The organism is Aeromonas sanarellii (assembly GCF_000820085.1).
Taxonomy (GTDB): domain Bacteria; phylum Pseudomonadota; class Gammaproteobacteria; order Enterobacterales; family Aeromonadaceae; genus Aeromonas; species Aeromonas sanarellii.
Map to the genome: position 1 here is coordinate 1 of NZ_CDBN01000066.1, position 56540 is coordinate 56540.

Here is a 56540-nt window from a genome sequence, read left to right on the forward strand (position 1 = left end):
AGAGACTGTCAAACATCATGCAAAAATGGCTGGGGCACTAGGATTCGAACCTAGGTATGGCGAGATCAAAACCCGCTGCCTTACCGCTTGGCGATGCCCCAACAGCGCTCCTCGACCGTCATATGACAGGCAAAGAACCTTGAAAATGGCTGGGGTACTAGGATTCGAACCTAGGGATGGCGAGATCAAAACCCGCTGCCTTACCGCTTGGCGATACCCCAACTTGAGATGGTGGCTATGACGGGATTCGAACCTGTGACCCCCGCATTATGAGTGCGATGCTCTAACCAACTGAGCTACATAGCCAACCGTGCTTCCAGTGAGTCGTTGCCTCGTCACTGTGCGGCCGGAATTATGCGTATCTGGCTCTGGGGCGTCAACCCTTTTTTTGTTTGAAAAAACGAATTTGGGTGCGTTTGGCGAGTTATTGGTCGCTGTCGTGCAAAAGCCCAACAATCTGGTTTTTTTTGCGACATTTGCCAGCAGATGGCCTGTCCGGCCGGATAGAAAAGAGGCCAGCAAATGCTGGCCTCTCATGGGGTTAGACGTTGAACAGGAAGTTCATGATGTCGCCGTCTTTGACGATGTAGTCTTTCCCTTCGGCGCGCATCTTGCCCGCTTCCTTGGCGCCTTGCTCACCCTTGTAGGTGATAAAGTCGTCGAAGGCGATGGTCTGGGCGCGAATAAAGCCTTTTTCGAAGTCGGTGTGGATCTTGCCCGCGGCCTGCGGGGCGGTGGCACCGACCGGAATGGTCCAGGCGCGCACTTCCTTCACCCCGGCGGTGAAGTAGGTCTGCAGCTTGAGCAGCTCGTAACCGGAGCGGATCACCCGGTTCAGGCCCGGCTCCTCGATGCCCAGATCCGCCATGAACTCGGCGCGATCCTCGTCGTCCAGCTCGGCGATGTCCGCCTCGATGGCGCAGCAGACCACGACCACGACGGCGTTCTCGGCGGCGGCGATCTCACGGACCTGATCCAGGTAGGGGTTGTTCTCGAAGCCGTCTTCCGCCACGTTGGCGATGTACATGGTGGGCTTGAGGGTCAGGAAGTTGAGGTGGCTGACGGCGTCCAGCTCCTCCTTGTCCAGCTTCATGCCGCGGATCATCTGGCCGTTTTCCAGCGCCACCTTGATCTTCTCCAGCACTTCCACTTCCAGCTTGGCGTCCTTGTCACCGCCCTTGGCACGCTTGGACTGGCGGTTGATGGCGCGCTCGCAGGCGTCCAGGTCGGAGAGGGCCAGCTCGGTGTTGATCACCTCGATGTCGTCGGCCGGGGAGACCTTGCCCGCCACGTGGACGATGTTCTCGTCCTCGAAGCAGCGCACCACGTGACCGATGGCCTCGGTCTCGCGGATGTTGGCCAGGAACTGGTTGCCCAGGCCCTCGCCCTTGGAGGCACCGGCCACCAGGCCGGCGATGTCCACGAACTCCATGGTGGTCGGCACGACCCGCTGCGGGTTGATGATGGCCGCCAGCTGGTCGAGGCGGGGATCCGGCATGGGGACCACACCCGTGTTCGGCTCAATGGTGCAGAACGGGAAGTTGGCGGCTTCGATGCCGGCCTTGGTCAGCGCATTGAACAGGGTGGATTTGCCTACATTGGGCAGGCCCACGATACCGCATTTAAAACCCATGGATAGTTACCTTACGTGATGGATGCTGTGGGAGGCCACGCGGGCGACCTCGTCATATTGTTCGCGCCTGGCATCTTGCCAAGGCTCCGTGTTCAAACCTTCTCGGCCTTGAAGCTGTGCAGGCGATGCATGGCCTTGGTCATGTCCTGCTTGAACAGGATGTCGGTGGCGCGCAGGGACTCGTCCAGCGCGGCCTCGATCAGGCTCTGTTCGCTGCTGGGGGCCTTGGTCAGCACGAAGCCGGCCACCAGCTCCTTGGCGCCGGGATGACCTATCCCGAGACGCAGGCGGAAGAAGTTATTGTTGTTGCCCATCCTGGCGATGATGTCCTTGAGGCCGTTGTGGCCGCCGTGGCCGCCACCCTGCTTGAACTTGGCGATGCCGGGGGGCAGGTCCAGCTCGTCGTGGGCCACCAGGATCTCTTCCGGGGCTATCTGGTAGAAGCGCGCCAGCGTCGCCACCGCCTTGCCGGAGAGGTTCATGTAGGTGTTCGGGATGAGCAGCCGCACATCCTGTCCGTCCACCAGGATGCGGGCGGTATGGCCGAAGAACTTGGGCTCTTCGCGCAGGCTGACATTGTGCCAGCGGGCCAGTTGCTCCACATACCAGGCCCCCGCGTTGTGGCGGGTCTTGGCATATTCGGGGCCGGGATTACCGAGCCCGACAATCAGTTTGATTTGACTTGTCACGCTTGATGTCTTCACTCGCTACTTGCCATGAGCGGATGGCCCTGGGCAATGGGACGCAATATTCTAGCCGCCGACTGGCGAACACTCAACCAAAGTGCGGCAGCAGGGAGGATAACGGCCGTGCCTGGCGGCCAGAACGGGCATCGCCCGGCCCTTGTCTGCCGCGCCAGCCGCCCTCATCGGCACACCAGGGCGGGATCGAGCGGAAACAGAAAAACAAAAACCGCCGTGCGGCGGTTTTTGTGACAACGGGATCTATCAATGCTCGAACATGGCAGAGATGGACTCTTCGTTGCTGATACGGCGGATGGCTTCGGCCAGCACGGAGGAGAGGGTCAGCTGCTTGACCTTGCCGACGGCCTTCATTTCCGGGGTGAGCGGGATGGAGTCGGTGATGATCAGCTCGTCGATGACCGAGTTCTTGATGTTTTCCACGGCGGTGCCGGAGAAGACCGGGTGGGTTGCATAGGCAAACACGCGCTTGGCACCGCGCTCTTTCAGCGCCTCGGCCGCCTTGCACAGGGTGCCGCCGGTGTCGATCATGTCGTCGACGATGACGCAGTCACGGCCGGCCACGTCGCCGATCAGGTGCATGACCTGGGAGACGTTCGGGCGGGGACGACGCTTGTCGATGATGGCGATGTCGGTGTCGTCCAGCAGCTTGGCGATGGCACGGGCACGGACCACACCGCCGATGTCCGGCGAAACGACCACGGGGGATTCGAGGTTCTTGGCCTTCATGTCTTCCAGCAGCACAGGGCTGCCGAACACGTTGTCGACGGGGACGTCGAAGAAGCCCTGGATCTGCTCGGCATGCAGGTCAACGGTCAGTACACGGTCCACACCCACGCTGGAGAGGAAGTCGGCGACGACCTTGGCGGTGATGGGCACACGGGCGGAGCGGACGCGGCGGTCCTGACGGGCATAACCAAAGTAGGGGATAACGGCAGTGATACGGCCAGCTGAAGCACGACGCAGTGCATCCACCATGACGATCAATTCCATCAAATTGTCGTTGGTCGGGGCACAGGTGGATTGAATGATGAAGATATCGCCACCGCGTACATTCTCGTTGATCTGTACGCTGATCTCGCCGTCGCTAAAGCGACCTACGGCAGCATTGCCGAGTTTGATAAACAGGCGATCTGCGATCTTCTGGGCTAGTTCCGGCGTTGCGTTACCAGCAAACAGCTTCATGTCAGGCACGGTTTGAAACCTCGGGGTTGCATCCAGTATGTGGGGAGTCTGAGTTCAGACCCGGATCGTTTGGGGGCAAACGATTTAGCAAGATGACGGACAAGGTCTCAGCACAGGGAAAATGGCGTCGCATCACCCTGGCTGGGTGGGGGGACAGGGGGCGTCCACCCTTGATGCGTCATCATGCCAGCTTGGCTGGGGTACTAGGATTCGAACCTAGGAATGGCGAGATCAAAACCCGCTGCCTTACCGCTTGGCGATACCCCAATCACTGACTTGTTGCAAAGTGGCGAAGAGTGGTGATATGTTCTCGCCCTTGGCGACAAACCCATCCCAGCCTTCCGGCACTTTGGCCAACACCTTCCGAGCAGCCATTTCGTCTTCAAATTGAGCAAAGACGCAGGCGCCAGTGCCCGTCATTCTTGACGGCGCGTATTCTAGCAACCAGCCGAGCGCATTGGCAACCTCGGGGTGGCGCTTTTTCACCAGCAATTCGCAATCGTTTTTCCACTCCCCTTCCAGCAGATTGCCCAGGGTCATCTTGGGGGTGTCGCGAGGCAGTTCCGGATCCTGGAACACGGCCGCCGTTGCCACATGGCAGTCGGGCTTGAGCACCAGATACCAGGCCGCGGGCACCTCGACCGGTTGCAGTCGCTCGCCCACTCCTTCTGCAAACGCGGCCCGGCCGCGCACGAACACCGGCACGTCGGCGCCGAGCCGCACGCCGAGCTGCGCCAGCTCATCCTCGCCGAGGCCCGCCTGCCAGAGATGGTTCAGGGCCACGAGCGTGGTGGCGGCATCGGACGAGCCCCCGCCGATGCCGCCGCCCATGGGCAGCACCTTCTCCAGCCGGATATGGGCCCCCTGGGGGCTCGGCAGCCTGGTTTGCAGCAGGCGGGCGGCGCGGATGATGAGGTTCTGTTCATCGGGCACACCGGGAATGGCGGGGCTCAGGGTGAGCTGGTCGCTGCCCGGGATCACCTCGAACTCCAGCCAGTCCCCGTGGCTGAGGAAGATGAACAGGGTCTGCAGCTCGTGATAGCCGTCGGGGCGGCGGCCGTTGACGTGCAGGAAGAGGTTGAGCTTGGCCGGGGCGGGCCAGCGGATCTGGCCAGGCTTCATCATGGTGCTGTGCTCCTGCGCCATCACTGTGCCAGCGTCCACTGGTTGATCTGCAGCTTGAGGCGGCTCTCCTGGCCCGTCATGGTCAGCAGGTGCGGCAGGCGGTAGCCGTCCTGGTCCCGGTAATCGCCGTAGAGGATCTGCCACTGGCCATCGCGCACACTGGCGAGGCTGGCGTCGGGATTGAGCTCGAACTCGGCGTTGCCCGGCAGCCCCTTGATCCACTCCGGCAGCCCGGCCACCGGAATGTGCCAGCCGGTGAGCTGGTAGACGAGCGCCTCGGCATCCTGGCTCTGGTGCAGCCTGCCGTCGTTGTCGAGCAGGGTCACCTCGCCTCCGGTGCGGGAGAGCTCCAGGATATGGGTGCCGATCAGGCTGGTGAGGTTGAGGCGGTAGTCGTCGCCGTTCTGCTGCCAGTTGAGGCGGGCGCTGCCCTTCTGCCGGGCGGTGATTATGGCCATCTTGCCCGACAGCTGCCAGTGGGTGAGGCGCTCGAGGCGGGCGCGCTCCTGTTGCCAGTTGACCTGATCCCGCTGGGGTTGGGTGGTGGTACAGCCCGCCAGCACCAGCAGGCAGGCGAGGGAGAAGATACGCAAGAACAAGGTCGAGCTCCGAACAAAAGGTTTGCCACAGTATACGGGGCGGCCGTATCGCTTTTAAAGACTTACCCTTTCTCGTACAATTGTCGGCCTTTACACCCAGTGCATGAAACGATCATCACCCACCCATGAGTCTGCTTGCCCTCGGAATCAACCACAACACCGCCAGTGTCGCCTTGCGGGAGCGGGTCGCCTTTGGCCCGGACCGCATCGATCGCGCCCTGCGTGAGCTGGTGGAGCAGCCCGGTGTCAGCGAGGCGGTGATCGTCTCCACCTGCAATCGCACCGAGCTCTATTGCAGCCTGGAGCAGGGGCAGGGGGAGCAGGTGCTGCACTGGTTGCAGCGGTTTCACGAGCTGGATGCGGCCGAGGTGGTCTCCGCCATCTACCAGCACTGGGACGAGGAGGCGGTACGCCACCTGATGCGGGTCGCCTGCGGCCTCGACTCCCTGGTGCTCGGGGAGCCGCAGATCCTGGGGCAGATCAAGCAGTCCTACGCCCACGCCCAGCAGGCGGAGGCGGTGAAGGGGTCCCTGGAGCGGTTGTTCCAGAAATCCTTCTCGGTGGCCAAGCGGGTACGTACCGACACCGAGATCGGCGCCAGCGCCGTGTCGGTGGCCTTCGCCGCCGTGAGCCTGGCCCGGCGCATCTTCTCCGATCTCTCCCAGACCAAGGTGCTGCTGATAGGGGCCGGCGAGACCATCGAACTGGTGGCCCGTCACCTGCGCGAGCAGAACGTCACCCGCATGATGGTGGCGAACCGCACCCTGCAGCGGGCCCAGCTGCTGGCCGAGGAGTTCGGTGCCCAGGTGATGACCCTGGAGGAGATCCCGGACTACCTGCACGAGGCGGACATCGTCATCAGCTCCACCGCCAGCCCCCTTCCCATCCTCGGCAAGGGCATGGTGGAGCGGGCGCTGAAGGCCCGCCGCTTCAGGCCCATGTTCCTGGTGGACATCGCCGTGCCGCGGGACATCGAGGCCGAGGTGGACGAGCTCTCCGACGCCTACCTCTACACGGTGGACGACCTGCAGGGCATCATCGAGCAGAACCTCGAGACCCGCAAGCGGGCGGCCGCCGAGGCGGAGCTCATCGTCCAGGAAGAGCGCGACGACTTCATGGGCTGGTATCGCAGCCAGCACTCGGTGGATCTCATCCGCGATTACCGTCACCAGTCCCAGCAGGTGGCCGATGAAGAGCTGCAGCGCGCCCTGCTGGCCCTGCAACAGGGCGAGAATGCCGAGCAGGCCCTCAGGGCCATGGCGCACCGCCTCACCAACAAGTTGATCCACGCACCGACCCAGGCCCTGCGCCAGGCCGCCGCCCAGGGGGATGCCCACAAGCTGGCCCAGCTGCGTCAGGTGCTGGGATTGTCACAAGAATCATAGTGTTGGGGCGGCCCCTTGGCCGTCCCGTCCTCCATCGAGAATCCAAGAGTCATGAACCCGTCATTGATCAGAAAGCTGGAAGGCCTCATCGAGCGCCACGAAGAAGTACAGGCCCTGCTCGGCGAGCCCGGGGTGGCCTCGGATCAGGACAGATACCGTGCCCTGACCCGGGAATATGCCCAGCTGGAAGACATAGTCCACGCCTTCCAGCACTTCCGTCAGGCCGAAGAGAACCTCGAAACCACCCGGCTGATGCTGGAGGAGGAGGATGCCGACCTGCGCGAGATGGCGCAGGAGGAGCTGCCGCTCGCCAAGGCGGCCTTTGAGGAGCAGGAGCAGGCGCTGCAGGTGATGCTGCTGCCGCGGGATCCCAAGGATGACAACAACTGCTATCTGGAGATCCGCGCCGGCGCCGGTGGCGACGAGGCGGCCATCTTCGCGGGGGATCTGTTCCGCATGTATTCCCGCTACGCCGAGCGCCAGGGCTGGCGCGTCTCCATCGTCAGCTGCAACGACGGCGAGCACGGCGGCTACAAGGAGGTGATCGCCAAGGTGGACGGCGAGCACGTCTACGGCCGCCTCAAGTTCGAATCCGGCGGTCACCGGGTGCAGCGGGTGCCGGAGACCGAGTCCCAGGGCCGGGTGCACACCTCCGCCTGCACCGTCGCCGTGCTGCCGGAAGTGCCGGAGGCCGAGCAGATCGAGATCAACCCCTCGGAGCTGAAGATCGACACCTTCCGCGCCTCCGGGGCCGGCGGCCAGCACGTCAACAAGACCGACTCCGCCATCCGCATCACCCACCTGCCCACCGGCCTGGTGGTGGAGTGCCAGGACGAGCGCTCCCAGCACAAGAACCGCGCCAAGGCGATGTCGGTGCTCTCGGCCCGGCTGCAGGCGGCCGAGGACGAGCGCCACCGCGCCGCCGAGCAGAGCACCCGCCGCAACCTGGTGGGCTCCGGCGATCGCTCCGAGCGCATCCGCACCTACAACTACCCCCAGGGACGCCTCTCCGAGCACCGCATCAACCTCACCCTCTATCGCCTGGGCGAGATCCTGGAGGGGGATCTGGACTGCGTGATCACCCCCCTGGTGCAGGAGTATCAGGCGGATCAGCTCGCCTCCCTGGCCGAGAGCAACTGATGCAGATCCAGCAGGCCCGTGCCCATATCATGGCGACCCTGGCCTCCGGGGAATCCCCCCGCGCCGACGCCGATGCCCTGCTCTGCCATCTGCTGGATTGCCGACGCGGCTACCTGATGACCTGGCCGGAGCGCGAGCTCGATGCCGCCCAGCAGGCGACCCTGGCGGGCTGGCTGGAGCGCCGCCTCCAGGGCGAACCCATCGCCCACCTCATCGGCGAGCGGGAGTTCTGGTCCCTGCCGCTGAAAGTGAGCCCGGCCACCCTGATCCCGCGTCCCGATACCGAGGTGCTGGTGGAGCAGGCGCTGGCGCGCCTGCCGGCTGGCCCCTGCGCCCTGCTGGATCTCGGCACAGGGACCGGCGCCATCGCGCTCGCGCTCAAGTCCGAGCGACCGGATGCCGATGTATGGGCCGTGGACCGGATGCCGGAGGCGGCCGCCCTGGCCCGCGCCAACAGCGCCGCCCTGGGGCTGCCCGTCACGGTGCGGGACGGCAGCTGGTTCGAGCCGCTCTCGGGTGCCCCGCGCTTTGCGATGATCGTCTCCAACCCGCCCTACATCGACGGGGCGGATCCTCATCTCGACGAGGGGGACGTGCGCTTCGAACCCCGCTCCGCCCTGGTGGCGGACGAGCAGGGGATGGCGGACATCCGCCTCATCGTGGCAGGCGCACCTGCCCACCTGGTTCCCGGTGGCTGGCTCCTGCTGGAGCACGGCTGGGAGCAGGGGGCATTGGTGCGTCAACTCCTGTTGCAGCAAGGCTACGACCAGGTGGAAACCGTGCGCGATTACGGTGATAACGAGCGAGTGACCCTGGGGCGGCTGGCTCGTTGACGATGACGGGCGGGCTCTTCCCGCCCCCGTGCAAGGAAATGTTATGTATGTTGTGCTCAAACATCTGCACCTCGCCCTGATAGCCGGGGCCGTGCTGATGTTTATCCTGCGCTTTTACTGGTTGCAGACCGGCTCCGCCCTGGCAGGGGGCGCCCGCACCCTCAGGGTGAGCGGCTGGCTCAACGGCCTGGTGGTGCTCACCGGCGTGCTGCTCTGCATGGTGCTGGACCTCAACCCCCTCAACAACGCCATTCCCTGGCTCAGCGAGAAGCTGACCGCGGTGCTGGTGGTGATGTTTCTGGCCTTGATGGCGCTGCGCCTGGCCCGCAGCAACGGCATCCGCTGGTTTGCCTTCCTGGGCGCCCTGGGGTGGATCTTCTTTATCGCCAAGCTGGCGGTACAAAAGCAGGCCAGCCTGTTCGGTTAGGGATGACGACGATGATACGCGTGGACGAATGGACCGATTTCGAAGCCCATGACATCGCCGAGCTGGCGCTGTCGGTGAGCGACGAGATCCGGGGACAGGGTGGGAGCGGGGAGGCCGAGCTGGCCCGCCTCGACGCCTGGCTGGACGAGGCGATTGCCGAGGGGGACTGCGACGAGGTGCGCCGCCAGCTGTTGCAGGGGTTCTACCAGACCTTAGGGTTTCGCGGCGACTGGCAGGATTACTTCTCGGCGGCCAACTGCGACCTGAACCAGGTGCTGGCAAGGCGCAAGGGGATCCCGGTGAGCCTTGGCATCCTCATCATCCAACTGGGTCGCAAGATAGGGCTGGATGTGGAGGGGATCTGTTTCCCCGGCCACTTCCTGCTGAGCTTCGCCGGCCTGGAAGGGGAGGTCTATGTGGACCCCTTCAACGGGGACGAGCTGAGCCGGCACCGCATCGAGCTGCTGCTGCGCGGCGCCCTCGGCAACCTGGCGAGCCTGAGCGACGACCACCTGCAGCCATCGGGGCAGTGGGAGATCATCGAGCGGTTGCTCAACGTCAGCAAGGGGGCCCTGCTGCGGGAGGAGCGGATGACGGAGGCGCTGCGCTGCAGCGAGCTGCTGCTGCGCATGAAACCCGGCGATCCGCTGGAGACGCGGGATCGGGGCTTCATCTACGAGCAGCTCGATTGCCCACGCTTCGCCGCCGACGATTTCGAGTACTTTATTGAACAATGCCCCGACGATCCCGTGGCCGACGTGCTGAAAACCCAGCTGGCCAGTCTGGATCTGAGCCCCAAGCCACTCCATTGAGGGGGCTGGGAAATCAAGCGGAAGAATATCGAGGCCGCCGTGCCCAGGGCACAGCGGCCGGATGTGGATTCAAGCCCCGAGCCCTTTTACCTAAGGAAGCCTGAGATGGAACAGAAGAATATCAAGATCAACCAGATCGACGTCGCCAACGACAAGCCCTTCGTGCTGTTCGGCGGCATGAACGTGCTGGAATCCCGCGACATGGCGATGGCGGTGTGCGAGAAGTACGTGGAAGTGACCAGCAAGCTGGGCATACCATTCGTGTTCAAGGCGAGCTGGGACAAGGCCAACCGCTCCTCCATCCACTCCTACCGGGGTCCGGGTCTGGAAGAGGGGATGAAGATCTTCGAGGAGCTCAAGGCGACCTTCGGCATGCCGGTCATCTCCGATCTGCACGAGCCCCATCAGGCCAAGCCGGTCGCCGAGGTGGTTGACGTCATCCAACTGCCCGCCTTCCTGGCGCGCCAGACCGATCTGGTGGAGGCCATGGCCCGCACCGGCAACGTCATCAACATCAAGAAGCCGCAGTTCCTGAGCCCGAGCCAGATGAAGAACATCACCGACAAGTTCGAGGAGTGCGGCAACGATCGCCTGATCCTGTGCGAACGCGGTGTCAACTTCGGTTATGACAACCTGGTGGTGGACATGCTGGGTCTGGGCGTCATGAAGAAGAGCACGGGTGGCTACCCCGTCATCTTCGACGTGACCCACTCCCTGCAGTGCCGTGACCCCCTGGGCGCCGCCTCCGGTGGTCGCCGCGAGCAGGTGGCCGAGCTGGCCCGTGCCGGCATGGCGGTGGGCCTGGCGGGCCTGTTCATCGAATCCCACCCGGATCCCAAGGTCGCCCGCTGCGACGGTCCGAGCGCCCTGCCGCTGGAGAAGCTGGAAGGCTTCCTCAAGCAGATGAAGGCCATCGACGATCTGGTCAAGGGCTTCGAGCCCCTCGATACCTCGGTCTGATCCAGGCTTAGGTTGAAAAATGCCCCGCTCTGCGGGGCATTTTTATTTCTTCCGTCTTCACATGGCGCCCCTTCATGGTCATTACGGCAAGGTTGCTGTGGTGTTAATGATGTTAAATATGTTGTGTGATTGATGTCGCTAAATTGATTCTTATAACGTGTGAAAGTGCCGCCGTCGGAATGGCGAAATGGCATGAACCGGGTGAGAGGTGTGAACTGTCTCGCCGCGGATCCCTGCACGCGTTTTTTGCCATCGCCCGTGTCAATTAATTAACAGGACGTTGAGCATGCACAAGAAAATAGTCAGCAGCCTCTACTTTCAGGTGATATTGGCCATCACCATCGGAATATTGCTGGGGCACTTCTATCCGAGCCTGGGCGCCGATATGAAACCCCTCGGCGATGGTTTCGTGAAATTGATCAAGATGATCATTGCCCCCGTTATTTTCTGTACCGTGGTGACGGGGATCGCCGGCATGGAGAGCATGAAGGCAGTCGGCAAGACGGGGGCCATCGCGCTCATCTATTTCGAGGTGGTGAGCACCCTGGCGCTGATCATCGGCCTGTGCGTGGTCAACCTGCTGCAACCCGGGGTCGGCATGAACGTGGACCCCTCCTCGCTGGATGCCAGCGCCATCTCCGCCTATGCGGAGCAGGCCCAGTCACAGGGCATCGTCGCCTTCCTGCTGGACGTGATCCCGGCCAGCGTGATCGGCGCCTTTGCCAGCGGCAATATTCTCCAGGTGCTGCTGTTCGCGGTGCTGTTCGGTTTTTCCCTGCATCATATCGGTGAGAAGGGCAAGGCTATTTTCAATATCATCGACGGCTTCTCCCAGGTTATTTTCGGGATCATCAACATGATCATGAAATTGGCACCGGTCGGGGCATTTGGTGCCATGGCGTTTACCATAGGAAAATATGGCATTGGGTCCCTGGTGCAGCTCGGGCAATTGATCGCCAGCTTTTATCTGACCTGTCTGCTGTTTATTTTCCTGGTGCTTGGCAGTATCGCCAAGGCAAATGGCTTCAGCATAGTGCGTTTTATTTCCTACATCCGGGAAGAGCTGCTGATCGTGCTCGGCACTTCCTCATCGGAATCCGTATTGCCGCGCATGCTGGTGAAGATGGAGGCGCTCGGCTGCAAGAAGTCGGTGGTGGGCCTGGTGATCCCGACCGGTTACTCCTTCAACCTGGACGGCACCTCCATCTACCTGACCATGGCCGCCGTCTTCATCGCCCAGGCGACCAACACCCCGCTGGACTTGTTCCATCAGCTCACTCTGCTGGTGGTGCTGCTCATCTCCTCCAAGGGGGCGGCCGGGGTCACGGGCAGCGGCTTCATCGTGCTGGCGGCGACCATCTCGGCGGTGGGACATCTGCCGCTGGCCGGGCTGGCGCTGATCCTCGGGATAGATCGCTTCATGTCGGAGGCCCGCGCCCTGACCAACCTTATCGGCAACGGTGTTGCGACTCTGGTGGTGGCCCGCTACTGCGAACAGCTCGATGAGGAGAAGATGCAGGAGGCTCTGGCGAAACCCGTGGTGGCCAAGCCGGTGGATCTGCGGGGCTGAACAGCTCCTTGAGCGTGACGGTTACCCATAAAAAAACGGCCCGAGCGGGCCGTTTTTTCATCATTTCGTTACGCAGAGTGACTTACAGGCTCTGGGTGAAGGTACGGGTCACCACGTCACGCTGCTGCTCCGGGGTCAGGGCGTTGAAGCGCACGGCGTAGCCGGAGACGCGGATGGTCAGCTGCGGGTACTTCTCCGGGTTGGCGATGGCGTCTTCCAGGGTTTCGCGGCGCAGCACGTTGACGTTCAGGTGCTGACCCCCCTCCACCATGGGTTCGCTCTGGACCGGCAGCTCACGGTATTCGAACTGACCCAGATCAGACAGGGCTACTTCCTGGTCGGCGGCGAAGCTGTCGCCCTTGGCACAGATGCAGCGAGCCTGTTGCTTCTCTTCGTCCAGCAGCCAGAAAGAGTTCAGCAGTGCGGCGTTGGCGGACTGGGTGATTTGGATGCCCTTGATCATGGTATGACTCCTCATAGGAAAGCGGATTCAACGGTAAGCACATTACCCTGATGTTTTTAAACCACCTCGCGGGAGGAATGATTTAACGGGGCCTTGCCTTACACCTTTACTTCGTTGGGGTCATATATACCATGATGGTAATAATACGAAAATTGATCCATATCAATAAAATCGCGTTTTTCGCGAAAGGAAAGGTATTAATTCATTGAGATTAATCAAAAAGAGATCATTTTTCTGATTTTGTAAGATATATGAATTATGCATTTTTCAATGATTATATCTAGTAATTTAACTACATCTTTGACCGTTATTTCCCGTCGAGGAGCTGGCCTGAGGTGTGTGCTGGCCGGTGCGGATGCTGGTTCCGGCCCCGGGGCCGGGCACAGCCCCTCCAGGTGGCCATCACTGGGGATAGTCCAGCGGGGGGCGGGCCGGCCCCCTTCCCGGGCTCTGCTGACCGGGCTGCGGTTGCGTCTTGTCGCCCGGACCCCTATCCTGAGCCCCTTGCTTCGTTGACCGGGGTGAAGCGGCGCCGGCCTGGACAGAAAGGTGGCGTCGGAGCAGGGGAGGCTGGTGCACCAGCCTGGGTTGTCGATGTGGATTTGCAGAGAGAGGAGACGGGCGTGCTGACCTGGAAAGATGTGATTGGTTCGGAGAAAGAGCAGGAGTACTTCAAGGCGACCCTGGCGACCGTCAGGGCCGAGCGGGAAGCGGGCAAGGTGATCTATCCTCCGGCGACCGAGGTCTTCAACGCCTTCAAGCTGACCGAGCTGGACGAGGTCAAGGTGGTGATCCTGGGCCAGGATCCCTATCACGGCCCGGATCAGGCCCACGGCCTCTGCTTCTCGGTGCTGCCCGGGGTGCGCACGCCCCCCTCCCTGGTGAACATCTACAAGGAGATGCAGCGGGATCTGCCCGGTTTTGTCACACCGGATCACGGTTTTCTGGAGTCCTGGGCCAGGCAGGGGGTGTTGCTGCTCAATACGGTGTTGACGGTACAGGCGGGCATGGCCCACTCCCACGCCCATCTCGGCTGGGAGACCTTCACCGACAGGGTCATCGAGCAGATCAACGCCAGTCGCGAGGGGGTGGTCTTCCTGCTGTGGGGGGCCCACGCCCAGAAGAAGGGCCGCTTCATCGACAGGTCGCGCCACCATGTGCTGAGCGCTCCCCATCCCAGCCCGCTGTCCGCCCATCGCGGCTTCATCGGCTGCGGCCACTTCTCCGAGGCCAACCGCCTGCTCAGCCAGCAGGGGATGAGCCCCATCGACTGGCTCTCGGTCTGCAAGGCGCCGTCCGTGCCGGCCTGATGGTCCTGGTGCCGCCAGACCGGGGAGCCATGCCGGAGGGGTGTTGTCTGCATCCGACTTGATTGAGTGCAAAGTTCGCGTGATAAATGACCGTATACTCGAGACAGCGTCTTTCTCAATTCAGTGCAAGGAGTGCCCATGTTATCCAGTCTGCATAAGGACCACCTCAACATCGCCAGGCTGCTGACGCTGCTCAAGCAGAAGCTGGCAGCCATTCGCAATGAACAGCCAGTGAGCTATTTCCTGCTTAGGGACGTGGTGGACTACCTCCGGGAGGTGTCCGACAAGTACCACCACCCGAAGGAGGACATGATTTACGACTACTACCTGAAGTACAGGGTGGTGGAGGGGGAGGTGGCGAACCGGCTGCACGAGGAGCATGCGCGCCTGCTGGATGCGGGGACCGAGCTCAAGGAGATGGTGGAGATGATCCTGATGGATGCGGTGATCCCGCTGGATCAGTTCACCGCCAGGCTGGAGGAGTTCATCGCCCAGCAGGAAGCCCACATGAATTATGAGGAAGGGGTGATCTTCCCCCACCTGCGCGACTCCCTGACCGAGGATGACTGGCGCCACCTGGAGCAGCTCTGGCAGAACCGGGCCATCAATGATCCCCTGTTCGGCGCCGAGGTGAGCCAGCACTTCAGGGCGCTGGCCAAGCAGCTTTCGTTGCCCTCCTGATGCCGCCACACATAAAAACAGCGCCCCGGTTTGACCGGGGCGCTGTTTTTATGTGTCCACTCGTGCGAGTGCGGCACGGACGGGGGTTGTCACAGTTCCAGGTCGTCCGAGCCCTCATAGGCGATGTCGATGGCCTGCAGCTCCTTTTGCAGGCGGTGCTTGTCTTTAAGCGCCTCGATCTCACGCCATTTGCGTTTTTTTCCCGTTGTCCCGCGGCTACGTGAACCCAGCTCAACGACCTCGTCAAAATCGAAGTTGAACATGTCCATGGCTCCCTCCTTGGTTTTATGGTTTTCACCACCCGTATAACACGACGCCTTTGAAAATAAAACGTTTTTATGACGAAGTTGTGACAATCGAAAAGGGGGATAAAAAAACCGGGCTGCCCTTGCGGGAGCCCGGTTTTATCGGCTCAAGACCTGCCTGCCGAAGGTGGCCGGCAAGCACCTGTTACAGGCGGCTGGCCAGCATGGTTTCCAGCTTGCCCTGGTCGACGGCGAACAGGCGGATGCCTTCCCCCAGCTTCTCGACGGCCATGGCGTCCTGGTTCAGTTCCCAGCGGAATTCGGCTTCGGTCATCGGGGTCGGCTTGGGCTTGCGCTCGCCGGTGTAGTCCAGCTTGCGGACCACGGTGCCTTCGGCCTTGCTCAGCTCTTCCAGCAATGCGGGGCCTATGGTCAGGCGGTCGCAGCCGGCCAGCTCCAGGATCTCGCCGGTGTTGCGGAAGCTGGCACCCATCACCACGGTCGGGTAGTCGTGCTGCTTGTAGTAGTCGTAGATGGTGGTGACGGAGACCACGCCCGGATCTTCGCTGGCGGTGTAGTCACGGTTGTGCTTGGCCTTGTACCAGTCGAGGATGCGGCCCACGAAGGGGGAGATCAGGAAGGCGCCGGCTTCGGCACAGGCACGGGCCTGGGCGAAGGAGAACAGCAGGGTCAGGTTGCACTGGATGCCCTCTTTCTCCAGCACCTCGGCGGCACGGATGCCCTCCCAGGTGGAGGCCAGCTTGATCAGGATGCGGTCGTTGCTGATGCCCGCTTCGTTGTAGAGACGGATCAGCTTGCGGGCCTTGGCGATGCTGGCGGCGGTGTCGAAGGAGAGGCGGGCGTCCACTTCGGTGGAGATGCGACCCGGGACGATTTTCAGCACTTCCAGGCCGATGTTGACCGCCAGCTTGTCGCCCGCGTCGATGATTTGCTGTGCCTTGTCCTGGCTCTGGGATTTGGCCCAGTTGATGGCGTCTTCGATCAGCGCCGCGTATTCGGGGATCTCGGATGCCTTCAACACCAGGGAGGGGTTGGTGGTGGCATCGATGGGCTGGTAGCGCTTGATGGCTTCGATATCGCCGGTATCGGCAACTACCGTGGTCAGGGCTTTCAGCTGGGTTAATTTATCGGCCATGGCAAATATCATCTCTTTATGAGGGCGCACTCTCTCGGTGAGGGCGCAGGCTCGGGGGTGGCGGGCGTGAGACGACAGTTCTGAAATAAAATTACAAAATCCCGGCGGCTCAGGCTCAGAAAGGCACGATGGGGGCGACCCATCACCATTGCCTGCCTAATTAATACGGATGCGGCGCTTCCTGCAATAGGGGCCCTTGTATGGGAATCAGCCAGGTGGTGAAAACGCTACCGATGCCTGAAGAAAAGTATTTGATAAGAAACGACTTTTATTGATTTCCCGGCAACGGGTCAAGGCGTGAGCAGGCGCAGTTTTTTTGGCTTATTGGTAAATCTGAGAGGTGCGTCACATAAATATCATTGTCAGCTACTTGAAATTTAATTACGTGTAAAACGTTTTGCGTTTCAACCCCCCGTCTGCCCCCTCCCGAAGGCAAACGCTTGCCTCTCCTGGGAGCGTCATTTCCCCTCTCCTACCTCCATGGGGCTAATTGCAAAAAGGTTCTCTCTTGGCTCTAATCTTGGGGCCTCGGGAGGGGGAATCAATTTTTGTTGATTTTTTGCGTGCTAAATGAAGCTTTTTTGCACCAAATCGCTCGTTTTTTGTCTTTCCAGTGAGCCTTATCACTATTCTGAACTCCCTCGCTATGCTAGATTCCGCCCCTTCGGCGCAATGCTAATTCGGAAATTGACAGAGAGCGGTCAGCGCAGACTGGCCATGGATGTGATAACAACGAGAGAATTATGGACACCTTGATTGCAATGATTAACGACCTGATGTGGGGAGCCGTGCTCATTTACCTGCTGATCGGGGTCGGACTCTTCTTTACTTTCCGTCTGGGGTTTATCCAGATCCGCCACTTCGGCCACATGTTCTCGGTCTTGCGCAACAGCCGCAAATCCGACAGTGCCGGCATCTCTTCCTTCCAGGCGCTCTGTACCAGCCTGGCCGCCCGCGTGGGCACGGGCAACCTGGCCGGTGTGGCCGTCGCCATTTATCTGGGGGGCCCTGGCGCCGTATTCTGGATGTGGCTGATCGCCTTCATCGGCATGTCCACCGCCTTCGTCGAGAGCACCTTGGCCCAGCTCTACAAGGTCAAGGACGAGGACGGCAACTACCGGGGCGGTCCCGCCTACTATATGGAGCGCGGCCTCGGCATGCGCTGGATGGGGGTGGTCTTCTCCCTCTGTCTGCTGCTGGCGTTCGGCCTGGTGTTCAACGCGGTGCAGGCCAACTCTATCAGCCTGGCGATGAACGTGGCGTTCGGCATTCCTGACTGGGTGAGCGGTCTGGCCCTGGTGGTGCTCTCCGGCCTCATCATCTTCGGCGGCATTCGCGGTATCGCCCGTTTCGCCGAGCTGGTCGTGCCCTTCATGGCGCTGGCCTACATCCTGATGGCGCTGTTCGTGGTGGTCATGAACATCGGCGAGCTGCCCGGCGTGCTGGCGCTGATCATCAAGTCTGCCTTCGGCATCGAGCAGGCGGGCTCCGGCGCCATGGGTTACGCCATCTCCCAGGCGATGATCAACGGCATCAAGCGCGGCCTCTTCTCCAACGAGGCGGGCATGGGATCTGCCCCCAATGCCGCCGCCACCGCCACCCCCTATCCGCCGCACCCGGCCTCCCAGGGCTATGTGCAGATGCTGGGGGTCTTCCTCGACACAATCGTCATCTGTACCTGTACCGCCGCCATCATACTGATGTCCGGCCAGTTTGAGCCGGGCTCCGGCATCACAGGGGTGGAGCTGACCCAGCGGGCGCTCTCTTCCCAGATCGGCGGCGGTGGCAACATCTTCATCGCGGCGGCCATCTTCTTCTTCGCCTTCACCTCCATAGTCGCGAACTACTCCTATGCCGAGACCAACCTGGTCTTCCTCGAGCACAACCACAAGGGCGGCCTGATGCTGTTCAGGCTGTTCGTGCTGGGCATGGTGATGTTCGGTTCCGTGGGCGAGCTGCCGACCGTCTGGGCCATGGCGGATGTCTCTATGGGTCTGATGGCCATCGTCAACCTCATCGCCATCCTGCTGCTCTCCGGCGTCGCCATCAAGCTGGCCAAGGACTACAACGACCAGCTCAAGCTGGGCCGCGTGCCGACCTTCGATGCCAACAGATACCCCGAGCTGCGCAGTCAGCTGGAAGAGGGGATCTGGGACAACCCGGGCAGAAGCAAACAGGCATGATGATTGCGTGATTGCAGTTGTTTGATAGCAAGAGGGAGCCAGTGGCTCCCTCTTTTTTATGCCACAGGGGCTGGCCGGCGTCTCCTCAGCGGTCGCGATCCCAGTCGCGGCAGGCCTGGCGCAGCCGTCGTTTCAGCTGGCGCAGGGTGCGTTGTCGCTGCGCCGCCGACAGGGGGGCATAACGCCAGCGCCGGTAGAGCCAGGCGCCCTGTTGCAGCGGCCGCGCCAGGGCGGGTCTGAGGCTGGCGAGCCGTTCGCACCAGCTGGCCAGGCTCTCCCCCGCCAGGGGCTGCCAGCCGTGGCGGGCGGCGCGCCGGCGCAGGGGCTGCCATAGCCGCAGCCGGATCGGGGCTGGGCCGGTCCAGAGCAGCAGGCCGCCCACCAGGCCGGCCACCCCCAGCAGGGCGGCCAGAATAAGCCAGTGGGTATGGCCTAAGAGTCCCGGCCAGCGTTGCCCCAGCCGTTGCCACAGGCTGGCCGCGTCATAGTTGAGCACCCAGCGGGCCCATTGGTACTCGAGGTTGGCCCCCCACCAGCGCAACTGGTTGAGCAGGGCCCAGTGGCGATAGCGCTGCAGGGAGAGGGGGTCGGCGGCGGTGAACTCGCCGCCAAGGGCCGCCGGCATGCCCTCCTCGATGCGCCGGGGGGCTACCACGGCCGTGGGATCGAGCCGCTGCCAGCGGTCATTTTCATCCAGATATTCCACCCAGGCATGGGCATCGAACTGGTGCACCTCCAGATAGTTGCCCCTGGGATTCCACTCGCCGCCGAGGTAGCCGGTCACCAGCCGGGCCGGAATGCCGGCCGCCCGCAGCACGAACGCGGTGGCCGTAGCGTAGTGACCGCAAAAGCCGCGCCGGCTCTCGAACAAGAAGTCATCCACCCCGTCCTGCCCCAGCCGCGGCGGCTGCAGGGTGTAGTAGAAGTCGCCTTCGCGAAATTCGCCGAGCAGGGCGGCGGCCAGCGCCCCGGCCCCCGGATGGCGGGTCTTGAGCCGCAGGGCGTAAGCCCGGGCCTTGGGGTTGCCGCCGGCGGGCAGTTGCAGGTTGAGGTGGCGGGCTGCCTGGCTGGCAGGCGGCGCCGTGGCGGCCGTGCTGACCCGGTAGCTGATGCGACCATCCCCCCTGTCCTGGCGATAGAGGGTGGCGAGGGGACTCAAGGTGACAGGGCCGCTCAGCACCTCGGGGTCGGCCAGGGCCAGGGTCCAGCGGTGGCGCTGGGGTTCGGCGATCACCTGGTAACCGCCGGCGGGCAGCGGCGTCACCGGGCTTGTCGATGGCTGCCCCCGCGTGGGTTGGGAGTGCTGCCAGCGGCGCACCTGGTCGCTGAGCAGCCAGCGCCGGCCATCGAACAGCTCCTGGCGCATCAGCGGGAAGTAGCGCTCCCCCGGCGGGGGCGGCGCTTCGGCGAAGCTGATGCGAAAGGCCAGTTCGGAGGAGTTGACCAGCTCGCCGATGTCGCCGGGGGCCACCTCTTCAGAGAGGCCGGAAAGAGCCCGGCTGCTGCTCGGCATCTGCCAGAGCGGCGCTAGCCTCGGCAGCAGCAGGAACAGGGTGAGCAGCAGGGGGCCGGCCAGCAGCAGGATGATCCCGGCACTGCGCCACAGCCGTCGGCCGAGGGGCTGCACCGCCGCCAGCAGGGTGGTGACCGCCAGCCAGAGCGCTCCCGCCATCGCCAGGGCCCAGCCCATGCTCTGCCGTTGCACCAGCGCCAGCGCGACGAGAAAGAAGGCGAGCAGCAGCACCTGCTCCACATCCCGCTCCCGGCGCACCTCGACGAGCTTGAGGCCGTAGCCGAGCCAGAGCAGGTTGATGAGGGCCGGCAGGGTGCCCAGTTGGCGCCACTGCCAGGCCAGCAGCGCGACGCCGAGCATGGCCAGCAGTGCGAGCATGGTGGCGGGCGGGGGACGCCAGCCCCGCCACAGCATCATGGCCCGCACGCCCAGGGTGAGCAGCGAGACGGCCACGACCCAGAGCTGCAGCTGGGGCCAGAGGGCCGGGATCAGCAACAGTTGCAGCAGGGCGAGGAGCGGCAGCAGGCGCCGGTTATCGAGCAGCATCGGTGTCGGCCTCCTGCGCAGGATCCTCGGCATCGACGCGGGCCAGGGCCAGCCGGCAGCGCTGGAGGAAGGCGGGGTCGCAGCCCGGTCCCAGCATCCGGCCCGCCAGGGTCAGGGTGAAGGGGATGCCCCGCCTGGCATAGTCGCCGCACCACCAGGCGAGCACTGCCAGCCGCTGCTCCAGATCCCGGCCGCCGACCCGCTGCAGGCTGAGGTGGGTATCATCCTGCCCCGGCTCGCAGAACTGTTTCACCAGCAGTCCGCGTCCCTGGGCGAGCTGCTTCCAGGCGACCCGGCTGAGCGGCTCCCCGCCCTGGTGGGCCCGCAGCGTGTCGAAATCCCCCACCGAGGCCGGGGTGGGCTGCCCCCGGCTGCCCGCCGCATCGCTCGTGGCTTCCCCGCGCAGGGGGCCGTACTCGGGGGTCGGGGCGAGCCAGCCCTCCAGCTGCAGGTCCAGCAGGGACCAGCAGCGAAACAGGCCCAGGGGGTAGCGGCTCTCCACCCGCAGCCTCTCCAGCGGCAGGCGTCCGCGCCGGATGCCCTGCACCGGCAGGAGCAGGGGTTGGGGGACCGCATCGGCCTGCGCCAGCCAGAGCCGCCCCTCGTTCAGGGAAAATTGCAGCGCCTGCAGCGGCCGTTCGCTGCGCACCGTGATGGACATGGGCAAGGGGTTGCCCGCCTCACCCAGCACGGCAGGCCCCCCCAGCAGAGACAGTCCCAGCAGGTTGCGGTGGGTGAGCCACATGGTGACCATGAACAGGCTGCCGAGGGCGTAGGCCACCAGGAGCACCAGGTTGTTCTGGTAGTTGGTGCCGAGCAGATAGATGGCCAGCATCACCAGCAGATAGCAGAGGCCGAGCCGGGTAGGCAGGATGAACAGGCTGCGCGAGCCCAGGGTGATCTGGCGTGCCGGCGGGATGCGCCGGGCCAGCCAGCGTCGCTGCCACCCGGCTCTGCGCTGGCGCCAGCTCATCAGGGGCGATCCGGATCGACCCGGGCCAGCAGGCGCTGGCTCAGGGGGCAGGCCTCACCGCGCTGCACCCCGAAGCTGCCCCTGAGCCTGTGCTCGGCCACGTAGGGGAAGACGGCCTGCACATCCTCCACGCTGACGAAGCGGCGGCCCGCCACCAGGGCCCAGGCCCGGCTCACCGCCAGCAGGGTCTGGGCGGCGCGGGGCGAGAGCGGCTGCGGCAGCTCGGCATCGAAGCGGCTCTGCTGCACCAGGGCCAGCAGGTAGTCGAGGCTGGCATCGGAGAGGTGGATCTGCGCCGCCTCGGCCTGCAGGGCGGCGAGGTCTGCGGCATCCAGCTGGCGCTCGAGGGGGCGGGTCTGACTGGCCCCGCGCAGCAGCCGCCGCTCCGCCTCCGGGGTCGGAAAGCCGAGGGAGAGGCGCACGGCGAAGCGGTCGAGCTGGGATTCCGGCAGGGGATAGGTGCCCGATTGATCCGCCGGGTTCTGGGTGGCGATGACGAAGAAGGGGGAGGGGAGCGGGTGACTCTGCCCTTCGATGCTCACCTTGCCCTCGGCCATGGCCTCCAGCAGGGCGCTCTGCACCTTGGGGCTGGCGCGGTTGATCTCGTCCGCCAGCAGCACCTGGGCGAAGACGGGGCCCGGGTGAAAGCGAAACTGCTGCTGGTGGGCATCAAAGATCTGCAGCCCCAGCAGGTCGGCCGGCAGCAGATCGGCGGTGAACTGCACCCGCCGGCAGTCGAGGCCCAGCACCTGTGCCAGGGCGTGGGCCAGGGTGGTCTTGCCCATGCCGGGCAGATCCTCGATCAGCAGGTGGCCCCGGGCTAGCAGGGTCACCAGCGCTATTTTGAGCTGCAACGGCTTGCCGAGGATCACCTGCTCCAGTGCCGTCAGCAGCCGGGTTATCTGTGGTTGTGTCTGCACGCGCGCCTCCCTCTTCGTTGCCGCCCCTACAGCTTATACGCCAGCCGCCGGGCAAGGGGGGGCAAGTCATGGATAACCCATTGAAACTGGGCTATTTGAACGCCGACTTCACATCGGCTTCACAGAGCCTCATATTGCGCACACCTTGAGGGATTAGGCTGGGAGCACTGCCAGGCACCCAGGCAGCACATTCGACTTATGACAAGAGGAGTAGACCCGATGCAACAACGACAATCCATCCTGTGGGGGGCCGTGGCCACCCTGATGTGGGCCGGTCTGGCCCATGCAGGTGAGGCTTCACCGGTCGATCCCCTGCGCCCCGTGGTGGATGCCAGCATCCAGCCGCTGCTCAAGGAGCACAGGATCCCGGGCATGGCGGTGGCCGTGCTCAAGGATGGCAAGGCCCACTATTTCAATTACGGGGTGGCCAACCGGGAGAGCGGGGCCGGCGTCAGCGAGCAGACCCTGTTCGAGATAGGATCCGTGAGCAAGCCCCTGACTGCGACCCTGGGGGCCTATGCGGTGGTCAAGGGAGCGATGCAGCTGGATGACAAGGCGAGCCGGCACGCGCCCTGGCTCAAGGGATCCGCCTTTGACAGCATCACCATGGGGGAGCTTGCCACCTACAGCGCCGGAGGCCTGCCACTGCAATTCCCCGAGGAGGTGGATTCATCCGAGAAGATGCGCGCCTACTACCGCCAGTGGGCCCCTGTCTATTCGCCGGGCTCCCATCGCCAGTACTCCAACCCCAGCATAGGGCTGTTCGGCCACCTGGCGGCGAGCAGCCTGAAGCAGCCATTTGCCCAGTTGATGGAGCAGACCCTGCTGCCCGGGCTCGGCATGCACCACACCTATGTCAATGTGCCGAAGCAGGCCATGGCGAGTTATGCCTATGGCTATTCGAAAGAGGACAAGCCCATCCGGGTCAACCCTGGCATGCTGGCGGACGAGGCCTACGGCATCAAGACCAGCTCGGCGGATCTGCTCGCCTTCGTGAAGGCCAACATCGGCGGGGTTGATGGCAAGGCGTTGCAGCAGGCCATCTCCCTGACCCACAAAGGGCATTACTCGGTAGGCGGGATGACCCAGGGACTGGGTTGGGAGAGTTACGCCTATCCCGTCACCGAGCAGATATTGCTGGCGGGCAACTCCCCGGCGGTGATTTACAATGCCAACCCGGTCAAACCTGTTGCCGCGTCCCAAGAGACGGGGTTGGCGCGACTCTATAACAAGACCGGCTCGACCAATGGCTTTGGCGCCTATGTGGCCTTCGTGCCGGCCAGGGGGATCGGCATCGTCATGCTGGCCAATCGCAACTACCCCAACGAGGCGCGCATCAAGGCGGCCCACGCCATCCTGGCGCAGTTGGCCGGGTGACAGAAAGAGGGCGGTACATTCGGTGAATGTGCCGCCCTTTTTCTGGTGCTGGGGGAATACCCCCGTTAGTCGTACTGCTCTTCCATCCAGGCCTCGACGATGAGCTGGGCGGAGACGCCATCCACGCTGCCCTTGTCCAGGGCCTTGTAGCCGCCACGCTCGAACAGGCGGGCGCGTGCATCCGTGGTGGTGAGCCGCTCGTCCTTGAACTCCACCGGCTTGCCGAAGCGGCCGTGCAGGCGGTTGCCAAACTTGCGGGCCCGCACCGTGATCTCCTGATCCGTGCCGTCCATGTTGAGCGGCAATCCCACCACCAGCAGGTCCGGCTGCCACTCCTTGAGCAATTTCTCTATCTCGTCCCAGTTGGGGATGCCGTCGTTGGCCTTGAGGGAACGAAGGGGGCGGGCACTGCCGGTGATCTCCTGGCCGATGGCGACACCTATGCTCTTGGTGCCGTAATCAAAGCCCATGATGCTGCGTGATGACATGGGGTTCCTTACAACGGAATGAGTAAAAGGGGCCCTTGGGGCCCGCTTGGTACAAGGCTAGCTATGCCCCACCTGGCTGGAGAGGTGCAGGGGATTGACGCCTATGCTGATGGCGACAATGGCCTGCGGCCAGCGTTGGCGGTGCATCAAGGTATCAAACCGCATCAGCTATGCCCCACCTGGCTGGAGAGATGCAGGGGATTGACGCCTATGCTCGCGGCGGCCTGTTGCCAGCGCAGGTGGATGGGGGTGTCGAAGACCAGTTTGGGATTGGGCGGGATCACCAGCCAGGCGCCATCCGCCAGCTCCTGCTCCAGCTGCCCGGCGCTCCAGCCGGCGTAGCCGAGGGCCACCAGCCAGTGGTCCGGGGCTTGGTCGGTGCCCAGGGTCTCGAGGATGTCCTTGGAGGTGGTGACCATCATCTCGTCGCTCACCTGCAGGGTGGAGTTGAAGCCGGGCCTGAAGCTGTGCAGCACGAAGCCGCGATCCCCGTGCACCGGGCCGCCCTGCAGCACCGGCTGCTTCATCTCGGCCGTATCGGGGGGGCTCAGCTTGAGCTTGGTCAGCATGGTGTCCAGGGACATGTCGACCGGAATGTTGACCACCAGGCCCATGGCGCCTTCGCTGCTGTGCTCGCACAGGTAGACCAGGGAGCGCTGGAAATAGGCGTCCGTGAGGCTCGGCATGGCGAGCAGGAAGTGATTTTGCAATGTCTGCATAGAGTGCATAGGACTAATAGTGCAAAGGTAGTTGGGGTGATTATGGCAGTTAGGGGCGGCAGGCAAAACCGCTTTTTGCGACCGGGGAAGGCGGTGGATCGCCCCGGCGCAAGGGGATGAACGGGGCCTTTGAAGACCCCGGTCGGTTTTATTTACCCAGTCGGCGCTCGATGGCATCCATCAGCATGGCGCTGATGTGCACCGGGAAGGCCGCCTCTATCTCGCGGATGCAGGTGGGGCTGGTGACGTTAATCTCGGTCAGGCGATCGCCGATGATGTCGAGGCCGACGAAGATGAGCCCCTTCTCCTTCAGGGTCGGGCCCACCGCGCGGGCGATGGCCCAGTCGGCCTCGCTCAGGGGACGGGCCTCGCCACGGCCGCCGGCGGCCAGGTTGCCGCGGGTCTCGCCCTGGGCCGGGATGCGCGCCAGGCAGTAGGGCACCGGCTCGCCGTCCACCACCAGCACCCGCTTGTCCCCCTCCTTGATGGCGGGCAGATAGGTCTGGGCCATGCAGTACTGGCTGCCGTGGGCGGTGAGCGTCTCGATGATGACGCCGACGTTGGCGTCATTCTCCTTCATGCGGAAGATGGAGGCGCCGCCCATGCCGTCCAGGGGCTTGAGGATCACGTCCTTGTGCTCGGCGTGGAAGGCGCGCAGCTTGTCGGCGCGGCGGGTCACCAGCGTGGTCGGGGTGTGCTCGGCAAACCAGGCGGTGTAGAGCTTCTCGTTGGCGTCGCGCAGGCTCTGGGGCTTGTTGACGATGAGGCAGCCCTCGTCCTCGGCCCGCTCCAGCATGTAGGTGGCGTAGATGAACTCGGTGTCGAAGGGGGGATCCTTGCGCATCAGGATCACGTCCAGGGTGGAGAGGGGCTGATCCACCACCTCGCCCAGGGTGAACCAGTGGGCGTAATCATGCCTGACGGTGAGCGGACGCATGGTGCCAAACGCCCGTCCAGCCTCCATGTAGAGATCCTTCATCTCCAGATAGAACAGCTCGTAGCCGCGCTTTTGCGCCTCTTCGAGCATGGCGAAGCTGGAGTCCTTCTTGATGTTGATGGCCGAGATGGGGTCCATCACGATGCCGAGTTTAATGGTCATCCGAGTTTCCTTCCTAATGGCTCGATAGGGTTGTAGGGTCGATTAGCGCAGCGTAATCGGCCGTTTGAGGCTGCCATGATGTGATGCGCCACGCGGCTTATCGACACCGCCAGATAGTATCAAGCGAGATCGCCGAAGCGACACTGCAGCGCCGTGATGGCGGTCAGGGCGGCGGTTTCGGTGCGCAGCACCCTAGGCCCCAGCAGCATCTCCTTGAAGTCTTCCTGCACGGTACGGGCGATCTCGTCGCTGGACAAGCCCCCTTCCGGGCCGATCAGCAGGCGCACCCCGTGCTCCGGTACCGGCAGGGTGTTGATGCTGTAGGGCGCTCGCGGGTGCAGGTTGAGCTTGAGCTCTTTCGTTTCTTCCGCGAGCCAGGCATCCAGCTCCATGGGCATACGCACTTCGGGCACGGTATTGCGGCCGCACTGCTCGCAGGCGCTGATCACCACCTTCTGCCACTGCTCGCGCTTCTTCTCCAACCGATCCGCCGGCAGCTTGACGCCGCAACGCTCGGAGAAGAGCGGGGTGATGCAGGTGACGCCGAGCTCCACGGATTTCTGGATGGTGAAGTCCATCTTGTCGCCGCGGCTGATCACCTGGCCCAGGTGAATGGCAAGGGGCGATTCCACCGACTGGGTGTCGCAACGGTCGATGCGCACCTCCACCGACTTTTTGCCCACATTCGTGATGGTGGCGGGGTACTGGTGGCCGTCGCCGTTGAACAGCTCGAGCTGCTGGCCCGGCTGCATGCGCAGCACCCGGCCGATGTGGTTGGCACCGTCTTCCGACAGGGCCAGGGTCTGGCCCGCCTGCAGGGGGGCCGGTTCATAGATACGTGGGATGCGCATGGCTCAATTCTGTCTCTCGCTCAAGGGAAGGGATGTTAAATCCCTTGTGCCCATAGATGGGGCTATTGGCACTGCTTTTCAATGAAGGGATTGGTATTGCCCTGCAGTTTGCCGATGCGGCGGTTGCGCTCGCACTCCCAGCGATCCGCCGGATAGAGGCGATCCCAGGCCTCGAACAGTTTACGCTGTTGGGCGGCGAGGCGCAGCCCGTACTGCTCGCTCATGTAGAGATAGGCACGGGCGATCTGGCCACGCACCGGCCCCTTGGGCGGCTGCACCCGGCGATCCTTGAAGTCCACCAGCATCTGGCACTTGCCGTACTGGTTCGGCTTGCCGTTCCAGTCGGAGAAGCGGAAGTTCGCCCGATCGCCGTTCACCTCGCCGATGGCGGGGAAGAGGTTGTGCATGTCCCCCTCCATCCTGTTGAACTCGTCGCTCTTGCCGCAGTTCTTGCGGCCCCCCTCCTGCCAGCACTGCAGCTGGTGGCCGAACTCCCAGGCGGGTACCACGTGCTCCCACTCGATGCGCGAGGCCCGCTCGGCCTGCTTGCGCGGCAGGTAGCCGCAACTCTCCCAGTCGGGGGCCATCTTCTTGCCGCTGAACTTGATGTTGCAGCCGCAGTAGAAGGTGGTGGGGTGGCTCTGGTAGAGCTTGTTCAGATCCTGTTTGGCGGCGCGAAAGGTCTGGATGTTGTCGGCATGGGCCGGGGCGCTGACCAGCAGGGCCAGGCAGAGGGAGAGCAGAGGGCGAAACATGAATATCCTTGGCAATGAAACAGTTGAGTGAAGAAGATGCGCACACTATCACAGGGGCGCGACACAGGGTGACTCAATCCGCCGTGGTGTCGCGCTGCCACACCAGGGGCTGGCGACAGCGACGGCAGTGATAGCGGGCCTCGCCGCGCATCACCTTGTTGTGGCGGCGCACCGAGAGGGGATGCTGCTGACAGGCGCAGGCGTAAACGAAGGTGCGCTGGGCCAGCACGCCGAGATCGAAGCTGTGGGTGGTACTGGGCTCGAGACCGAACAGCTCCCGCATCACCGACTGCCACTGGCGGCCGTGGGGCAGTACCCGGCTCTTGCCGCGCCCCTCTCCCCAGAGCGCATGGACCAGCAGGTGGGCCACCTCGTGGGGCACCACTTCCCTGAGAAACGCCTGCTGATTGGCCTGATAGAGCGTCGGATTGAAACGCAGCTCCCAGGTCTGCAGCCGAGCCGATCCTGCCGCCCGGCCCCGCATGTTGCAGTGGACCTGCGGGCGGGGGAAGGGGCGGCCAAGGCGCGTTTCGGCCTGCACAAAGCAGGCCTCGACGCGCGTGAGCAGCGTCTCGATGAGGGCGGGGTCGAGCCGGGTAGCGGTGGCAGGCATGGGATCCTCGGGACAGGACACAAAAGCAAAAGGGGAGCCAGGCTCCCCTTTTATCACAACGGCCAGCCTTACAGACCGGCGGCGTCGCGCAGCAGAGCGGCCTTGTCGGTCTTCTCCCAGGGGAACTCGTCGCGACCGAAGTGGCCGTAGGCGGCGGTCGCCTGGTAGATGGGGCGCTTCAGATCCAGCATCTCGATCAGGCCATAGGGGCGCAGTTCGAAGAACTCGCGCACCAGCTTGACCAGCAGCTCCTCGGCCACCTTGCCGGTACCGAAGGTCTCGACGCTGATGGAGGTGGGCTCGGCCACGCCGATGGCGTAGGAGACCTGCACTTCACAGCGGGCAGCCAGACCCGCGGCGACGATGTTCTTGGCCACGTAGCGGGCGGCGTAGGCGGCGGAACGGTCCACCTTGGACGGGTCCTTGCCGGAGAAGGCGCCACCACCGTGACGGGCCATGCCGCCGTAGGTGTCGACGATGATCTTGCGACCGGTCAGGCCGCAGTCACCCATGGGGCCGCCGATGACGAAACGGCCGGTCGGGTTGATGAAGTACTTGGTGTCCTTGGTGATCCACTCGGCCGGCAGCACCGGCTTGATGATCTCCTCGCGCACCGCTTCCACCAGGTCCTTGTGGCTGATGGAGTCGCAATGCTGGGTGGAGAGGACCACGGCATCGACACCCAGGATCTTGCCTGCGTCGTCGTAGGCGAAGGTCAGCTGGCTCTTGGCATCCGGGCGCAGCCACGGCAGGGTGCCGTTCTTGCGCACTTCTGCCTGACGCTTCACCAGCAGGTGAGAGTAGGTGATGGGCGCGGGCATCAGCACGTCGGTTTCGTTGGTGGCGTAACCGAACATCAGGCCCTGGTCACCGGCACCCTGCTCGTACGGGTCGGTACGGTCGACGCCCTGGTTGATGTCCGGGGACTGCTTGCCGATGGCGTTCAGCACGGCGCAGGAGTCGGCGTCGAAGCCCATGTCGGAGTGGGTGTAACCGATCTCGCGCACGGTGTCGCGCACGATCTGCTCGATGTCGACCCAGGCAGAGGTGGTCACTTCACCGGCGACCATCACCATGCCGGTCTTGACCAGGGTTTCACAGGCGACGCGCGCCTTGGTGTCCTGTTCCAGGATGGCGTCCAGCACCGCATCGGAGATCTGGTCGGCGATTTTATCGGGATGGCCTTCGGAGACCGACTCGGAAGTAAACAGCTTTGCCATGTTTGGTTCTCAATTCGTAAGGGTTATCGCCTTGGCCATAACCGGATAATGACAGAATGACTGTAGAGGTATCTACATCTGGACGTCTATTTTAGTTAGGTCACCGGGTGATTGCCAGCACTATTTGGGGTTGGAGTCGACCGGGGCAAGGCTCGGGGTGGATCCACCTCCATGGGGGTAAACGAGGGGGCGGATTGAATCGTTTTCCCGCAGCAGAAAAGCGATTGTGCTCTCAAAGCCACTTTATTCGCCCAGATAATATTTGCACGCCGCGCCCCCTGCTGGGACAATAACGCGCCTTAATCTTGGCCATCAAATGAAGCAATCGCAGGAGATACAGATGCCTTCTCGTAAAGAGCTTGCCAATGCCATTCGCGCATTGAGTATGGATGCCGTTCAAAAAGCCAACTCCGGTCACCCGGGCGCCCCCATGGGAATGGCGGATATCGCTGAAGTGCTGTGGCGCAGCCACCTGAAACACAACCCGAACAACCCCAAGTGGGCCGACCGCGACCGTTTCATTCTCTCCAACGGCCACGGCTCCATGCTGCTGTACTCCCTGCTGCACCTCTCCGGTTATGACCTCTCCATCGACGATCTGAAAAACTTCCGCCAACTGCACTCTCGCACCCCGGGTCACCCGGAGTACGGTTATGCACCGGGCGTTGAAACCACCACGGGTCCGCTGGGTCAGGGCATCACCAACGCAGTCGGCATGGCGATCGCCGAGAAGGCCATGGCCGAGCAGTTCAACCAGCCGGGCTTTGATGTCGTCGACCACTACACCTACGCCTTCATGGGCGACGGCTGCCTGATGGAAGGTATCTCCCACGAGGCCTGCTCCCTGGCCGGCACCCTGGGTCTGGGCAAGCTGATCGCGTTCTGGGATGACAACGGTATCTCCATCGACGGTCACGTGGAAGGCTGGTTCACCGACGACACTCCCAAGCGCTTCGAAGCCTACGGCTGGCACGTCATCCCGTCCGTTGACGGTCACAACCCGGAGGCCATCAACGCTGCCATCGAAGCCGCCAAGGCCGAGACCGGCAAGCCGACCCTGATCTGCTGCCGCACCATCATCGGTTACGGTTCCCCGAACAAATCCGGCTCCCACGACTGCCACGGCGCACCGCTGGGCAACGACGAGATCGCCGCCGCCCGTGCCTTCCTGAAGTGGGACCACGCGCCGTTCGTGATCCCGTCCGAGATCGCCGCCGAGTGGAACGGTCAGGAGAAGGGCGCCAAGCTCGAATCCGACTGGGCTGCCAAGTTCGCCGCCTATGAAGCCGCTCACCCGGCCCTGGCTGCCGAATTCAAGCGCCGCACTGCTGGCGAGCTGCCGGCCAACTGGGCCGCCGAATCCGCCAAGATCATCGAAACCCTGCAGGCCAACCCGGCCAAGATCGCGACCCGCAAGGCCTCCCAGAATTCCCTGGAAGCCTTCGGCAAGCTGCTGCCGGAATTCATGGGCGGCTCCGCGGATCTCGCGCCGTCCAACCTGACCATGTGGTCTGGCTCCAAGTCCCTGACCCCCGAGAGCGCCGCAGGCAACTACATCCACTACGGCGTGCGCGAGTTCGGCATGTCCGCCATCATGAACGGCATCGCCCTGCACGGTGGTTTCATCCCCTACGGCGCCACCTTCCTGATGTTCATGGAGTACGCCCGCAACGCCCTGCGCATGGCCGCCCTGATGAAGCAGCGCGCCATCTTCGTCTACACCCACGACTCCATCGGTCTGGGTGAAGATGGCCCGACCCACCAGCCGGTCGAGCAGATCGCCTCCCTGCGTCTGACCCCGAACATGAGCACCTGGCGTCCCTGTGACCAGGTAGAGTCCGCCATCGCCTGGAAACACGCCATCGAGCGTACCGACGGCCCGACCTCCCTGATCTTCTCCCGTCAGAACCTGGCCCAGATGGACCGCACCGCCCAGCAACTGGCCGATGCCGCCAAGGGGGGTTACGTGCTGAAGGATTGCGCCGGTACTCCGGAGCTGATCCTGATCGCCACCGGTTCCGAAGTGGAGCTGGCCGTGGCTGCCTATGAGCAGCTGACTGCCAAGGGCCGTGCCGTGCGTGTGGTCTCCATCCCCTCTACCGACATGTTCGACGCCCAGTCCGCCGAGTACAAGGAGTCCGTCCTGCCGGCCGCCGTCACCAAGCGCGTGGCCATCGAAGCGGGCATCGCCGACTACTGGTACAAGTACGTGGGCTTTGGCGGCAAGATCATCGGCATGCGCACCTTCGGTGAGTCCGCCCCGGCCGAGCTCTTGTTCAAGGAATTCGGCTTTACCGTGGAAAACGTGGTGGCGACCGCTGAGTCCCTGTAATTGCTGAATATTGGGTCAATCTGACCCAATAGCCGGAACGATTAAACGCCCTCCATCGCAAGATGGGGGGCGTTTTTTATCAACTGTATTTATTTTAGCGCGATGGCGGGTCAGCCTTGGAAATAGAATTGATATTCTCGATGTAATATTTTTAGTGATCTCATTTTCTGTGATGATTATATTTTTGGTGCCATATGATCCCTTTTTGAATATGCTATGCCTCTGGCTGATATTTTCTCCATGGTTAATCTCGTATCGTTCCGGACGGAATGTGGTTGGTAAACGATGTTATCGCTCTACAGGGTTGGTAGTGTTTCGTTAAATTATCAATAAAGAAGGCCATATATGGCGCTTGATAAGGATGGGGTGTGGGTAATGGCGTGTTCTATTGTGATTGATAAGACAGAGGGGAAACTGAAGATAAATGCTGATTCTTATGACTTGAGCAGGATCTCTGATGTGCAAGTAAAAAGACTGACATGGAGGGATAAACTGATAAACATGTTATTACTTGGGCTGATCACATCAAGCATTCTTTTCTATTTCATTCCGCCTGAAGCTCAGGGTAAGGGAATGACGTTATTTCTCCCCGCAGTCGCGTTTCTGTCCGGCATGGTGATGGCCCTGATCACCAGTGCAAAGTACGTTCTCAGGCTGGAATTTGAACACACCGATGAAACTGGCGTGCAGTGGATCACTGTTGCCAAGGGCAGAACTGCACAGGAGTATGAGGTTTTTAAATTGAAAGAGGCGGAGCTGAAGTCGTTCCTTGGATAAGGAATACCCTTCTTCAACTTCAGGGGCAAGGTTGTTGCCCGATGAAAGAGACCGGCCATCAGCCGGTCTCTTTGTTATTTACTGCAACCTTACACCTGCGGCGGGGTGCTTTCCGCATTGGACATCACCGCATCCATCTGCACCAGGGCGCCGGCGGGCAGTTCGCTTACACCGATCACGGTGCGGGCGGGGTGGTAGCCCGGGAAGTACTGGGTATAGATGGCGTTGACCGCCTCCAGATCCTCGATGTTCTTCAGCTGGATATTGACCTTGACGATATCGTCCATCACGTGGCCGATGCTCTCCACAATAGTCTTGATATGGCCGAGGCACTGGGCGGTCTGCTCACGGACGCAGCCGGTCAGCACCTTGCCGGTGGCCATGTCGATCGGCAGCTGGCCGGCGATATGGTTGTAGTGGGAGAAGGCCACGGTCTGGGTGTGCAAGGGGCTGCGCGGCGCCTTGTCGGTATTGCGGGCGCGGATCACCAGGTTGTGGCGGTCTTCCACCAGTTGGGGCGGGGTGCCGTCACCGTGGGAGATGACCGCATCCATCTGCACCCGGGCACCCAGCGGCAGGGCCGCTGCACTGATCACCGAGCGGGCCGGCAGGTAGGCGGCGGCGCGGGCGATGGCCGAATCCGGGAAGAAGGTGGTGTAGACCTCGTTGACGGCCTCCAGATCCGCCAGGTTGGTCAGATAGACAGTCACCTTGACGATATCGTCGAAGGGCACGTCTATCCCCTCCAGCACGGTCTTGATATTTCGCAGGCACTGGGCGGCCTGTTCGCGGATGCCGCCGTCAATCAGGGCGCCGGAGGCCGGATCGAGCGGCAGCTGGGCACCGATATTGTTGTAGTGGGAGAAGGCGACGCTCTGGCAGGAGAGCGGGTCTTGCGGGGCGCGATCGCTGTTTCGGGCGAGCTTGATCAGGGGGCAGGGGGCCTGCGGGAAGGTGCCTTCCCCGTTGGAGAGCAGGGCATCCATCTGAACGGCGGCGCCGAGCGGCAGGGCCGCCACGGCGAGCACGGTGCGGGTCGGCAGAGAGTGGGGGAAGAACTCGCGATAGACGGTATCGACCGTCTCCAGATCTCCCATGTCTTTGAGGAAGAGAGTGACTTTCACCATGTCCTCCATGCCGTGGCCGATGCTCTGGACTATGGCCTGAATATTGGTGAGGCACTGTCTGGCCTGCGCCTGGATATCCCCCTCGATCAGCTTGCCCGTCCTGGGATCGACGGGGAGCTGGGCGGCAATATTGTTGTAGTGGGAGAAGGCCACGCTCTGGGTATAGGGGCCCAGATCCTGAGGCGCATTGGGGGTATTTCTGGCGGATTTGATGATGGTACCACTCATGGCGATACTCCTTTTTCAAGCATTATTGGTGTAGGTACGGGTCACCCTCCCTCATCCTCCGATAGCCGTCCCGGCTCAGGAACGAGCGGGCACTCCTCTTTATTTCGGCAATGGCCAGCCATGCCCGGCAAATAATGACGGGTGGCAGACGTTGCCTCGAATAATGAGTCGTAGTCGCCTGCACAGGCGAACGGATAACAGAGATATGGATTGGGTTGGTTATTTCAGACAGGGGGATTCTATGGGTGGCAACCAGGGGATGCAAACCGGGATCGCATTTCTATGAGGTGGCTCAATGCTCTGAAAAATAGCGAAAATGCGGTTCAATTCACGATATATGGCGGCTGGTCTGGGGTGATAACGCGTTTTATCAGGGGAATGGCCGTCGCATGCGGGTTTGTGTCGAGGCGCCCTTGAACAATGGTGTGAATAAAGGGTTAAACATCGGCGATATTCTGCTGTTCATGCATCCAGATATGAATGGCTATGCATTTTATGCCAATGGGTGGGGCTGTCGGCAATATCAAAAATATGCTAGCCAGTGCCCGCTTTCGGTCCTTGAAACCGCAGCTGGAAATATGATTCACCCGGGCTGCATGGTGACAATGTCGTCGACAAAAGCGAGCCGCCGCCATCAGTCAATCCGGGCTGAAAATGGCATCCAGATTTATGCAATGAAATTGCAGCGGAAAAAAGAAGGAGGATGCGCAGGGTCGATAAGGTCTGCCGGCAGAGCCGGACAAGGGTGAGGCAGGACAATGACAGAGAGGGCGGCATGTGCCGCCCTCTCCATCTTGGCGTGAGCGGGTTGCCCGCTCAGGCGGGGTAGAGGGCGCCCAGCACCGCGGGTCGGCTGGCGCCGGTCACCGCGGGCAGGTTGCCCGGCTTGCGCTGGATAAAGCGCATCGCCAGCCAGGCAAAGGCGGCCCCTTCCACCCAGTCGGGGGCAATCCCCAGCTCGGCGGTGCTGACCAGGCGCCACCGGGGCAGCAGGGCGGCGAGCTCCGCCAGCAGGGGGGCGTTGTGGGCGCCGCCGCCGCAGATAAAGAGCGCTCCCGTCGCATCGGGCTCAAGCACGGGCAGTTGGCGGGCGATGCTGTGGCAGGTCAGCGCCTGCAGGGTACGCTGCACGTCCACCGGGGCATAAGTGCCCCCTGCCAGCTCGCCATCGAGCCAGTCGAGGGTGAACATCTCCCGCCCCGTGCTCTTGGGGTGGGGGGCGGCAAAGTAGGGGTGGGCCAGCATGCGGTCAAGCAGGTCGGGAACAAGCCGGCCACCAGCCGCCCAGCGGCCACCCGCGTCGTAGTCGCCCCCCATGGGGTGGTGACGGCGATACCAGCCATCGAGCAGGGTATTGGCGGGGCCGGTATCGAAGCCATAGACCCCTGAACCGGAGCCCCCGTCGGCGTGGCCAGGCAGCACAGAGATATTGGCGATGCCGCCGAGGTTCAGCACCACCCGCAGGGCGCCCGGCTTGGCAAAAATGGCTTGATGGAAGGCGGGGACCAGGGGAGCCCCCTGGCCGCCGAGGGCCATGTCCAGGGTGCGAAAATCGGCGATGACGTCGATGCCGGTCAGGGCCGCCAGCAGGGCCGCATTGCCGATCTGCAGGGTGAAGCCGAGTTGCGGGCGGTGGCGTATGGTCTGGCCGTGAGAGCCGATGGCGCTAATGTCGGCCGGTTTCAGCCCGGCCTTGGCGAGCAGGGCCTGGGTCGCGGCGGCGAATTCCCGCGCCACCAGGTTGTCGGCGACCCCCATGCGATCGATCTCGTTGTCGCCCGGGGTGCAGAGGGCGTGCAGCTCGCGGGCGGTCTCCGCTGGCCAGGGGTGGCACAGCGCCGCCTCTACCCGAAGTGCTTCCCCATCCATCGTCACCAGCACGGCGTCTATGCCATCCAGGCTGGTTCCCGACATCAATCCGATATAGCGCTCACTCATGGTTTATCCCCGTATGCAAGGAGAAAGGAGCCTGCCTCGATGCCATGCCCGGTTACGGTTCCCGACATCCATCCGAAATAGCGCTCACTCATGGTCTATCCCCGTATGCAAGGAGAAAGGAGCCTGCCTCGATGCCATGCCCGATTGCGGTTCCCGACATCCATCCGAAATAGCGCTCACTCATGGTTTCTCCTTGTGCTCTCTCCATGACGGCCAATTGCCGCAGTCGGGCCGGTCTTAGCCGCCGTTGCTGTCCCGTTTGTTCTGGGCCAGTTGCAGCTCGGTGCTGTCCAGCTTGGCCAGCTGGGGCATGGCCTGGGCCTTGAAGTTGGCCAGCGCCCGACCGCTGAGGGTCTCGGCCTGGGGCAGGGTGAGGGTGCGCGGATTCTTGTGCACGCCCCCGACCACGAATTCATAGTGCAGGTGCGGGCCCGTGACCCGGCCTGTGCCGCCGAGCAGGCCTATGGTCTGGCCCTGCTTGACCCGCTGCCCCTTGTTGACGGTGCGCTTGGAGAGGTGCAGGTACTTGGTGACGTAGTTGCCGGCGTGCTTGATGAAGACGTAGTTGCCGTTGAACTGGTTGTAGCCGGCGGCCACCACGCTGCCTGAGCCCGCCGCCATGATGGGGGTGCCCACCGGCGCCACGTAGTCGATGCCGTTGTGGGGGCGTACCTTGCCGGTGACTGGGTGCAGGCGGCGCGGGTTGAAGTTGGAGCTGATGTATTTGAAGTTGACCGGCGCGCGCAGGAAGCTCTTGCGCATCGCCTTGCCTTCCGGGGTGTAGTAGTTGCCATCCTCGTTCAGCACGGCGCGATAGGTGGCGCCCTGGTTGACGAACTCGGCGGCCAGGATGTCGCCGGAGGCGACCCGCTCGTCATCCTGGTACTTCTCTTCGTAGACCACCCGGAAGCTGTCCCCCGGTTGCAGGTCCTGGGCGAAGTCGATGTCCCAGCCGAAGATGGCGGCGAGATCCATGATCTGGTCCTCGGTCATGCCAGCGTCGACGGCGGCGCCCCAGAAGCTGGAGCGGATCTCCCCCCTGGCCACCTGCTCGCGGGTGTCGAGCTCGAGCTTCACCGGCCTGGCCACGAAGCCCTCGGCCTTGCGGCTCACCTTGAGCGCCTGCTCCAGGCTGTGGGGGTAGTAGAGGCTGTGCAAATCCCCGTTCCTGGTGAGCTTGAAGGTGAGCTCCTGGCCGGGTTGCAGGGTTCGCAATGGGTTGGTGGCCTCCAGCTGGGCGATGAGGTAGAGATCGCTGGCGCTGAGGCCGAGGCGCTGGAAGATGACCTGCATGTTGTCGCCGCGGCGCACCTTCACCTGTTTGGTGACATAGCTCGGCTTGGGCGGAGTGACGGGCTCGGCCCGGGCCAGCAGCGCCTCTTCGTCGACCCGCTGCTCGACGGCCAGCTCGTTGTCGTTGTCATCGACCCGGGTGGCGACTGCCTGTTCGCTTGGCCAGGCTGCCAGCATCATGATCATGATGCTCAGGATCAGCACCATCTTGCGGTGCCAGGTAGGAAGAGAATTGAAGGCGTGCCAAAGGACCATGAGAAGCAGACGAAGTTGAACCCAGAAGAAGGTCGGAGTTTACCGCCTTTCCAATTGGCCCGCCATTCCAGTAATATGTCTGGCCCTGTGGAATCGTGATTGGAGAGTCAAAAAATGTCCCAGCTCGAGGTGGCGCTAGCCGAGATCAAGCGCGGAGCGGAAGAAATTCTGGTTGAAGAAGAACTGGTCGCCAAGTTGAAGGAAGGGCGCCCGCTGCGCATCAAGCTGGGGATGGACCCGACCGCGCCGGACATCCACCTGGGTCATACCGTGATCCTCAACAAGCTGAAGACCTTCCAGGATCTGGGCCACGAAGTGATCCTGCTGATCGGCGACTTCACCGCCATGGTGGGTGACCCCTCCGGCAAGAACGCCACCCGTCCGCCGCTCTCCGAAGAGGCCATCAAGCACAACGCCCTCACCTATGCCGAGCAGGCGTTCAAGATCCTGGACCCGGCCAAGACCCGCATCGAGTACAACTCCACCTGGCTGAGCGAGCTGGGCGCGACCGGCATGATCAAGCTGGCGGCCAAGCAGACCGTGGCCCGTATGATGGAGCGCGACGACTTCAAGAAGCGCTACAGCAACGGCCAGTCCATCGCCATTCACGAATTCCTCTATCCGCTGCTGCAAGGCTATGACTCGGTCGCGCTCAAGGCGGACGTCGAGCTGGGCGGTACCGACCAGAAGTTCAACCTGCTGATGGGCCGCGAGCTGCAAAAAGATGCCGGCATGGCGACCCAGTGCGTGCTGATGATGCCGCTCTTGGTGGGCCTGGACGGCGTCAAGAAGATGTCCAAGTCCGCCGCCAACTACATCGGCGTACACGACGCCCCGGGTGAGATGTTCGGCAAGATCATGTCCATCACCGACGATCTGATGTGGAACTACTACGAGCTGCTCTCCTTCCGTCCGCTGGCTGAAATCGAAGAGTTCAAGGCCGGCATCGCCGCCGGTACCCTGAACCCCCGCGACGTGAAGATCTGGCTGGCCAAGGAGATCATCGCCCGCTACCACGACGCCGCGGCGGCCGAGGCGGCCCACGAAGACTTCACCCAGCGTTTCTCCAAGAACGCCATCCCGGACGAGATGCCGGAGGTCGAGCTGGCCCTGGAAGGGGACGGGCTGGCCATCGCCAACCTGCTGAAAGATGCCGATCTGGTGGCCACCACCTCCGAGGCGCTGCGCATGATCAAGCAGGGTGCGGTGAAGGTTGATGGCGAGAAGCTGGAAGATGGCAAGGCACTCATCGGTGCCGGCACCGCCGTCTACCAGGTCGGCAAGCGCAAGTTTGCCAGGGTGACCGTCAAGTAAGTTCCTTGCGCGTCACACCGCCATGAAGAAGGCCTCCCTTGCGGAGGCCTTCTTGTTTTTGGGGTCGGCATGGCGTTCGGTGCCATGCAAAGGAGAGGGGCGCTCAGCGTCCTTCCACCTGGCGAGCGGCAGGACTCCCGTGGCAGGTTCGCAGGTATTGATAGGGGGTCAGGCCGAACTCCTCCTTGAAGCGCGCGGCAAAGCGGCCGGGGGAGTCGTAACCGCAGGCGAGGGCGGTCTGAAGCGGATTGAACCCCTGTTGCAGCAGGGTGAGGGCATGACCCAGGCGCACCTGGGTCAGCACCTGGCGAAAGCTGCGCCCCTCGGCGGCCAGCTTGCGGACCAGGGAGGCGCGGCTCATGGCGAAGTGGGTCGCCACCGTCTCCAGCCGGTGATCGAGACCAGGCTCCACGCTGAGGTAGCGGGCCAGCCGCTCCCCCAGGGTCATGGTGGTGGCGGGAAAGAGCAGGCCAAGGCCCCCCGCCTCCCTGAGCTCGCCATAAAACCCGTGCAGCAGCCGGGTCTGGGCCGTCTCGCAGAGCTGCCGGTCCGCCATGGTGGTGACGAGATCGAAGCAGAAGGCGAGGGCCGGATTCACCCTGATGGCAGGTGGCTTGAGGAGATCGAGGGCGCTCTCTGTCAGCCACTCGGCCGGTGGCGGGGCCAGCAGGGTGAGCGCCTGGGAGCGAAACGTGCCCTGCTCCGGCTGGTTGATGAAGGTGAGCCGGTGACCCGCCGGGATCAGCAGCCAGCTCTCCTTGTCAAACGACAGGCGTTGCTCCCGCCACCACAGCTGCTTGCGGCCCTGCTGCACCCAGATGAGGGTCGGCGCGTAGATGAGCACCCGGCGCAGGGGCTGCTGGCGGATCCCGAAGTAGTGATTCAGTTGCAGCAGGGGCGTGCTCATCCGGCGGGCTCCTAGGGGGTGGTGAAGGTGGCGGTCAGGGTGGCCTTGCCAAGGGCCTGGCTGTTGAGCATGTAGCCTACCATGGCGGGCGGGGTGTTGGCCTTCACCTCCAGCGCCCCGGGCAGGGCCCAGGCGGTGAACTGGTAGCGGTGCATGCCGTGACCCGCGGGTGGGCAGGGGCCGCCATAACCCTGGGTGCCGTAGTCGGTGCCAAGCTCCAGCCCCTGTTTGAGCTTGCCGGAGGCGTTGCTCGGCAACTCGTGCTGGCTGGCCGGCAGGTTCACCACCAGCCAGTGCCACCAGCCGCTGCCGGTGGGAGCGTCCGGATCATAGGCGGTGATGGCGATGCGCTGGGTGCCGGCGGGCAGGTTCTGCCAGCTCAGCTGGGGCGAGCGGTTCTCGCCGCTGCAGCCAAAGCCGTTGAAGCTGAAGACCTTGTCCATGGGTTCACCCTCGCGGATGTCGGTACTCTTCAGGGTCATGGCGCCGGCGGGCAGGGCGGCCAGGCAGAACAGGGGCAGCAGGGGGGTGATGGGGGATCTCATGGTGTGCACTCCTTGTGTGAATAAGGAGTTCACTCTAAGGGGGCCGGCTCAAAACAGAGTGCCCCTATGGCTCAAATCATGCCTTGGAAGCGGTTTTTGTGAGTCGTTCGGTGCTTTTTCAAAGGGCATAAAAAAACCGGCATCCAGGGATGCCGGTTTTTATGCGAGGAGCGCTGCTTAGCGCAGGATCATCTCGTCACGGCCCGGGCCGACGGAGACCATGGGCACCGGCACGCCCAGCAGGGCTTCGATGCGCAGCACGTAGTCCTGGGCCGCCTTGGGCAGCTCGTCGAAGGTGCGGCAGCCGCTGATGTCTTCGCTCCAGCTCTCCATCTTCTCGTAGACGGGGGTGAGGGCGGCGGTCTGCGGCCAGATCGGGTTCTCGGTGTGAGCCCCTTCGTAGGCCACGCAGATCTTCAGATCCGGCAGACCGGTCAGGCAGTCCAGTTTGGTCAGGGCCACTTCGGTGGCGGCCTGCAGCTCGACGCCGTTCTTGGTGGCGACGGCATCGAAGTAGCCCACGTCACGGGGACGGCCTGTGGTGGCGCCGAACTCGTTGGTGATCTTGCGGAACTCGTCCTGGTTCTCCATGGCGGTCAGCAGGGTGCCGGTACCGACGGAGGAGCTGAATGCCTTGGCCACGGCGATGACGCGCTCCGGGCGCAGGCCCGGCAGACCGCCACCGATGCCGGCGTAGGCGCCGGAGACGTGGGAGGAAGTGACCCAGGGGTACTCGCCGTAGATGAGATCACGGCCGGCGCCCAGCTGGGCTTCGAACAGCAGGGTCTTGCCTTCGGCCTGCAGCGCCTTGAGGGGCATGCTGACGTTGCAGACGGCGTCGATCCAGGGAGCGGACACTTCCAGCAGCCAGTCGGCCATCTCCTGGGCAGTCTGGGTGAATGTGAAGTCGGGATAGAGAGCCTTCATCTGTGGCAGCTTCCAGTCCAGCATGAACTGGATGCGCTCGACCAGCACGTCCGGCTGTTTCAGCCAGCCCACCAGGATCGCCTTTTTCATGACCCGATCACCGTAAGCCGGGGCAATGCCCTGACGGGTGGAGCCGTAGGCGCCGTCACCCAGGCGCTGCTCTTCCAGGGTGTCTTCCAGCGCGTGCAGCGGCAGGCAGAGGGTGGCACGGTCAGAGATGGCGAGCTTGGGAATGACGCCGGAGGCCTTGACCTCTTCCAGCTCGACGGTGAGCTTCTCGGGGCTGATCACCATGCCGGGGCCCAGCACCACCAGGCAATCCGGGTTGAAGACGCCGCTCGGCACCTGGTGCAGCTTGAAGGTGCCCAGATCGTTGACCACGGTGTGGCCGGCGTTGTTGCCGCCCTGGAAACGAATGCTGGCGCCAGCCTGGCCTGCCAGATAATCGACGATGCGGCCCTTGCCCTCATCACCCCAGTTAGCACCTACGACTACGATAGACGACATGACTCTTTCTCCTAAGACGTTAGGCGTTCATCCTAGGAGCCCCGTGAGGATTAGAAAAATTAATTATCTTTATAATTCCGATAAGAGAGTCATATAATTACGGTGCAATTATCGACAACGCGCTCCCTTCCGCGGTGCCCGTGCCCCGGCGGCGCTGGCCCTGCCACCGACCCCGGGAGAAGAGGACCCCCATGCTGGACATTCACTGGCTGCACACCTTCGTCACCCTGGCCCGGTTGCAGCACTTCGGCCAGACGGCCACCGAACTGCACATGACGCAACCCAATGTGAGCCTGCACCTCAAGAACCTGGAGCAGGCGACCCGGGTCAAGCTGGTGGAGCGCAGCCCGTTCCGCCTGACCCAGGCGGGGGAGCGGCTGCTGCAAAGCGCCGAGCGCGCCATCAACGAGCTGCAGCTCTGCCAGTCCGATCTCAATGCCCTGAGCCAGTTGAGCCAGGGGACGCTCGCCATCGCCGCCAGCGACATCATCTCGCGCCTGCTGCTGATCCAGCCGTTCCAGCGCTTCAAGCAGGCCTTCCCCGGCATCGACCTCACCCTGTTCAACACCACCTCGGATCAGGCGGCGGATCTGGTGCGGGCGGGCAAGGCGGATCTGGGCTTCGTGATGGCGCAAAAGCGCAGCGAACCGCTCTTCTATACCGAGTTGCAGCAGGTGACCTGGTGTGCCCTGGGGCATGGCCTGGCCCGCTGGCAGGCGCGGGCCAGCTCGGGGGAGAGCGATCCTCTGGACGAGCCGACCCTGATCCTGCTGGGGCACGACACCCGGACCCGGGCGCTGATCGACCCCTCATTGCCCCTGCTCGGTCTGCCGAGCTGCCGCATCATGGAGGTGGGGAGCGTGGATGCCCAGCTCGACTGGGCCGAGGCGGGCTTTGGCGTCGCCATAGTGCCGGATTTCTCCCTCCACCCTCGCCTCAAGCTGACCGCCCCCGTGACCCGGCTCACCGACTTTCCCGGCACCAGCCTGGGGTATGTGGTGCGCCAGAATCAGGTGCTGTCGCGGGCCATCAAGCAGTTGCTGCACTGGGTGGAGGAGGAGATCCAGAGCCCGGCGCTGCTGCCGGCCGCCAAGGCCTGAGCCAGACCCGCTGCCACCGCTGAAACGAAGAGAGGCCACCCTGGGGTGGCCTCTCGTGTGTTCGGTGCCCGTCACTGGGCGGGCGTCTCCTTCCCCTCGGCGGCGCCGTCTGGTCGGGAGGCTGCGGGGTCGGCCTGGTCGCTCGCCTGCGCCGCAGACGGGGTGGGGCTGATGGGGACGGGCAGCGCGTCAGGCGTCATCACGGCGCTCCCCTGGGAGGGGAGATAGGTCAGTGCCGGGGCCGTCCCCGTGGGCGCTGCCGCCGAGCTGGCCGGCAGGGTGGCTCCGGAAGGCTGTTCCGGCTGGGTGTCTGCCCCTTCCAGCGGTGTGGCCGCGCTGGTGGGGGCCGGGAGCCCGGTGGGCTGGGCGCCCGACGCCGCCTCGGCCCCCGACGCCGTGAGGCTGTCCGGTGGCAGGACCGGCGTTGGCGCGGCATCCAGCATGCCTGGGTGGAGCGGGGCCAGATCTCCCGCCTGCATCCCCTCCCAGGTGAGGGTGGTGAGGGCCGGGTGCAGGCGAGTGAACTGCTTGAGGCGCTCGCTCAGCACGTCGCGCAGGGTGCGTACCTCGGTCTCGGGCAGGCTGGCCTGCGCCACCAGCTCGGCGGTGACGGCGAAGGTATTGACGCCGCTGGTCTGCCCCGGATAGAGGTTGGCGCCGATGCGGCTGCGCTCATAGTAGGGATACTGCTCGAGCAGCCTGTCTATCTGCTCCCCCTCGATGGGGATGAGGCGGGCCTTGCAGCGACCGGTGAGATCGCCGATGCCCTGGTTGGGGTGACCGGCGACCACGAAGGCGGCATCCAGGGTGTCGTTGCAGAGCCCCTCCAGCCGGTTGCCCGGGGATGCCACCGCTGGCAGGGTGAAGTCGGTGGCCTGCCAGCCCATGGCATCGAGCAGTGCCCGGCTGGTGATCCTGTCCCCCGAGTTGGGGGCGCCGAGGTCGACCCGTTTGCCCTTGATGTCCGCCAGGGTGGTGATGTTGCTGGTGGCGCTGGCGAGCAGGGTCAGGGACTCCTTGTGGAGTCGCAGCAGGCTGCGCAGTTGATCCCAGGAGGGCTGGCCCGAGAAGGAACCGCTGCCGTGGACCGCGTGGTGGAGCACATCGGACTGCACCAGGGCCAGCTGGATGTCCCCCTTGGCGAGCGCCGCCAGGTTGGCGAGGGAGCCCGAGGTGCTCTGCACCGTGCAGTGCACGCCGTGGCGGGCGCTCTCCTCGTTCAGCAGGCGGCAGATGGCGCCTCCCGTGGGGTAGTAGACACCGTTGAGCGCCCCCGTGCCTATGGTCACATAGGCGGGGGCGGCCAGGAGGGGCTGGGCCAGCATGGTCGCCAGCCAGGGCAGGGCGAAGCGCGACAGGCGCAGCAGGGAAGACAGGGCGAATGGGCGCATAGTGAACCGGAACCGTGGCTGAAAAAAGGATGAGCCAGGCTCATCCCGTCATGAATCTCATCTTATCTGCATCGGATGGGAAGCTGAATGGCTTTCACCATTTCAGGTCCGGGGGCGGCGAAACGGCCGCCACCCCTTGCCATCAGCGGCGCGCCTGGAGGATGGCCTTCTCCATGCGCGACAGGGCTTCGGTCAGCCGCGCCCGGGTGCAGCCGAAGTTGAGGCGCACGAACTGGCCATCGCCAAACTGGGCGCCGGGGGAGAGGCCCACACCGGCCTGCTCGAAGAAGGCGATGGGGTCATCCAGGCCGAGGGCCCTCACGTCGACCCAGGCGAGGTAGGTGGCTTGATGGCGTGCCAGCTTGATGCCGGGCCAGCGGGCCACCGCCTGCTCGATCAGCGCCAGGTTGCCCCTCAGATAGTCGAGCTGCTCGGTGAGCCATTGTTCGCCCCCCTCGTAGGCCGCCTCGGCCGCCACGAAACCCAGCAGGTTGACGTCGGCGCTGATGCCGCGCATCGCCTGCTGCAGCTTGAGGCGCAGGCGGGCGTTGGGGACCACGGCGAAGGAGCAGCACAGACCCGCGATGTTGAAGGTCTTGCTCGGCGCCATCATGACGGCGCTGCGCTCGGCCGCCGCCGGGCTCAGGGCGCCATAGGGGATGTGGCGGGCGTCCTTGTCCAGCAACAGGTCGCAGTGGATCTCGTCTGAGCAGATCACCAGGTTGTGGCGCTCGGCGATGGCGTCGATGGCGAGCAGCTCCTCGCGAGTGAAGACGGTACCGCCCGGGTTGTGGGGGTTGCACAGCAGCAGCAGATCCGCGCTGGGCGCCTGGCGCTCCAGTTCTTCCAGATCCAGCACCCAGCGACCGGCCTCTTCCACCATGGGCACGGTGAGCAGGGGGCGGTCGTTGAAGCCCGGCGCCTGCAGGAAGGGATAGTAGACCGGCTTGGGGGTGATGATGCCACGACCGTGCTGGCTCCAGGCCCGGCAGGCGAGGTTCAGCCCCGGCACCACGCCGGGCAGGAAGACGAGCCACTCGGTCTGGATGGTCCAGCCATAGCGCTGCTGCATGCGGGTCTTGATGAGTTCGATCAGCCGGGGAGAGGGGCGGGAATAGCCGAAGATGCCGTGGGCGACCCGTTTCGTGAGCGCCTCGAGAATGGCGGGGGGGGAGACGAAGTCGGTGTCTGCCACCCACATGGGCAGCACATCCTGGCCCTTGTACTTGTCCCATTTCAGGCTCATGGTGCCGCTGCGATCTATTTCCCGATCAAAATCAAACATGTTAAATCCTTGTACTGGCGCTGGATGGGCTTCCAATGTACGGACTTGGACGCGCCCTCGCAACCCTTGAGGTGGCTGTTGATAATGGCATAAAATAACCGCCGTCATAGCCGTGCCCGCCCGTTTCTGGCTCCCTTTTCGCGTCCGTATCTAGGTGTCTCCATGAGTTTGCTGAGTGCTGCCCGCAAGAGGCCGGATCCCGTCTCTCTCTCGTTTCTCGCCGTGACCTTCATGACCGGGGTGGCGGTGGCGCTTCAGGTGCCCACCCTGAGCCTGTTCCTGGCCGAAGAGGTGCAGGTGCGCCCCTTCCTGGTGGGGCTCTTCTATACCGTCAACGCGGTGATCGGCATCCTCATCAGCCAGTGGCTCGGCCACCGATCCGACAGCAAGGGGGATCGCAAGCAGCTGATCCTGCGCTGCTGCTTCGCCGGTATAGTGCTCTCCCTGCTGTTCGCCTGGAATCGCCAGTACTGGCTGCTGGTGAGCCTCGGCGTGGTGCTGGCGAGCCTGACCGCCACCGCCAGCCCCCAGCTGTTCGCCCTGGCGCGGGAATACGCCGACAGCCGCAACAAGCGGGCCGACATGTTCAGCTCGGTGCTGCGGGCCCAGTTCTCCCTGGCCTGGGTGATAGGGCCGCCGGCCGCCTTCGCGCTCGCCATCGGCTACGGCTTCGAGGTGATGTACCTCGCCTCGGCCTTCGCCTATCTGGTCTGCGCCTTCGTGGTCTGGCGCTGGCTGCCCTCCCTGCCGCTGCCCGCATCGGGAGGAGGCCAGGAGCGGGTCAGCAGCTGGCGGATGCCCTCGGTGCGGGCGCTGTTCATCGCCTCCACCCTGATGTGGACCTGCAACAGCATGTATCTCATCAACATGCCGCTCTACATCACCCGCGAGCTGGGACTGGAGGAGAAGCTGGCCGGGATCCTCATGGGCACGGCGGCAGCCCTCGAGATCCCCTTCATGCTGCTGGCGGGCTACTACACCCGGCGCTTCGGCAAGCGGCCCATGATGCTGCTGGCGGTGCTGGCCGGGGTGGGCTTCTACCTGGGGCTGGTGACACTGTCGAGCCAGACGGCGCTCATCGCGCTGCAACTGCTCAATGCCATCTTCATCGGCATCGTCGCCGGCATCGGCATGTCCTACTTCCAGGATCTGATGCCGGGCCGCGCCGGGGTGGCGACCACCCTGTTCGCCAACAGCATCCGCACCGGCTCCATCATGGCGGGGGCCATCGCGGGGACGGTGGCGGAGATCTGGAGTTTCCACGGGGTCTTTATGGTGGCCACCGCATTGGCGCTGGCGGCGCTGGCCGCCTGCTGGCGGGTGCCCAACGTCTAGGGCCTGATCCGCCCTGAGGAGGGCGTGGGAGGGCTTACTTGCCGTTGTCGCCCTGGTACTCGTTGCGCAGGCATCGCAGCAGCAGCTCGGCCGCCGGGCCCAGGGCATCGACGGAGGGGGTGAGCAGGTAGGTGTAGAGGTAGCGCTCGCTGCCGCCGGCCAGATCGAGCCGCACCAGGGCACCGCCGTCGAGCTCCTCCTGCACCAGGTGGCGGGGTACCCAGGCGTAACCGAGGCCGAGGCGCACCATGCTGAGCACCTCGTGATAGTGGGTTGCCTTCCAGCCGGTGTCGTCCGCATCGTTCCAGTCCACCGAGCGGTGGATGGGGGGATGCAGGCTGATCTGGTTGTGGCTGGCGAGCTGCTCGGCGGTGACGGGCTCCTCCTGCCCGGCGAGGGGATGGGTCGCCGCGCACAGGGGCAGCAGACAGACCTCGTCCAGGGGCAGGCCGGTGCGATCCTGGGGCAGGTGCTCCGAGAGCATCAGATCCCCGGGTTGCAGCGCATTGAAGTGGCAGTGGATCCGCTCGTGCAGGTTGATGCGGCAGCCCCGGCTGCGGGGGTGGAAGTGGGCCAGCGCCCGGTAGAGCCGCTCCCGCGGCTGCAACACCGACACATAGAGGTTGATCTGCGGCTCCCACTGGCGCTCCAGGTTGTTGGCCAGGTTCTCCAGCTCCTCCACCTGCTGGCTGAGCTGGCGGGCCCGCTTGAGGAAGATCTCCCCCGCCGGCGTCAGCACCGCCTTGCGTCCCCGCACCTCCAGCAGGGCCAGCCCCAGGCTCTGCTGCAGCTTGGCGACCGCATGATTGAGGGAGGATTGGCTCTTGTTCAGCGCCTCGGCGGCCTGGGCATAACCGCCACAGTCCACCACGGCCTGAAAGATCCGCCATTGCTCAAACGTGCTCTTGGGACGAAACATAGTGCAACCTGTCAGGGGACCGATGGGATTCAACAGGGCGCGGGTAGCACCCCTCTTCAATGTAATCCTGTCTGATCGGTTTGTTGGGTTATTTGGGCTGGGCCACGAAGGTCTTGCCGCTCTGGCCCCGGCTGTCCCGTCCCATCAGATAGAGATAGAGCGGCATCAGGTCGGCCGGTGTCTTCAGGGACTGGGGATCTTCCGCCGGGAAGGCGCTGGCCCGCATCCTGGTGCGGGTGCCGCCCGGGTTCAGGGTGTTGACCCGCACAGTGGTATTCTCCAGCTCGTCTGCCAGCACCTCCATCATCCCCTCGATGGCGAACTTGGAGATGGCGTAGGTGCCCCAGTAGGCGCGCCCCTTGCGGCCCACGCTGGAGGAGGTGTAGACGATGGACGCCTCGCCGTGCTCCTTCGCGGTCTGGCGAATGAGGGGCAGCAGCGCCTGGGTCAGCAGGAATTCCGACTTGACGTTGACCTGCATCACCTCGTCCCACTCCTGCTCCTGGATGTGCTCGAACGGCGACAGGGTACCGAGCAGCCCGGCGTTGAACAGCACGCCGTCGAGGCGGCCGAACTGCTGGGCGAAGGTCTCGGCCATGCCAAGGTAGTGGCTCTTGGTCGCCCCTTTCAGATCCACCGGCACTATGGCGGGCAGGGGGTGGCCGGCGGCCTCGATCTGGTCGTAGACCGCCTCCAGCTTGGCGCTGGTGCGCCCGAGCAGGATCACGGTGGCGCCGTGGGCCGCGTAGGTGAGCGCCGTTTCGCGGCCGATGCCGTCACCGGCGCCCGTCACCAGAATGACCTTGTCCTTGAGCAGCGTCCGGGGGGCCTGATAGTCGAGCATGTGGACTCCTGTTAACAATGCGTGGCGGCTGGCGCGACGGAATATAGAGGAGGCAAGTGTACTGATCCGGCCCGGCGGTTGACCAGTATGAGACGGCAAAAATGTGAAGAAAACAGGGCGCTAGCGCGGATCGCCTCCCCTGGTGCCAGGGCCATGGCAGAGTTTTTGCACCCCGGAGCCAAACTCCTTACTATGTGAAAAAACCGGACATAGAGCGGAGCATCAAGTGGCATTTTTGACCGAATACGGCCTGTTTCTGGCCAAGACCCTCACCTTCCTGCTGGCCATAGGCGCCGTCATCCTGATGGTGGCGAGCAGCCGCCAGCCGAAGGCGCGCAAGGGGGAGCTGGTGGTGACCGATCTCTCCGGCGAGCTGGAGCAGGGGCGTCACCAGCTGCAATCGGCTCTGGCTGGCAAGGCCGAGCGCAAGCTGATGGAGAAGGCGCGCAAGGCCGAGCACAAGGCCCGCGCCAGGAGCGAGGATGAGCGCAGTCGGCTGTTCGTCATCGACTTCCACGGCAGCATGGACGCCAGAGAGGTGGCCTCCCTGCGGGAAGAGGTGAGCGCGGTGATCGGCGTCGCCCGGCCAGGCGACGAGGTGCTGCTGCGTCTCGAGTCCGGCGGGGGCGTGGTGCACGGCTATGGCCTGGCTGCCTCCCAGTTGCAGCGGCTGCGGGACAAGGACATCACCCTCACCGTGGCCATCGACAAGGTGGCGGCGAGCGGCGGCTACATGATGGCCTGCGTCGCGGACAAGATCCTGGCGGCCCCGTTCGCCATCGTCGGCTCCATCGGGGTGATCGCCCAGTTGCCGAACTTCAACAAGCTCCTGAAAAAGCACGATATCGAGTTCGAGATGCACACCGCTGGCCAGTACAAGCGCACCATCACCATGTTCGGCGAGAACGATGATCAGGGCCGGGAGAAGTTTCGCGAGGAGCTGGGCGCCATCCACGAGCGCTTCAAGGCGTTCGTGGCCGAGCACAGACCGGCGCTCGACATCGACGCCGTCACCACGGGCGAGCACTGGCTGGCGAGCCAGGCCAAGCAGCTCGGCCTGGTGGATGCGCTCTGCACCAGCGACGACTACCTGCTGGCCCAGGCCAGCCATCACAAGGTGGTCGGCATTCGCTACAGCAAGCCCAGGAGCCTGACCCAGAAGCTGGGCCGCCAGGCCGCCCTGGGGCTGGAGGGGGCGCTCGGCCGCCTGTGGCAGCAGAGCCCCTGGCGCTGAGGCGCCTTAACAGTGTGTGAAAAAAGAGAGCCGGGCATTTGCCCGGCTCTCTGTTGATGCGGATGTCGCGGCTTCGCTGCGAGCCTGTGCTCAGCGCTGGAACGGATAGACGGAGCCGAGTTTCAGGATCTGGGTCAGTTCGTCCAGGGCGGAGCGGGTCTCCAGCACCAGGGAGGGGTCGCGCAGATCGTCCAGGGTCAGGCTGTCGCGGTAGTGGCGATCCACCCAGTTGTCGAGGCGGGCAAACTGGGCATCGTTGATGAGGCAGGCCGGGTTGACCGCGGCGAGCTCGGTGTCGTTCATGGCCACCCGCAGCCGCAGACAGGCGGGGCCGCCACCGTTCTTCATGCTCTGCTTCACGTCCATGTAGTGCACCCCCTTGATCGGGGTGCCCAGGGTCACCAGCCTGGCCAGATAGGCCGACACCGCCGGGTTGTCGCGACACTCGGTGGGGGCGATGATCGCCATCTCGCCGGACGGCAGGGTCAGGATCTGGGTGTTGAACAGATAGGACTTCACCGCATCCTGCACCGACACCTCGCTGGTGGGGACCTCGATGAAGTGCAGATCACCCTCGCCGAACTTGGTGCGCACCTCGGCCAGGGCCGCCTCGGTATGGAGGAAGGCCTGCTGGTGGAAGAAGAGCACGTTCTGGTTGCCCACCGCGATCACGTCGTTGTGGAACACCCCTTGATCGATCACGTCCGGGTTCTGCTGGATAAAGACGGCGCTCTCATCCCCAAGGCCGTGCAGGCGGGCGATGGCCTGGCTGGCTTCCAGGGTCTGGCGGGCCGGGTAGCGTTTGGGCGCGGGCCGGGAGACGTCGAAGGCGCTGCGGCCATATACGAACAGCTCGACCCCGGCCTCGCCATAGGCGCGGCACAGCCGGGTGTGGTTGGCGGCGCCCTCGTCACCGAAGTGGTCGTTCTCCGGCAGATGCTGGTGGTGGCTGAAGTGACGATCGTTGTTGAAGACGGCGCGCAGGATGCGGCCGGTCACCTCGGGCTCGAGGGAGCGGTGGAACTTGTTGGTCAGGTTGGCGGGGGTGAAGTGGATGCGGCCATCCTGGGTATCGGCACTGGGGGAGACGGTGGCGGCGTTGGCGGTCCACATGCTGGAGGCCGAGTAGCAGGCGGCCAGCACGGCGGGCGCCTGCTTGGCGGCCTGGGCCAGGACGCTGGCATCGTTGCCGGTGAAGCCGAGGCGGCGCAGGGTCGCGAGATCCGGCCGCTCCTGGGGCGCCAGCACCCCCTGCACCATGCCGAGCTCGGTCAGCGCCTTCATCTTGCGCAACCCCTGCTTGGCCGCCTCCCTGGGATTGGACGCCTCCTTGGCGTTGTTCTGGGAGGCGACGTTGCCATAGGAGAGGCCGGCGTAGTTGTGGGTGGGGCCGACCAGGCCGTCGAAGTTGACCTCGAAGTGCTTCATGATGACATCCTTTCGATTTTTATATGGGGAGCGGTTCCTTCCGCACACAAAGCTGCGGCGTGTGGCCATTATAAAGAGATTTCATCCTTTGTAACAAGCTGATAACCAGAGTGGGTTTTTATGTCACAAGGGTGGCTGGATATGTCATTTCCAATCTAAAAAAGGGGGGGATATAGCATAAAAACAAAAAAGCGGTTGCTTACCGCGACCCGGCTTCGCATTAATAAATAAAGAAACGAGGCGGTTCGGGCTGTCGGGCAAATTGACCCGCAAGATTGCTTTTTCCCGTCAAATCTCTTATACAGCCCCACAAAACCGCACGCCAACCCCGTCGGGTGCAATGAGGATAATAGTTACAGCATGGGCAAATCACTGGTCATAGTGGAGTCTCCGGCCAAGGCCAAGACCATCAACAAATATTTGGGCAAGGACTACGTGGTGAAATCCAGCGTAGGCCATGTGCGCGATCTGCCGACCAGCGGCAGCGCCAGCAGCGAGCCCAAAAAACCTGTCATTCGCGGCATCAAGCTCAGCGAATCCGAGAAGGCGGCCAAGGATCGCAACGCCCTGTTCTCCAGGATGGGGATCAATCCGACCGCAGGCTGGCAGGCCAACTACCAGATTTTGCCCGGCAAGGAGAAGGTGGTCAGCGAGTTGCAAAGTCTGGCCGCCAAGGCCGACACCATCTATCTCGCAACCGACTTGGATAGAGAGGGGGAGGCGATCGCCTGGCACCTGCGCGAGATCATCGGTGGCGACGACAGCCGCTACAAGCGCGTGGTGTTCAACGAGATCACCAAGAGCGCCATCCAGGAGGCGTTTGCCCAGCCGTCCGAGCTGAACATCCACCGCGTCAACGCCCAGCAGGCCCGTCGTTTCCTCGACCGGGTGGTGGGTTACATGGTCTCGCCGCTGCTCTGGAAGAAGCTGGCCCGGGGTCTCTCCGCCGGTCGGGTGCAATCCGTCGCGGTGCGCCTCATCGTCGACAAGGAGCGCGAGATTAAGGCCTTCGTGCCGGTGGAGTTCTGGGATCTCAACGCCGATCTACTGACCGGCGACAAGAGCGAGCTGCGCATGGAGGTGGTCAGCCGCAACGGGGCCGACTTCAAGCCGGTGACCCAGGCCGAGACCTTCGCCGCCGTGGCGGCCCTGGAAGGGGTCGACTACAAGGTGGTGAGCCGGGAAGACAAGCCGACCGGCTCCAAGCCGTCCGCCCCCTTCATCACCTCCACCCTGCAACAGGCCGCCTCCACCCGCCTGAGCTTCGGGGTCAAGAAGACCATGATGATGGCCCAGCGCCTCTATGAAGCGGGTTACATCACCTACATGCGTACCGACTCCACCAACCTCAGCAAGGAGGCGGTGGACGCGGTGCGGGAATACATCGGCGAGCAGTATGGCGCCGCCTATCTGCCGTCCGAGCCGAACCTGTACGGTGCCAAGGCCAATGCCCAGGAGGCCCACGAGGCGATCCGCCCCTCCAGCGTCCAGGTGACCGCCGAGATGCTGGAAGGGATGGAGCCGGACGCCATGCGGCTCTATGACCTCATCTGGCGCCAGTTTGTCGCCTGCCAGATGACCCCGGCCCAGTACGACTCCTCCACCCTGACCGTCAAGGCGGGCGAGTTCGAGCTCAAGGCCCGCGGTCGCACCCTGCGCTTCGCCGGCTGGACCAAGGCGCTGCCGCCCATGGGCCGCAAGGGAGAAGACAGCCAGCTGCCGGCGGTGACCGTCGGCGAGGTGCTGAAACTGGTCAAGCTGGATCCGCGCCAGCACTTCACCAAGCCGCCCGCCCGCTTCACCGAAGCGGCCCTGGTGCGCGAGCTGGAGAAGCGCGGCATCGGCCGTCCGTCCACCTACGCCTCCATCATCTCCACCATAGTGGACCGCGGCTATGTGCGGGTCGAGAGCCGCCGCTTCTTCGCCGAGAAGATGGGGGAGATCGTCACCGACCGCCTGGTGGAGAACTTCGTCGAGCTGATGAACTACGAGTTCACCGCCAAGATGGAGGACAAGCTCGACGGCATCGCCGAGGGGAGCCTGGAGTGGAAGAAGGTGCTGGACGCCTTCTACGCCGAGTTCACCCAGGAGCTGGAGCAGGCCGACAAACCCCATGAGGAAGGCGGCATGCGCGCCAACCAGATGGTGCTGACCGACATCGACTGCCCGGACTGCGGCCGCAAGATGGGCATCCGTACCGCCACCACCGGCGTCTTCCTCGGCTGCTCCGGCTATGCCCTGCCGCCGAAGGAACGCTGCAAGAAGACCATCAACCTGGTATCTGCCGACGAGTTTGTCTCCGCCACCGACGGGGACGAGGCGGAAACTGACGCCCTGCGCGCCAAGCACCGCTGCGGCATCTGCGGTACCGCCATGGACGCCTACATCATCGACGACAGCCGCAAGCTCCACGTCTGCGGCCGCAACCCGGACTGCGACGGCTACGAGGTGGAGCAGGGCCAGTTCAAGCTCAAGGGCTACGAAGGGCCGAGCATAGAGTGCGATCGCTGCGGATCCGAGATGCAGCTCAAGAACGGGCGCTTTGGCAAGTACATGGGCTGCACCAACGAGAGCTGCAAGAACACCCGCAAGATCCTGAAAAACGGCGACATCGCGCCGCCGAAGGAGGATCCGGTGCCGCTGCCGGAGCTCAAGTGCACCCAGTCCGACGCCCACTTCGTGCTGCGGGACGGCGCGGCGGGTCTGTTCCTCGCCGCCAGCAACTTCCCCAAGTCACGTGAGACTCGTGCGCCTCTGGTTGAGGAGCTCAAGCGCTTCCGCGACCGCCTCTCCCCCAAGCACCAGTACCTAGCGGACGCCCCGGCGTCAGATCCTGACGGAAACGCCTCCGTGGTGCGCTTCAGCCGCAAGAGCAAGGAGCAGTACGTGATGACCGAGGTGAACGGCAAGGCGACCGGCTGGACGGCCCATTACGACAACGGAAAATGGCAGGAGAGCCTGCCCAAGGCGAAGAAATCCTGACCCGTTTCCGGTCACACAATGACGAAAGAGGCCCCTTGCGAGGGGCCTCTTCATTGGGAGATGGCGGTATACTGGAAGGGCTGCATGGATGGCAGTGCAAGACACGGAGGTTGTCATGGAGATACAGGATATCCGGCCGGGCATGACCTGCCTGACCCGGGAAGGGACGGCCTATGTGCTGGAGGTGGACAGGCAGAGTCTGCTGGTCTTGTTGCAACGGGAGGACGAAACCATCCCGGTGCAGGTGCGCAGCGATGACATCCTGGGGCCTCTGGTGGGCGACTAGCAACCCTGGGGGACTCCCGGCAGGGAGTCCCTAGAAGGGGAGCAGAAACAGCAGCTCGGCGAGATCGGGCTGCCACTGCCACTCCCGCATCCTGACCCGCCCGCCGATCACCGGCACCCCCTCCTCCTGCAATAGCCCCGCCTGCCTGTCGAACCCCGCCGATCCCTTTGGCAGCGATATGGTGCCCGCCGCCCCCAGCACCCGGTGCCAGGGCAGTGTCTTGTCGGTCTCCCGCAATACTTTTCCCACCAGGCGAGCCCGCCCGGGCAGGCCGGCGAGATCGGCGACCTGGCCATAGCTCACCACGCGACCGGCCGGGATCAGGGCCAGGATGGCCTCGATGCGGGCAACCTTGTCCAGAGGTGTCGATTCCGTTCTCATGAAGTTGACTCGTCAGAAACAACAGAAGCGCCATTGTGGCGCTTCCGTCATATGGCTTGCAATCCGTCAGCCGAAGGTCTGGCTCAGCCCCCTGAGCTCGCTGGCGCGCTTGAGCAGCTCCTGGCTGGAGTCGTCCACCGCCCGGATCTTCTGGCTGTTGGCGCGGGAGTATTCAGAGATCTGGTGGATGTTGCGGCTGATCTCCTCCACCACCACCTGCTGCTGCTCCGCGGCGGCGGCGATCTGGGTGGAGAACTCGGTCACCTGATCGATCTCCTCCAGCACCTGGTGCAGGTTGCCTGACCCCTGGCGGGTCATCTCGACGCACTCCCGGGTCTGGGCCAGATTGTCCTGCATCATGCCCTGCCAGCGCTCGAGGGTCTGCTGGATCTGGCGGATGCTGCCCTGGATCTGCTCGGTCGCCTTGTGGGTGCGGGTCGACAGGGTGCGCACCTCGTCCGCCACCACGGCGAAGCCGCGGCCCTGCTCCCCGGCCCGGGCCGCCTCGATGGCGGCGTTCAGCGCCAGCAGATTGGTCTGTTCGGCTATGCCCTGGATCTCCCCCATGACGCTGCCGATCCGCTCCGACTCGCTGGCGAGCTCCACCGCGGAGTGGAAGGCCTGCTCCGCCTGCCTGGCCAGTTGCGTCATCTGCTGCTGGGTCTGATCCAGCTGCATGACGGTGTTCTGGCAGCTGCTGCGCGCCTCCGTCACCTGGCCATTGGTGTCCTGGATGTTGCGGGCGATTTCGTGGGCCGTGCTGGCCATCTGGGTCATGGCGGTGGCCATCTGCTGGGTCTGGGCATCCTGTTCATTGATGTCGAGGAAAGCCCGGTGGGAAGAGTCCTGCAGGTCGGTCGCCAGGGCCTGCAGCGGGTTGGTGGCATCGTCGACCCGCCCCAGCACGGTGCGGATCCTGGCCTGCAGCATCTTGAGGTGGAAGTCGGCGATGGCGCCCGGGGCGTCACCGGAATAGACCAGCCGGGTCAGGCTGTCGTATTGCTGGCCGAGCTGCCTGAGATAGCGCGGCAGGGCGATGAGCTCGCGCCAGTAGGCGCCGGCGATGGCGATCGGGGGAAGCAGCATCAGCAGCACGGTGAGGGCCCCCTGGGTGAGGGCGGCCCAGCCCAGCAGCGCCAGCAGCGGCAAGCCCAGCAGCAGGGGGCGATAGGGGCGCAGGGAGGGGAGCTTGCGAGCCTCTCCCCGTTCGGCCTTGAGCAGGGCCTGGTAGGCCTGGGCGGCAGCCTGCTTGAGCCGGGGCTCGGGCTTGCAGCGCACCGACTGGTAGCCGCTTATCTTGCCGTTCTCGTAGATGGGGGTGACATAGGCGTCGACCCAGTAGTAGCGGCCATCCTTGCAACGGTTCTTGACCACGCCGCGCCAGGGGTTGCCCTCCTTGAGGCGATCCCAGAGATCGGCGAAGGCGGCCTTGGGCATGTCGGGGTGGCGCACCAGGTTGTGATTGTGACCGACCAGTTCATCGACCCGGTAGCCGGCGATCCGGCAGAAGGCGGGGTTGGCGTAGGTGATGACGCCGCGCAAGTCCGTGGTGGACACGAGTTGTACGTCGGCAGGAAACTCCACTTCGCTGTCCAGTGTCTGGACGTCTCTGCGGGCCATAGGGATAAGCTCCGATATTCATGCTGATTGTTATTGTGATTGAGCGGATGAAACGCTGACCTTGTGCCTGGCCGGTACCATCGTGGGCCCTATTCTGCCAATA

The 56540-nt window shown here is 63.6% G+C and carries 51 protein-coding genes and 4 tRNA genes; 20 read left to right on the forward strand and 35 right to left on the reverse strand.

What is annotated here, in order from left to right; all coding sequences use genetic code 11:
- Positions 1 to 26: 26 nt before the first annotated feature.
- The 9 genes from BN1132_RS12855 to lolB form a co-directional block, all read right to left on the reverse strand.
- Positions 27 to 101 (reverse strand) — tRNA-Gln (locus BN1132_RS12855).
- Between the two features lie 45 nt (positions 102 to 146).
- Positions 147 to 221 (reverse strand) — tRNA-Gln (locus tag BN1132_RS12860).
- A gap of 8 nt (positions 222 to 229) precedes the next feature.
- Positions 230 to 306, reverse strand: a tRNA-Met gene (locus tag BN1132_RS12865).
- 235 nt (positions 307 to 541) lie between these two features.
- Positions 542 to 1633 carry a redox-regulated ATPase YchF gene (gene ychF / locus BN1132_RS12870; RefSeq protein ID WP_042078059.1) on the reverse strand — a complete coding sequence of 364 codons (1092 nt, stop codon included), beginning with the start codon at positions 1631 to 1633 and terminating at the stop codon, positions 542 to 544.
- A 92-nt stretch (positions 1634 to 1725) separates the two neighbouring features.
- Complete coding sequence (pth, locus tag BN1132_RS12875; protein WP_042078061.1) at positions 1726 to 2322, reverse strand: aminoacyl-tRNA hydrolase; 597 nt, start codon at positions 2320 to 2322, stop codon at positions 1726 to 1728.
- Between the two features lie 258 nt (positions 2323 to 2580).
- The gene (locus BN1132_RS12880) at positions 2581 to 3528 is read right to left on the reverse strand and encodes a ribose-phosphate pyrophosphokinase (RefSeq protein WP_010673845.1); all 948 of its coding nucleotides are present in this window, start codon (positions 3526 to 3528) and stop codon (positions 2581 to 2583) included.
- 183 nt (positions 3529 to 3711) lie between these two features.
- Positions 3712 to 3786 (reverse strand) — tRNA-Gln (locus BN1132_RS12885).
- Positions 3766 to 4644 carry a 4-(cytidine 5'-diphospho)-2-C-methyl-D-erythritol kinase gene (gene ispE, locus BN1132_RS19215; protein ID WP_052447024.1) on the reverse strand — a complete coding sequence of 293 codons (879 nt, stop codon included), beginning with the start codon at positions 4642 to 4644 and terminating at the stop codon, positions 3766 to 3768. The genes BN1132_RS12885 and ispE overlap by 21 nt, the downstream gene beginning before the upstream one ends.
- Before the next feature lie 20 nt (positions 4645 to 4664).
- Positions 4665 to 5243: a lipoprotein insertase outer membrane protein LolB gene (lolB, locus tag BN1132_RS12895; protein WP_042078064.1), complete on the reverse strand. Its 579-nt coding sequence runs from the start codon at positions 5241 to 5243 to the stop codon at positions 4665 to 4667.
- A gap of 125 nt (positions 5244 to 5368) precedes the next feature.
- On the opposite strand from lolB, the gene hemA reads away from it, so the two are divergent.
- The 7 genes from hemA to BN1132_RS12930 all read left to right on the forward strand — a co-directional run bounded on the left by hemA (position 5369) and on the right by BN1132_RS12930 (position 12370).
- Entirely contained in the window at positions 5369 to 6628 is a 1260-nt protein-coding gene (gene hemA, locus BN1132_RS12900) for a glutamyl-tRNA reductase (protein WP_042078066.1), read from the forward strand.
- Between the two features lie 51 nt (positions 6629 to 6679).
- Positions 6680 to 7768, forward strand: coding sequence for a peptide chain release factor 1 (gene prfA / locus BN1132_RS12905; RefSeq protein WP_042078067.1), 1089 nt, complete (start codon positions 6680 to 6682; stop codon positions 7766 to 7768).
- Positions 7768 to 8601: a peptide chain release factor N(5)-glutamine methyltransferase gene (prmC, locus tag BN1132_RS12910; RefSeq protein WP_042078069.1), complete on the forward strand. Its 834-nt coding sequence runs from the start codon at positions 7768 to 7770 to the stop codon at positions 8599 to 8601. Before prfA ends, prmC begins: the two co-directional genes overlap by 1 nt.
- 43 nt (positions 8602 to 8644) lie before the next feature.
- A complete protein-coding gene (locus tag BN1132_RS12915; protein WP_042078071.1) occupies positions 8645 to 9028 on the forward strand; it encodes a SirB2 family protein in 384 nt (127 codons plus the stop codon).
- A gap of 11 nt (positions 9029 to 9039) precedes the next feature.
- Positions 9040 to 9840, forward strand: a complete 801-nt coding sequence (locus tag BN1132_RS12920; RefSeq protein WP_010673852.1) for a SirB1 family protein — start codon at positions 9040 to 9042, stop codon at positions 9838 to 9840.
- Positions 9841 to 9945: 105 nt separating this feature from the next.
- The gene (gene kdsA / locus BN1132_RS12925) at positions 9946 to 10800 is read left to right on the forward strand and encodes a 3-deoxy-8-phosphooctulonate synthase (protein ID WP_042078074.1); all 855 of its coding nucleotides are present in this window, start codon (positions 9946 to 9948) and stop codon (positions 10798 to 10800) included.
- Between the two features lie 286 nt (positions 10801 to 11086).
- Positions 11087 to 12370, forward strand: coding sequence for a dicarboxylate/amino acid:cation symporter (locus BN1132_RS12930; RefSeq protein WP_042078077.1), 1284 nt, complete (start codon positions 11087 to 11089; stop codon positions 12368 to 12370).
- Positions 12371 to 12452: 82 nt separating this feature from the next.
- Here the strand turns inward: BN1132_RS12930 and grcA are convergent, their stop codons facing one another.
- A complete protein-coding gene (gene grcA / locus BN1132_RS12935; protein ID WP_042078078.1) occupies positions 12453 to 12833 on the reverse strand; it encodes an autonomous glycyl radical cofactor GrcA in 381 nt (126 codons plus the stop codon).
- Positions 12834 to 13456: 623 nt separating this feature from the next.
- Here grcA and ung point away from each other — a divergent pair.
- Together ung and BN1132_RS12945 are read left to right on the forward strand one after the other, a co-directional pair.
- Positions 13457 to 14143, forward strand: a complete 687-nt coding sequence (ung, locus tag BN1132_RS12940) for a uracil-DNA glycosylase (RefSeq protein ID WP_042078084.1) — start codon at positions 13457 to 13459, stop codon at positions 14141 to 14143.
- Positions 14144 to 14281: 138 nt separating this feature from the next.
- The gene (locus tag BN1132_RS12945; RefSeq protein WP_042078086.1) at positions 14282 to 14824 is read left to right on the forward strand and encodes a hemerythrin domain-containing protein; all 543 of its coding nucleotides are present in this window, start codon (positions 14282 to 14284) and stop codon (positions 14822 to 14824) included.
- 89 nt (positions 14825 to 14913) lie between these two features.
- Here BN1132_RS12945 and BN1132_RS12950 read toward each other — a convergent pair whose 3' ends face one another.
- Together BN1132_RS12950 and tal are read right to left on the reverse strand one after the other, a co-directional pair.
- The gene (locus tag BN1132_RS12950) at positions 14914 to 15093 is read right to left on the reverse strand and encodes a DUF3545 family protein (RefSeq protein WP_010673858.1); all 180 of its coding nucleotides are present in this window, start codon (positions 15091 to 15093) and stop codon (positions 14914 to 14916) included.
- A 181-nt stretch (positions 15094 to 15274) separates the two neighbouring features.
- Complete coding sequence (tal, locus tag BN1132_RS12955; RefSeq protein ID WP_042078130.1) at positions 15275 to 16225, reverse strand: transaldolase; 951 nt, start codon at positions 16223 to 16225, stop codon at positions 15275 to 15277.
- A gap of 743 nt (positions 16226 to 16968) precedes the next feature.
- On the opposite strand from tal, the gene BN1132_RS12960 reads away from it, so the two are divergent.
- Positions 16969 to 18408 (forward strand): alanine/glycine:cation symporter family protein, encoded by a 1440-nt coding sequence (locus BN1132_RS12960; protein WP_042078088.1) that lies wholly within the window; start codon positions 16969 to 16971, stop codon positions 18406 to 18408.
- Between the two features lie 85 nt (positions 18409 to 18493).
- Here the strand turns inward: BN1132_RS12960 and BN1132_RS12965 are convergent, their stop codons facing one another.
- From BN1132_RS12965 to BN1132_RS12975, 3 genes are read right to left on the reverse strand one after another with little or no spacing between them, the layout of a single operon-like run.
- Complete coding sequence (locus tag BN1132_RS12965) at positions 18494 to 20467, reverse strand: transglutaminase TgpA family protein (RefSeq protein ID WP_042078090.1); 1974 nt, start codon at positions 20465 to 20467, stop codon at positions 18494 to 18496.
- Positions 20454 to 21440, reverse strand: coding sequence for a DUF58 domain-containing protein (locus tag BN1132_RS12970; RefSeq protein WP_042078092.1), 987 nt, complete (start codon positions 21438 to 21440; stop codon positions 20454 to 20456). Before BN1132_RS12970 ends, BN1132_RS12965 begins: the two co-directional genes overlap by 14 nt.
- The gene (locus BN1132_RS12975; protein WP_042078094.1) at positions 21440 to 22360 is read right to left on the reverse strand and encodes an AAA family ATPase; all 921 of its coding nucleotides are present in this window, start codon (positions 22358 to 22360) and stop codon (positions 21440 to 21442) included. Before BN1132_RS12975 ends, BN1132_RS12970 begins: the two co-directional genes overlap by 1 nt.
- 219 nt (positions 22361 to 22579) lie before the next feature.
- On the opposite strand from BN1132_RS12975, the gene blaMOX reads away from it, so the two are divergent.
- Complete coding sequence (blaMOX, locus tag BN1132_RS12980) at positions 22580 to 23737, forward strand: CMY-1/MOX family class C beta-lactamase (RefSeq protein ID WP_042078096.1); 1158 nt, start codon at positions 22580 to 22582, stop codon at positions 23735 to 23737.
- A 65-nt stretch (positions 23738 to 23802) separates the two neighbouring features.
- Here blaMOX and ruvX read toward each other — a convergent pair whose 3' ends face one another.
- The 7 genes from ruvX to metK form a co-directional block, all read right to left on the reverse strand.
- Entirely contained in the window at positions 23803 to 24225 is a 423-nt protein-coding gene (gene ruvX / locus BN1132_RS12985; protein WP_012477381.1) for a Holliday junction resolvase RuvX, read from the reverse strand.
- A 164-nt stretch (positions 24226 to 24389) separates the two neighbouring features.
- Positions 24390 to 24944, reverse strand: a complete 555-nt coding sequence (locus BN1132_RS12990; protein WP_041038546.1) for a YqgE/AlgH family protein — start codon at positions 24942 to 24944, stop codon at positions 24390 to 24392.
- A gap of 148 nt (positions 24945 to 25092) precedes the next feature.
- A complete protein-coding gene (gene gshB / locus BN1132_RS12995; protein WP_042078100.1) occupies positions 25093 to 26043 on the reverse strand; it encodes a glutathione synthase in 951 nt (316 codons plus the stop codon).
- A gap of 119 nt (positions 26044 to 26162) precedes the next feature.
- Entirely contained in the window at positions 26163 to 26894 is a 732-nt protein-coding gene (gene rsmE, locus BN1132_RS13000; RefSeq protein ID WP_042078102.1) for a 16S rRNA (uracil(1498)-N(3))-methyltransferase, read from the reverse strand.
- Between the two features lie 62 nt (positions 26895 to 26956).
- Entirely contained in the window at positions 26957 to 27649 is a 693-nt protein-coding gene (locus tag BN1132_RS13005; protein ID WP_042078104.1) for an endonuclease, read from the reverse strand.
- 73 nt (positions 27650 to 27722) lie between these two features.
- On the reverse strand, positions 27723 to 28262 hold the full coding sequence (locus BN1132_RS13010) for a SprT family zinc-dependent metalloprotease (protein ID WP_042078105.1): 540 nt from the start codon (positions 28260 to 28262) through the stop codon (positions 27723 to 27725).
- A 68-nt stretch (positions 28263 to 28330) separates the two neighbouring features.
- On the reverse strand, positions 28331 to 29482 hold the full coding sequence (metK, locus tag BN1132_RS13015; protein ID WP_042078106.1) for a methionine adenosyltransferase: 1152 nt from the start codon (positions 29480 to 29482) through the stop codon (positions 28331 to 28333).
- A 340-nt stretch (positions 29483 to 29822) separates the two neighbouring features.
- Between metK and tkt the strand changes: the two genes are divergently transcribed.
- Positions 29823 to 31814 carry a transketolase gene (gene tkt / locus BN1132_RS13020; protein WP_042078107.1) on the forward strand — a complete coding sequence of 664 codons (1992 nt, stop codon included), beginning with the start codon at positions 29823 to 29825 and terminating at the stop codon, positions 31812 to 31814.
- Between the two features lie 345 nt (positions 31815 to 32159).
- Complete coding sequence (locus tag BN1132_RS20290) at positions 32160 to 32591, forward strand: hypothetical protein (protein WP_244462942.1); 432 nt, start codon at positions 32160 to 32162, stop codon at positions 32589 to 32591.
- A gap of 89 nt (positions 32592 to 32680) precedes the next feature.
- Here BN1132_RS20290 and BN1132_RS13030 read toward each other — a convergent pair whose 3' ends face one another.
- Positions 32681 to 33946 carry a RidA family protein gene (locus BN1132_RS13030; RefSeq protein ID WP_042078108.1) on the reverse strand — a complete coding sequence of 422 codons (1266 nt, stop codon included), beginning with the start codon at positions 33944 to 33946 and terminating at the stop codon, positions 32681 to 32683.
- A 413-nt stretch (positions 33947 to 34359) separates the two neighbouring features.
- On the opposite strand from BN1132_RS13030, the gene BN1132_RS20010 reads away from it, so the two are divergent.
- Entirely contained in the window at positions 34360 to 34695 is a 336-nt protein-coding gene (locus BN1132_RS20010; protein ID WP_157005431.1) for a hypothetical protein, read from the forward strand.
- Positions 34696 to 34762: 67 nt separating this feature from the next.
- On the opposite strand, the gene BN1132_RS13035 is transcribed toward BN1132_RS20010, so the two are convergent.
- Together BN1132_RS13035 and BN1132_RS13040 are read right to left on the reverse strand one after the other, a co-directional pair.
- On the reverse strand, positions 34763 to 35884 hold the full coding sequence (locus BN1132_RS13035; RefSeq protein WP_042078109.1) for an anhydro-N-acetylmuramic acid kinase: 1122 nt from the start codon (positions 35882 to 35884) through the stop codon (positions 34763 to 34765).
- Between the two features lie 237 nt (positions 35885 to 36121).
- Positions 36122 to 37432 (reverse strand): peptidoglycan DD-metalloendopeptidase family protein, encoded by a 1311-nt coding sequence (locus BN1132_RS13040; RefSeq protein WP_042078110.1) that lies wholly within the window; start codon positions 37430 to 37432, stop codon positions 36122 to 36124.
- 114 nt (positions 37433 to 37546) lie between these two features.
- On the opposite strand from BN1132_RS13040, the gene tyrS reads away from it, so the two are divergent.
- A complete protein-coding gene (tyrS, locus tag BN1132_RS13045) occupies positions 37547 to 38746 on the forward strand; it encodes a tyrosine--tRNA ligase (RefSeq protein WP_042078111.1) in 1200 nt (399 codons plus the stop codon).
- 103 nt (positions 38747 to 38849) lie between these two features.
- On the opposite strand, the gene BN1132_RS13050 is transcribed toward tyrS, so the two are convergent.
- The 3 genes from BN1132_RS13050 to BN1132_RS13060 form a co-directional block, all read right to left on the reverse strand.
- Entirely contained in the window at positions 38850 to 39653 is an 804-nt protein-coding gene (locus BN1132_RS13050; RefSeq protein WP_042078112.1) for a helix-turn-helix transcriptional regulator, read from the reverse strand.
- 11 nt (positions 39654 to 39664) lie between these two features.
- The gene (locus BN1132_RS13055) at positions 39665 to 40198 is read right to left on the reverse strand and encodes a YbhB/YbcL family Raf kinase inhibitor-like protein (protein WP_042078114.1); all 534 of its coding nucleotides are present in this window, start codon (positions 40196 to 40198) and stop codon (positions 39665 to 39667) included.
- A gap of 177 nt (positions 40199 to 40375) precedes the next feature.
- Positions 40376 to 41632 carry an adenylosuccinate synthetase gene (locus BN1132_RS13060; protein WP_042078115.1) on the reverse strand — a complete coding sequence of 419 codons (1257 nt, stop codon included), beginning with the start codon at positions 41630 to 41632 and terminating at the stop codon, positions 40376 to 40378.
- 191 nt (positions 41633 to 41823) lie between these two features.
- On the opposite strand from BN1132_RS13060, the gene BN1132_RS13065 reads away from it, so the two are divergent.
- Complete coding sequence (locus BN1132_RS13065; protein WP_042078116.1) at positions 41824 to 42732, forward strand: LysR family transcriptional regulator; 909 nt, start codon at positions 41824 to 41826, stop codon at positions 42730 to 42732.
- A 71-nt stretch (positions 42733 to 42803) separates the two neighbouring features.
- On the opposite strand, the gene BN1132_RS13070 is transcribed toward BN1132_RS13065, so the two are convergent.
- Together BN1132_RS13070 and BN1132_RS13075 are read right to left on the reverse strand one after the other, a co-directional pair.
- Entirely contained in the window at positions 42804 to 44123 is a 1320-nt protein-coding gene (locus BN1132_RS13070) for a TAXI family TRAP transporter solute-binding subunit (protein WP_042078118.1), read from the reverse strand.
- A gap of 142 nt (positions 44124 to 44265) precedes the next feature.
- Complete coding sequence (locus BN1132_RS13075) at positions 44266 to 45408, reverse strand: MalY/PatB family protein (protein ID WP_042078119.1); 1143 nt, start codon at positions 45406 to 45408, stop codon at positions 44266 to 44268.
- Between the two features lie 162 nt (positions 45409 to 45570).
- Between BN1132_RS13075 and BN1132_RS13080 the strand changes: the two genes are divergently transcribed.
- A complete protein-coding gene (locus BN1132_RS13080; protein ID WP_042078120.1) occupies positions 45571 to 46743 on the forward strand; it encodes an MFS transporter in 1173 nt (390 codons plus the stop codon).
- A 34-nt stretch (positions 46744 to 46777) separates the two neighbouring features.
- On the opposite strand, the gene BN1132_RS13085 is transcribed toward BN1132_RS13080, so the two are convergent.
- Both BN1132_RS13085 and BN1132_RS13090 read right to left on the reverse strand, forming a co-directional pair.
- The gene (locus tag BN1132_RS13085; RefSeq protein WP_042078121.1) at positions 46778 to 47662 is read right to left on the reverse strand and encodes a LysR family transcriptional regulator; all 885 of its coding nucleotides are present in this window, start codon (positions 47660 to 47662) and stop codon (positions 46778 to 46780) included.
- Between the two features lie 88 nt (positions 47663 to 47750).
- A complete protein-coding gene (locus BN1132_RS13090; RefSeq protein ID WP_042078122.1) occupies positions 47751 to 48506 on the reverse strand; it encodes a YciK family oxidoreductase in 756 nt (251 codons plus the stop codon).
- A 226-nt stretch (positions 48507 to 48732) separates the two neighbouring features.
- Here BN1132_RS13090 and sohB point away from each other — a divergent pair, with 226 nt between their 5' ends.
- On the forward strand, positions 48733 to 49740 hold the full coding sequence (sohB, locus tag BN1132_RS13095) for a protease SohB (RefSeq protein ID WP_042078123.1): 1008 nt from the start codon (positions 48733 to 48735) through the stop codon (positions 49738 to 49740).
- A gap of 90 nt (positions 49741 to 49830) precedes the next feature.
- On the opposite strand, the gene astB is transcribed toward sohB, so the two are convergent.
- On the reverse strand, positions 49831 to 51168 hold the full coding sequence (gene astB, locus BN1132_RS13100) for an N-succinylarginine dihydrolase (protein WP_042078124.1): 1338 nt from the start codon (positions 51166 to 51168) through the stop codon (positions 49831 to 49833).
- A gap of 360 nt (positions 51169 to 51528) precedes the next feature.
- On the opposite strand from astB, the gene topA reads away from it, so the two are divergent.
- Both topA and BN1132_RS20115 read left to right on the forward strand, forming a co-directional pair.
- A complete protein-coding gene (gene topA, locus BN1132_RS13105; RefSeq protein WP_042078125.1) occupies positions 51529 to 54150 on the forward strand; it encodes a type I DNA topoisomerase in 2622 nt (873 codons plus the stop codon).
- Between the two features lie 115 nt (positions 54151 to 54265).
- Positions 54266 to 54436 carry a hypothetical protein gene (locus BN1132_RS20115; protein ID WP_167335713.1) on the forward strand — a complete coding sequence of 57 codons (171 nt, stop codon included), beginning with the start codon at positions 54266 to 54268 and terminating at the stop codon, positions 54434 to 54436.
- Between the two features lie 30 nt (positions 54437 to 54466).
- Here the strand turns inward: BN1132_RS20115 and BN1132_RS13110 are convergent, their stop codons facing one another.
- Together BN1132_RS13110 and BN1132_RS13115 are read right to left on the reverse strand one after the other, a co-directional pair.
- Positions 54467 to 54817, reverse strand: a complete 351-nt coding sequence (locus tag BN1132_RS13110) for an MGMT family protein (protein ID WP_042078126.1) — start codon at positions 54815 to 54817, stop codon at positions 54467 to 54469.
- A 66-nt stretch (positions 54818 to 54883) separates the two neighbouring features.
- Positions 54884 to 56437, reverse strand: coding sequence for a methyl-accepting chemotaxis protein (locus tag BN1132_RS13115; RefSeq protein ID WP_042078128.1), 1554 nt, complete (start codon positions 56435 to 56437; stop codon positions 54884 to 54886).
- Positions 56438 to 56540: the final 103 nt, after the last annotated feature.

Coding starts and splice junctions, on each gene's coding strand:
- BN1132_RS13070 (WP_042078118.1), bottom strand. CDS start 44,123: ATGCGCCCATTCGCCCTGTCTTCCCTGCTGCGCCTGTCGCGCTTCGCC.
- prmC (WP_042078069.1), top strand. CDS start 7,768: ATGCAGATCCAGCAGGCCCGTGCCCATATCATGGCGACCCTGGCCTCC.
- tyrS (WP_042078111.1), top strand. CDS start 37,547: ATGTCCCAGCTCGAGGTGGCGCTAGCCGAGATCAAGCGCGGAGCGGAA.
- ychF (WP_042078059.1), bottom strand. CDS start 1,633: ATGGGTTTTAAATGCGGTATCGTGGGCCTGCCCAATGTAGGCAAATCC.
- topA (WP_042078125.1), top strand. CDS start 51,529: ATGGGCAAATCACTGGTCATAGTGGAGTCTCCGGCCAAGGCCAAGACC.
- tkt (WP_042078107.1), top strand. CDS start 29,823: ATGCCTTCTCGTAAAGAGCTTGCCAATGCCATTCGCGCATTGAGTATG.
- rsmE (WP_042078102.1), bottom strand. CDS start 26,894: ATGCGCATCCCACGTATCTATGAACCGGCCCCCCTGCAGGCGGGCCAG.
- prfA (WP_042078067.1), top strand. CDS start 6,680: ATGAACCCGTCATTGATCAGAAAGCTGGAAGGCCTCATCGAGCGCCAC.
- tal (WP_042078130.1), bottom strand. CDS start 16,225: ATGGCCGATAAATTAACCCAGCTGAAAGCCCTGACCACGGTAGTTGCC.
- BN1132_RS13005 (WP_042078104.1), bottom strand. CDS start 27,649: ATGTTTCGCCCTCTGCTCTCCCTCTGCCTGGCCCTGCTGGTCAGCGCC.
- BN1132_RS13040 (WP_042078110.1), bottom strand. CDS start 37,432: ATGGTCCTTTGGCACGCCTTCAATTCTCTTCCTACCTGGCACCGCAAG.
- BN1132_RS20290 (WP_244462942.1), top strand. CDS start 32,160: ATGGCGCTTGATAAGGATGGGGTGTGGGTAATGGCGTGTTCTATTGTG.
- BN1132_RS12950 (WP_010673858.1), bottom strand. CDS start 15,093: ATGGACATGTTCAACTTCGATTTTGACGAGGTCGTTGAGCTGGGTTCA.
- BN1132_RS12915 (WP_042078071.1), top strand. CDS start 8,645: ATGTATGTTGTGCTCAAACATCTGCACCTCGCCCTGATAGCCGGGGCC.
- kdsA (WP_042078074.1), top strand. CDS start 9,946: ATGGAACAGAAGAATATCAAGATCAACCAGATCGACGTCGCCAACGAC.
- blaMOX (WP_042078096.1), top strand. CDS start 22,580: ATGCAACAACGACAATCCATCCTGTGGGGGGCCGTGGCCACCCTGATG.
- BN1132_RS13090 (WP_042078122.1), bottom strand. CDS start 48,506: ATGCTCGACTATCAGGCCCCCCGGACGCTGCTCAAGGACAAGGTCATT.
- metK (WP_042078106.1), bottom strand. CDS start 29,482: ATGGCAAAGCTGTTTACTTCCGAGTCGGTCTCCGAAGGCCATCCCGAT.
- BN1132_RS12930 (WP_042078077.1), top strand. CDS start 11,087: ATGCACAAGAAAATAGTCAGCAGCCTCTACTTTCAGGTGATATTGGCC.
- hemA (WP_042078066.1), top strand. CDS start 5,369: ATGAGTCTGCTTGCCCTCGGAATCAACCACAACACCGCCAGTGTCGCC.
- grcA (WP_042078078.1), bottom strand. CDS start 12,833: ATGATCAAGGGCATCCAAATCACCCAGTCCGCCAACGCCGCACTGCTG.
- gshB (WP_042078100.1), bottom strand. CDS start 26,043: ATGACCATTAAACTCGGCATCGTGATGGACCCCATCTCGGCCATCAAC.
- BN1132_RS13055 (WP_042078114.1), bottom strand. CDS start 40,198: ATGAGATCCCCCATCACCCCCCTGCTGCCCCTGTTCTGCCTGGCCGCC.
- BN1132_RS13030 (WP_042078108.1), bottom strand. CDS start 33,946: ATGAGTGGTACCATCATCAAATCCGCCAGAAATACCCCCAATGCGCCT.
- BN1132_RS13050 (WP_042078112.1), bottom strand. CDS start 39,653: ATGAGCACGCCCCTGCTGCAACTGAATCACTACTTCGGGATCCGCCAG.
- BN1132_RS20115 (WP_167335713.1), top strand. CDS start 54,266: ATGGAGATACAGGATATCCGGCCGGGCATGACCTGCCTGACCCGGGAA.
- BN1132_RS13035 (WP_042078109.1), bottom strand. CDS start 35,884: ATGAGTGAGCGCTATATCGGATTGATGTCGGGAACCAGCCTGGATGGC.
- BN1132_RS12960 (WP_042078088.1), top strand. CDS start 16,969: ATGGACACCTTGATTGCAATGATTAACGACCTGATGTGGGGAGCCGTG.
- BN1132_RS13060 (WP_042078115.1), bottom strand. CDS start 41,632: ATGTCGTCTATCGTAGTCGTAGGTGCTAACTGGGGTGATGAGGGCAAG.
- ruvX (WP_012477381.1), bottom strand. CDS start 24,225: ATGTCATCACGCAGCATCATGGGCTTTGATTACGGCACCAAGAGCATA.
- astB (WP_042078124.1), bottom strand. CDS start 51,168: ATGAAGCACTTCGAGGTCAACTTCGACGGCCTGGTCGGCCCCACCCAC.
- BN1132_RS13115 (WP_042078128.1), bottom strand. CDS start 56,437: ATGGCCCGCAGAGACGTCCAGACACTGGACAGCGAAGTGGAGTTTCCT.
- BN1132_RS12970 (WP_042078092.1), bottom strand. CDS start 21,440: ATGAGCTGGCGCCAGCGCAGAGCCGGGTGGCAGCGACGCTGGCTGGCC.
- BN1132_RS12920 (WP_010673852.1), top strand. CDS start 9,040: ATGATACGCGTGGACGAATGGACCGATTTCGAAGCCCATGACATCGCC.
- BN1132_RS13065 (WP_042078116.1), top strand. CDS start 41,824: ATGCTGGACATTCACTGGCTGCACACCTTCGTCACCCTGGCCCGGTTG.
- BN1132_RS13085 (WP_042078121.1), bottom strand. CDS start 47,662: ATGTTTCGTCCCAAGAGCACGTTTGAGCAATGGCGGATCTTTCAGGCC.
- BN1132_RS12990 (WP_041038546.1), bottom strand. CDS start 24,944: ATGCAGACATTGCAAAATCACTTCCTGCTCGCCATGCCGAGCCTCACG.
- BN1132_RS13110 (WP_042078126.1), bottom strand. CDS start 54,817: ATGAGAACGGAATCGACACCTCTGGACAAGGTTGCCCGCATCGAGGCC.
- BN1132_RS12965 (WP_042078090.1), bottom strand. CDS start 20,467: ATGCTGCTCGATAACCGGCGCCTGCTGCCGCTCCTCGCCCTGCTGCAA.
- BN1132_RS13075 (WP_042078119.1), bottom strand. CDS start 45,408: ATGTTTGATTTTGATCGGGAAATAGATCGCAGCGGCACCATGAGCCTG.
- ispE (WP_052447024.1), bottom strand. CDS start 4,644: ATGATGAAGCCTGGCCAGATCCGCTGGCCCGCCCCGGCCAAGCTCAAC.
- BN1132_RS13080 (WP_042078120.1), top strand. CDS start 45,571: ATGAGTTTGCTGAGTGCTGCCCGCAAGAGGCCGGATCCCGTCTCTCTC.
- BN1132_RS13010 (WP_042078105.1), bottom strand. CDS start 28,262: ATGCCTGCCACCGCTACCCGGCTCGACCCCGCCCTCATCGAGACGCTG.
- BN1132_RS12945 (WP_042078086.1), top strand. CDS start 14,282: ATGTTATCCAGTCTGCATAAGGACCACCTCAACATCGCCAGGCTGCTG.